Source organism: Jejuia pallidilutea, assembly GCF_002973595.1.
Lineage (GTDB): Bacteria > Bacteroidota > Bacteroidia > Flavobacteriales > Flavobacteriaceae > Jejuia > Jejuia pallidilutea.
Window position 1 is genome coordinate 173,015 of record NZ_PVEO01000005.1, and the last position, 57,671, is coordinate 230,685.

The 57,671-nt window shown below is 36.1% G+C and carries 46 protein-coding genes and 1 riboswitch (2 of these 47 running past the window's edge); of the genes, 8 read left to right on the forward strand and 38 right to left on the reverse strand.

Annotated elements, in window-relative coordinates; translation table 11 throughout:
* The 12 genes from cobA to CLV33_RS09950 all read right to left on the reverse strand — a co-directional run.
* A protein-coding gene (cobA, locus tag CLV33_RS09895; RefSeq protein ID WP_105473770.1) for a uroporphyrinogen-III C-methyltransferase crosses the window boundary here: on the reverse strand, nt 1-385 show its beginning. 425 nt of this gene lie to the left of the window's left edge; only the first 385 of its 810 coding nucleotides appear in the window; the start codon lies at nt 383-385; the stop codon falls past the left edge of the window.
* Nucleotides 386-415: 30 nt separating this feature from the next.
* A complete protein-coding gene (locus tag CLV33_RS09900) occupies nt 416-2,521 on the reverse strand; it encodes a HEPN domain-containing protein (RefSeq protein ID WP_105473771.1) in 2,106 nt (701 codons plus the stop codon).
* 194 nt (nt 2,522-2,715) lie between these two features.
* The gene (locus tag CLV33_RS09905) at nt 2,716-3,963 is read right to left on the reverse strand and encodes a sulfate adenylyltransferase subunit 1 (RefSeq protein WP_042241714.1); all 1,248 of its coding nucleotides are present in this window, start codon (nt 3,961-3,963) and stop codon (nt 2,716-2,718) included.
* A gap of 127 nt (nt 3,964-4,090) precedes the next feature.
* A complete protein-coding gene (gene cysD, locus CLV33_RS09910) occupies nt 4,091-4,996 on the reverse strand; it encodes a sulfate adenylyltransferase subunit CysD (protein ID WP_105473772.1) in 906 nt (301 codons plus the stop codon).
* A gap of 128 nt (nt 4,997-5,124) precedes the next feature.
* Nucleotides 5,125-5,745, reverse strand: a complete 621-nt coding sequence (locus CLV33_RS09915) for a phosphoadenosine phosphosulfate reductase domain-containing protein (RefSeq protein WP_105473773.1) — start codon at nt 5,743-5,745, stop codon at nt 5,125-5,127.
* Nucleotides 5,746-5,757: 12 nt separating this feature from the next.
* Nucleotides 5,758-6,015 (reverse strand): DUF2061 domain-containing protein, encoded by a 258-nt coding sequence (locus CLV33_RS09920; RefSeq protein ID WP_042241706.1) that lies wholly within the window; start codon nt 6,013-6,015, stop codon nt 5,758-5,760.
* A 161-nt stretch (nt 6,016-6,176) separates the two neighbouring features.
* Nucleotides 6,177-6,596, reverse strand: a complete 420-nt coding sequence (locus CLV33_RS09925) for an RrF2 family transcriptional regulator (RefSeq protein ID WP_045371087.1) — start codon at nt 6,594-6,596, stop codon at nt 6,177-6,179.
* A gap of 33 nt (nt 6,597-6,629) precedes the next feature.
* On the reverse strand, nt 6,630-7,856 hold the full coding sequence (locus CLV33_RS09930) for a polysaccharide lyase family 7 protein (RefSeq protein WP_105473774.1): 1,227 nt from the start codon (nt 7,854-7,856) through the stop codon (nt 6,630-6,632).
* A 76-nt stretch (nt 7,857-7,932) separates the two neighbouring features.
* On the reverse strand, nt 7,933-8,733 hold the full coding sequence (locus tag CLV33_RS09935) for a PhzF family phenazine biosynthesis protein (RefSeq protein ID WP_105473775.1): 801 nt from the start codon (nt 8,731-8,733) through the stop codon (nt 7,933-7,935).
* Nucleotides 8,734-8,889: 156 nt separating this feature from the next.
* Nucleotides 8,890-10,062, reverse strand: a complete 1,173-nt coding sequence (locus CLV33_RS09940; protein WP_105473776.1) for a trans-sulfuration enzyme family protein — start codon at nt 10,060-10,062, stop codon at nt 8,890-8,892.
* Nucleotides 10,063-10,383: 321 nt separating this feature from the next.
* On the reverse strand, nt 10,384-13,782 hold the full coding sequence (gene thrA / locus CLV33_RS09945) for a bifunctional aspartate kinase/homoserine dehydrogenase I (protein ID WP_105473777.1): 3,399 nt from the start codon (nt 13,780-13,782) through the stop codon (nt 10,384-10,386).
* 527 nt (nt 13,783-14,309) lie between these two features.
* Nucleotides 14,310-15,584 (reverse strand): O-acetylhomoserine aminocarboxypropyltransferase/cysteine synthase family protein, encoded by a 1,275-nt coding sequence (locus CLV33_RS09950; RefSeq protein WP_105473778.1) that lies wholly within the window; start codon nt 15,582-15,584, stop codon nt 14,310-14,312.
* Nucleotides 15,585-15,750: 166 nt separating this feature from the next.
* Nucleotides 15,751-15,874, reverse strand: a riboswitch (SAM riboswitch).
* A gap of 258 nt (nt 15,875-16,132) precedes the next feature.
* Here CLV33_RS09950 and CLV33_RS09955 point away from each other — a divergent pair.
* A complete protein-coding gene (locus CLV33_RS09955) occupies nt 16,133-17,212 on the forward strand; it encodes a serine hydrolase domain-containing protein (protein WP_105473779.1) in 1,080 nt (359 codons plus the stop codon).
* Between the two features lie 290 nt (nt 17,213-17,502).
* Here the strand turns inward: CLV33_RS09955 and CLV33_RS09960 are convergent, their stop codons facing one another.
* The gene (locus CLV33_RS09960) at nt 17,503-19,047 is read right to left on the reverse strand and encodes a hypothetical protein (protein ID WP_042241926.1); all 1,545 of its coding nucleotides are present in this window, start codon (nt 19,045-19,047) and stop codon (nt 17,503-17,505) included.
* A 148-nt stretch (nt 19,048-19,195) separates the two neighbouring features.
* On the opposite strand from CLV33_RS09960, the gene CLV33_RS09965 reads away from it, so the two are divergent.
* The 3 genes from CLV33_RS09965 to ppgK all read left to right on the forward strand — a co-directional run bounded on the left by CLV33_RS09965 (nt 19,196) and on the right by ppgK (nt 22,418).
* Nucleotides 19,196-20,371: a 2-isopropylmalate synthase gene (locus CLV33_RS09965; protein WP_105473780.1), complete on the forward strand. Its 1,176-nt coding sequence runs from the start codon at nt 19,196-19,198 to the stop codon at nt 20,369-20,371.
* Between the two features lie 11 nt (nt 20,372-20,382).
* Entirely contained in the window at nt 20,383-21,501 is a 1,119-nt protein-coding gene (leuB, locus tag CLV33_RS09970) for a 3-isopropylmalate dehydrogenase (RefSeq protein ID WP_042241690.1), read from the forward strand.
* Nucleotides 21,502-21,677: 176 nt separating this feature from the next.
* On the forward strand, nt 21,678-22,418 hold the full coding sequence (ppgK, locus tag CLV33_RS09975; protein WP_105473781.1) for a polyphosphate--glucose phosphotransferase: 741 nt from the start codon (nt 21,678-21,680) through the stop codon (nt 22,416-22,418).
* A 31-nt stretch (nt 22,419-22,449) separates the two neighbouring features.
* Here the strand turns inward: ppgK and argH are convergent, their stop codons facing one another.
* The 16 genes from argH to CLV33_RS10055 form a co-directional block, all read right to left on the reverse strand.
* On the reverse strand, nt 22,450-23,724 hold the full coding sequence (gene argH, locus CLV33_RS09980; RefSeq protein ID WP_105473782.1) for an argininosuccinate lyase: 1,275 nt from the start codon (nt 23,722-23,724) through the stop codon (nt 22,450-22,452).
* 37 nt (nt 23,725-23,761) lie between these two features.
* Nucleotides 23,762-24,826, reverse strand: a complete 1,065-nt coding sequence (locus CLV33_RS09985) for a M20 family metallo-hydrolase (RefSeq protein WP_105473783.1) — start codon at nt 24,824-24,826, stop codon at nt 23,762-23,764.
* Nucleotides 24,823-25,599, reverse strand: a complete 777-nt coding sequence (argB, locus tag CLV33_RS09990; protein ID WP_105473784.1) for an acetylglutamate kinase — start codon at nt 25,597-25,599, stop codon at nt 24,823-24,825. Before argB ends, CLV33_RS09985 begins: the two co-directional genes overlap by 4 nt.
* Before the next feature lies 1 nt (nt 25,600).
* On the reverse strand, nt 25,601-26,539 hold the full coding sequence (locus CLV33_RS09995) for an N-acetylornithine carbamoyltransferase (protein ID WP_105473785.1): 939 nt from the start codon (nt 26,537-26,539) through the stop codon (nt 25,601-25,603).
* A 7-nt stretch (nt 26,540-26,546) separates the two neighbouring features.
* Nucleotides 26,547-27,308, reverse strand: coding sequence for a glutamate 5-kinase (gene proB, locus CLV33_RS10000; protein WP_042241674.1), 762 nt, complete (start codon nt 27,306-27,308; stop codon nt 26,547-26,549).
* Between the two features lie 92 nt (nt 27,309-27,400).
* Nucleotides 27,401-28,594 carry a glutamate-5-semialdehyde dehydrogenase gene (locus tag CLV33_RS10005; RefSeq protein WP_105473786.1) on the reverse strand — a complete coding sequence of 398 codons (1,194 nt, stop codon included), beginning with the start codon at nt 28,592-28,594 and terminating at the stop codon, nt 27,401-27,403.
* Nucleotides 28,595-28,628: 34 nt separating this feature from the next.
* Nucleotides 28,629-29,756 (reverse strand): aspartate aminotransferase family protein, encoded by a 1,128-nt coding sequence (locus CLV33_RS10010; RefSeq protein ID WP_105473902.1) that lies wholly within the window; start codon nt 29,754-29,756, stop codon nt 28,629-28,631.
* 1 nt (nt 29,757) lies between these two features.
* Complete coding sequence (gene proC / locus CLV33_RS10015) at nt 29,758-30,552, reverse strand: pyrroline-5-carboxylate reductase (protein WP_042248441.1); 795 nt, start codon at nt 30,550-30,552, stop codon at nt 29,758-29,760.
* Between the two features lie 165 nt (nt 30,553-30,717).
* Nucleotides 30,718-31,701, reverse strand: a complete 984-nt coding sequence (argC, locus tag CLV33_RS10020; protein WP_105473787.1) for an N-acetyl-gamma-glutamyl-phosphate reductase — start codon at nt 31,699-31,701, stop codon at nt 30,718-30,720.
* 61 nt (nt 31,702-31,762) lie between these two features.
* Nucleotides 31,763-32,938: an argininosuccinate synthase gene (locus tag CLV33_RS10025; protein WP_105473788.1), complete on the reverse strand. Its 1,176-nt coding sequence runs from the start codon at nt 32,936-32,938 to the stop codon at nt 31,763-31,765.
* A 52-nt stretch (nt 32,939-32,990) separates the two neighbouring features.
* Nucleotides 32,991-33,608, reverse strand: a complete 618-nt coding sequence (locus CLV33_RS10030) for a GNAT family N-acetyltransferase (RefSeq protein ID WP_042241665.1) — start codon at nt 33,606-33,608, stop codon at nt 32,991-32,993.
* Between the two features lie 477 nt (nt 33,609-34,085).
* Complete coding sequence (locus CLV33_RS10035; protein WP_105473789.1) at nt 34,086-34,889, reverse strand: 3-keto-disaccharide hydrolase; 804 nt, start codon at nt 34,887-34,889, stop codon at nt 34,086-34,088.
* An 11-nt stretch (nt 34,890-34,900) separates the two neighbouring features.
* A complete protein-coding gene (locus tag CLV33_RS10040) occupies nt 34,901-35,953 on the reverse strand; it encodes a sugar phosphate isomerase/epimerase family protein (RefSeq protein ID WP_105473790.1) in 1,053 nt (350 codons plus the stop codon).
* A 166-nt stretch (nt 35,954-36,119) separates the two neighbouring features.
* Nucleotides 36,120-37,268: a Gfo/Idh/MocA family protein gene (locus CLV33_RS10045; protein WP_244906416.1), complete on the reverse strand. Its 1,149-nt coding sequence runs from the start codon at nt 37,266-37,268 to the stop codon at nt 36,120-36,122.
* A 6-nt stretch (nt 37,269-37,274) separates the two neighbouring features.
* On the reverse strand, nt 37,275-38,447 hold the full coding sequence (locus tag CLV33_RS10050; RefSeq protein ID WP_105473792.1) for an MFS transporter: 1,173 nt from the start codon (nt 38,445-38,447) through the stop codon (nt 37,275-37,277).
* 25 nt (nt 38,448-38,472) lie between these two features.
* Nucleotides 38,473-39,441: a sugar phosphate isomerase/epimerase family protein gene (locus tag CLV33_RS10055; protein WP_105473793.1), complete on the reverse strand. Its 969-nt coding sequence runs from the start codon at nt 39,439-39,441 to the stop codon at nt 38,473-38,475.
* Nucleotides 39,442-39,653: 212 nt separating this feature from the next.
* Here CLV33_RS10055 and CLV33_RS10060 point away from each other — a divergent pair, with 212 nt between their 5' ends.
* Genes CLV33_RS10060 through CLV33_RS10070 form a run of 3 tightly spaced genes read left to right on the forward strand, consistent with a single transcriptional unit; the run spans nt 39,654 to nt 42,758 of the window.
* A complete protein-coding gene (locus CLV33_RS10060; RefSeq protein WP_105473794.1) occupies nt 39,654-41,363 on the forward strand; it encodes a GMC oxidoreductase in 1,710 nt (569 codons plus the stop codon).
* Complete coding sequence (locus tag CLV33_RS10065; RefSeq protein WP_105473795.1) at nt 41,360-41,947, forward strand: gluconate 2-dehydrogenase subunit 3 family protein; 588 nt, start codon at nt 41,360-41,362, stop codon at nt 41,945-41,947. Before CLV33_RS10060 ends, CLV33_RS10065 begins: the two co-directional genes overlap by 4 nt.
* 10 nt (nt 41,948-41,957) lie before the next feature.
* The gene (locus tag CLV33_RS10070; protein WP_105473796.1) at nt 41,958-42,758 is read left to right on the forward strand and encodes a 3-keto-disaccharide hydrolase; all 801 of its coding nucleotides are present in this window, start codon (nt 41,958-41,960) and stop codon (nt 42,756-42,758) included.
* Nucleotides 42,759-42,771: 13 nt separating this feature from the next.
* Here CLV33_RS10070 and CLV33_RS10075 read toward each other — a convergent pair whose 3' ends face one another.
* The 7 genes from CLV33_RS10075 to ilvD form a co-directional block, all read right to left on the reverse strand.
* Nucleotides 42,772-44,010: an NAD(P)/FAD-dependent oxidoreductase gene (locus tag CLV33_RS10075; RefSeq protein WP_105473797.1), complete on the reverse strand. Its 1,239-nt coding sequence runs from the start codon at nt 44,008-44,010 to the stop codon at nt 42,772-42,774.
* Between the two features lie 99 nt (nt 44,011-44,109).
* Nucleotides 44,110-44,625, reverse strand: coding sequence for an azurin (gene azu / locus CLV33_RS10080; protein WP_105473798.1), 516 nt, complete (start codon nt 44,623-44,625; stop codon nt 44,110-44,112).
* A 91-nt stretch (nt 44,626-44,716) separates the two neighbouring features.
* Entirely contained in the window at nt 44,717-46,309 is a 1,593-nt protein-coding gene (locus CLV33_RS10085; protein ID WP_105473799.1) for an NADP-dependent glyceraldehyde-3-phosphate dehydrogenase, read from the reverse strand.
* 252 nt (nt 46,310-46,561) lie between these two features.
* Complete coding sequence (gene ilvC, locus CLV33_RS10090; protein WP_105473800.1) at nt 46,562-48,037, reverse strand: ketol-acid reductoisomerase; 1,476 nt, start codon at nt 48,035-48,037, stop codon at nt 46,562-46,564.
* A 68-nt stretch (nt 48,038-48,105) separates the two neighbouring features.
* The gene (gene ilvN / locus CLV33_RS10095; protein ID WP_042241642.1) at nt 48,106-48,639 is read right to left on the reverse strand and encodes an acetolactate synthase small subunit; all 534 of its coding nucleotides are present in this window, start codon (nt 48,637-48,639) and stop codon (nt 48,106-48,108) included.
* Between the two features lie 18 nt (nt 48,640-48,657).
* Nucleotides 48,658-50,391 (reverse strand): biosynthetic-type acetolactate synthase large subunit, encoded by a 1,734-nt coding sequence (gene ilvB / locus CLV33_RS10100; protein WP_105473801.1) that lies wholly within the window; start codon nt 50,389-50,391, stop codon nt 48,658-48,660.
* Between the two features lie 71 nt (nt 50,392-50,462).
* Entirely contained in the window at nt 50,463-52,142 is a 1,680-nt protein-coding gene (gene ilvD, locus CLV33_RS10105) for a dihydroxy-acid dehydratase (protein ID WP_042241640.1), read from the reverse strand.
* Nucleotides 52,143-52,768: 626 nt separating this feature from the next.
* On the opposite strand from ilvD, the gene metK reads away from it, so the two are divergent.
* On the forward strand, nt 52,769-54,022 hold the full coding sequence (gene metK, locus CLV33_RS10110) for a methionine adenosyltransferase (RefSeq protein WP_105473802.1): 1,254 nt from the start codon (nt 52,769-52,771) through the stop codon (nt 54,020-54,022).
* Between the two features lie 154 nt (nt 54,023-54,176).
* On the opposite strand, the gene CLV33_RS10115 is transcribed toward metK, so the two are convergent.
* Nucleotides 54,177-56,882 (reverse strand): carboxypeptidase regulatory-like domain-containing protein, encoded by a 2,706-nt coding sequence (locus CLV33_RS10115; RefSeq protein ID WP_105473803.1) that lies wholly within the window; start codon nt 56,880-56,882, stop codon nt 54,177-54,179.
* 144 nt (nt 56,883-57,026) lie between these two features.
* Nucleotides 57,027-57,671, reverse strand: the 3' portion of a protein-coding gene (locus CLV33_RS10120) for a GLPGLI family protein (RefSeq protein WP_105473804.1). 213 nt of this gene lie beyond the right edge of the window; 645 of the gene's 858 nt are visible here — the last part of the coding sequence; its start codon lies off the right edge, out of view — the gene reads right to left on this strand; it ends in the stop codon at nt 57,027-57,029.

A 57,671-nucleotide genomic window follows, 5' to 3' on the forward strand; every position in this document is an offset into this window, starting at 1 on the left:
TTTGTAATCCAAATTGGCGTACATAGTCTATCTCTTCTGCACCTCTACCAAACACAAATGGGTCGCCACCTTTTAATCGTACTACATGCCCTTTTTCCTTGGCTTTAGCCACGATGAGCTCATTGATTTGTTCTTGCTGAAATGCATAACACCCCTTGCGTTTCCCTACAAAAATAAGCTCTGTATCGTCAGTCGCATAATTTAGTAAAGCTTCGTTAATGAGCGCATCGTACAGGATAACATTTGCAGATTTAATAGCCTTAATTGCCTTAAGGGTAATTAAATCTTCGTCGCCTGGACCAGCACCTACAACAGTAAGTATTCCCCTAACCCCTGAAGGGGAAATTGGATGCACTATATCTATATTTACGTTTTTCTTATTCATTTTTATATTTCATCTAAGATGAAATAAATTTTAAACTGCTTTCTTTTCTGGTTGCGTTTGTGCCTCTCTAAACGCTCTAACTTTTACCAAAAACTCATTAGCATTCTCAATATATTTTGATGCAAACGCTTCAGTTGGTACAAATTTATTAATTTGATATATCAATTCTGAAAACGACACCCCTAAATCTATTTTTCCACTTGCTACAAATAACTCGTCGAACTGACTTATAATTCCAGCATGCGTGTTTGTTTTCTTGTTTTCAGCCAATAATAATGCTTTTGCTGAATTAACCAAAGAACTGTATGCATGATAAATTGCATTTGAATACACCTTATTATTAAAGGATTCCTGAGCATTTTCAATCTTCTCTTCACTTTCTAAGAATAAGGTTGCAATTAAATCGATAACCACACCTGCACATTCACCTATACCAATTTCTTTTACATATTTTTCATCAGTTCCCCAGTCTACAAAATCAATTTCTGTTAAATTGGAAACATCTTGCAAATCTTGAAGCACATCGTAAAAATATTTTTCTCCCTTTTCCTTGTAATACTCTACAAATAGTTTTCCGTTAGCGTTGGCCTCATAATCATCTAAAATTCGGCGTAAAGCCTCGGGGCCTCTTCTGCTAGGTACTTTTACAACTTTATCTGCAAACACACCATTGCCATCGCCTAAGTTTCCACCACCAAGTAACACTTGTAATGCTGGTGCCACCAATTTATCTGGTGTACGTACCGACATACCTTGAAAGCCAATATTTGCCATATTATGCTGTCCGCAAGCATTCATACATCCACTTATTTTAATCACCAAATCGTCGTTATTTAAATACTGTGGGTATTCTGCCTTAATAACACGTTCTAACTCATCGGTAATACCTGTACTACTTGCTATTCCTAAATTACAGGTATCTGTTCCAGGACATGCGGTAATATCAACAGCCTTATTATAACCTGCTTCTACAAATCCTAATTTTTCCAGTTCTTGATAGAAAAAAGGCACTAAGTCTTCCTTAACAAAAGGAATTAGAATATTTTGACGCAAGGATAAACGAATTTCACCTGCAGCATAATTTTCTACCAAATCTGCCAATAGTCGTGCTTTATCGGTATAAAAATCGCCTAATAATACTTTAATACCTATGGCTACATAACCCTCCTGTTTTTGAGGAATGAGGTTTGTAGATTTCCAAGTTTCAAAAGCTTTTTGGTCTTTAATGGTTACCTCTGGAATTTCAGTGATTTCAACTGGTGTTGGCGCTACATACGCATCAGCATCAATGGCTACAGACTTAAATTCTATAGCCTTCTGTTCTTCTTCAACCAATGCTTTAAACGCTTCTAAACCTATATCTTTAATTAAGAATTTCATTCTTGCCTTAGCGCGACTTTTACGCTCACCATGACGGTCGAAAATTCTTAAAACACCTTCCATTACTGGAATAATCTTATCTGTTTCAATAAAATCATATAACACATCGGCATGTCGTGGTTGTGAGCCTAAGCCACCACCAATCATTACCTTAAAACCACGAACGCCATCCTTTATTTTCGCAATAAAACCTAAATCGTGCATGTACGACAACCCCGTATCTTCATCTGAAGCTGAAAAAGACACCTTGAATTTACGACCCATTTCTTGACAAATTGGGTTTCGTAAAAAGAATTTAAACAAGGCATCTGCGTATGGAGACACATCAAACGGTTCGTTAACATCGATTCCCGCTGTTTCACTTGCCGTTACATTACGCACTGTATTTCCACAGGCTTCGCGAAGCGTAACATCATCACGCTCTAACTCTGCCCAAAGCTCTGGCGTTCTGTTTAAATCTACATAGTGAATTTGAATATCTTGACGTGTTGTTATGTGCAATCTGCCTCTAGAATATTCATCTGAAACATCAGATATTCTATGTAACTGATTGCTCTTAACCTTTCCGTAAGGTAATTTTATACGAATCATTTGTACGCCTTCTTGACGCTGACCGTAAACCCCGCGGGCTAAACGCAAACTTCTAAATTTTTCTTCGTCAATTTTTCCATTATGAAAAAGCTCTATTTTATTAGCTAATTCAACGATGTCCTTTTCAACAATTGGATTTTCTATTTCTGTTCTAAAACTTTGCATGTTCCCCTCCCGACCTCCCCAAGGGGAGGAGCTCTTTACTGGGTGTTTTTTAGTTAAACTTTTCTTTTTTATAGCTTCAAGATTTTTACTTAGCCCTTTTGTAACTTGAATAAAAATCTTGTGTGTTGTTCTAGTTTTTTTTTACAAACCTACTAGTTTCCCTTCGGGTCCCGATAGCTATCGGGACAGGGTGCTTACTGAATAAATCCAGCCCCTACCGTGTTATTTGATTGTGTATCGATAATAATAAACGACCCGTTTGTTCTATGATTTTTGAATTGATCGTAAAAAATTGGCTTGTTTAATTTGAACGTTACCGAAGCAATATCATTAATCCCCAACCCTGTAACATCCTTTTCAAACCCCGAATAATCTGGATTGATTTTATGATTAATACGTTCCACTTTGGCCAACACCTTATTAATACCATGCTGCACCACGTACTTGCCACCTGGTGTTAATTGGTTTGTATCCATCCAACATACATTGGCTGTAAATTGCTTATCTATAGTTGGTAAATCGCCTTCTTTTACAATCATATCGCCACGACTTACGTTAATATCGTTTTCCAAAGTGATGGTAACCGAAGAGCGTCTTGAAGCCGTTTCGTACTTCTCATCATAGAAATAAATATCCTTTATCTTGGAGCGAGTTTTTGAAGGCAACACAATAATATCGTCTCCTACGCTTAAATCGCCACCATAAACCTTACCTGCATACCCTCTGTAATCGTGAAATTCTTCAGTTTTTGGGCGAATAACATATTGCACGGGAAAACGTGGTGTACCTACATTAAAAATATCTTTTTTATCCAATTGCTCTAAATGCTCTAACAAGGCCTCGCCCTTATACCAAGGCATTTTATCAGATTTATTCACAACATTATCACCCTTTAAAGCACTTACGGGAATAAAAGTTATTTTTTGGTCTTGGTAATCTCGTTTGCTCATTAATTCAGAGAAATCGGCCTTTATTTTATTGTAAACTTCTTCTGAATAATCAACTAAATCCATTTTATTAATGGCAACCACAACGTCTTTAATCCTTAATAAATTATTGATGAAAAAATGACGATTGGTTTGCTCTATCACACCTTTTCTGGCATCAATTAATATAATTGATGCTTGTGATGTGGAAGCACCTGTAACCATATTACGCGTGTATTCTACATGACCCGGAGTATCGGCAATGATGTAACTTTTTTTCTTAGTAGAAAAATAAATATGTGCCACATCAATGGTGATACCTTGCTCTCTTTCGGCCACCAAACCATCGGTTGCTAACGAGAAATCTAAGTAATCGTATCCGCGTTGTTTACTTGTTTTTTCTATAGCTTCTAACTTATCGGTAGTTAAGGATTTTGTATCATAAAGAATACGACCTATTAACGTACTTTTTCCATCGTCTACACTTCCTGCTGTTGCAATTTTTAATACTTCCATTTTTTATCGGCTGTTGGCTATTGGCTTTTAGCTATTTGCTAATTCCAAACACCTTATTTTAAATTCTTTTTAGTTTTGCTAAAGGCTAAACGCCGAAAGCTAAAGGCAAAATTTTCAAAAGAAAATTTTAAAAGTACCCCTGTTGTTTACGTTTTTCCATGGCTGCCTCAGAGCGTTTATCGTCTATACGTGCGCCACGTTCTGAAATGGTTGAATCCCTAATTTCCTCAACAACCTTATCAATTGTTTCTGCCTTTGATAATACTGCTGCTGTACAACTCATATCGCCAACGGTTCTAAAACGCACCATTTCTTCAATCACTTCTTCATGGTCGTCTCTATAAACTACCTCATCATCGGCAGCCCAAATTAACCCGTCCCTTAAGAATACTTTACGTTTGTGGGCAAAATAGATTGAAGGAATTTCAATATTTTCTTTTTCTATGTAAGACCAAACATCTAATTCTGTCCAGTTTGAAATAGGGAATACACGTACGTTTTGTCCATGTTCTATCTCACCGTTCAGCATATCAAATAGCTCTGGACGTTGGTTTTTTTCATCCCATTGCCCAAAATCGTCCCGTACAGAAAAAATACGTTCTTTGGCTCTGGCCTTTTCTTCATCTCGACGCGCGCCTCCTATACATGCATCAAATTTAAATTCTTCAATAGCATCTAAAAGTGTGGTAGTTTGCAACATGTTTCTACTGGCATAACGCCCCGATTCTTCTTTTACCTTACCTTCATCAATAGAATCTTGAACATTACGAACTATTAATTCCAAACCAAGTTCTTTTACCAAGCGATCTCTAAATTCTATAGTCTCTGGGAAATTGTGCCCAGTATCTATATGCATTAATGGAAACGGCACTTTGGCAGGGTAAAATGCTTTAACAGCTAATCTTACCAAAGTAATTGAATCTTTTCCTCCTGAAAACAACAACACTGGTTTTTCAAACTGTGCTGCTACTTCCCTCATTATGTATATCGCTTCGTTTTCTAGTGAATTGATATGTGATGTGTCTTTCTTCATAATAAAAAGCCCCTCCTAATCCCGCTTAGGGCGGGAAATTCTTACTCGGGCGAAGTAAGAGATTTATTGTTCTATTTTAATTTCTTATCTGTTCCTCTTTTTACTGCCACTACTAACTACTAACTGCATTAGGCGTGTAAACCACACTCTCTATTCTCTAATGCTTTTGTTGGATCGAAATATTTAAACTCGTTTGGCAAGTTATGCTCCTTTAAGTATGTGTCTAATTTTTCATCGGACCAATAATAAAACGGACTCACCTTTAACACGCCATCTTTACTTAAGCTAAAAATACCAATGCTGTTTCTAAATGCAGTTTGCCCTTGTCGTAAGTTGGTAAACCATACATTTGGTTTGTGCTCGTCCATAGCGCGTTTAAAAGGCTCTAATTTTACTTGTTCTGTAAATAAAGCGTGTTCTGGAGCATCAACAGTTGGAATACCCATAACCACATCGCGATGTGCAGATGTTTGCTTTGGCACATACAAAAACACATTTAAATTTAAATCTTTAATAACTTGTTCTGCATGCTTATAGGTTTGCGGTGTATTGTAACCTGTATCGCACCAAACCACAGGAATTTTAGCTTCTACCTTACTTACGGCATGTAAAATTGCGGCTTCGTATGGTCTAAAATTTGTGGTAACCACTGCATTATCGTTAAGTTGAAAAGCCTTCTGGATAATCTCAGATGGCGTTGCTTTTTCAAAGCTTTTGTTTAATTCTTCTATTTGACGTTCTGTAAACATTGTTCTATCTGTTTATTTTCCCCATTTAATAACATTCCAAATACGCTCGTGAAAAAAGTATAAAACCAATTTGGTTAAGAAATCTACAGAAGCAATAGATGCCGCTAGCGATATTCGCCCTGTTAGCACATAAGAAACTATTAATGTATCTAAAGTACCTACAACCCTCCAACTCAAAGCCTTAGCAACGCTTCGTATTGGTTTTTCTCCAACACTATCTTCTTTATAAGTAGACTTTTCTTTACTCTTTAATAACATTTGCGCAATCATTTGTCGTTATTTTATATTAATCCTATCAATTTAGTAGGGATTACAAAAGTAAAACTTTTTATTAGACTAAAAAGGGAATTGGAAACTTTTTAGTAAAATGGAATATTTTAAGTGTATAGGCTAGAAAATTCTTTTAAAATAGAGTTTATTTTACGAATCTTTTATAAATCGATGTTAGATAAATCTGCTAAAGAGGTATTTCTTAATACTTTAAGCGTGCTATCGCGTACCTCAACCATCAACTTATGCACGCTACATTTGTGCTCATCTGGACAGTCATCGCATTTTTCGTAATAATTTAAGCTTACACAAGGCACCATAGCTATTGGGCCTTCCAAAACCCGCATTACATCTGTCATTTTAATTTCCGAAGGTTCATAGCGAAGATAATAACCTCCATGTTTTCCTTTTTTAGAACCTAAGATACCTGCTTTTCGTAATGTAAGCAGTATGCTCTCCAAAAATTTTTGAGGGATATTTTCATTTTTAGCAATAGCACTTACTTGAACGGGAGCATCCTCTTCGCTTCTAGCAATATAAGTTAGCGCCTTAAGGCCATATTTAGTTTTTTTGGATAGCATGATGCTAATATAAATATTTTAAGGTATCTCTTGCTAGTTTACTGTATGCGATTTATCTAGAGCATAGAACGTAGCTTGGACATAATCATCACCTTCGCCCGAATTATTTTGATTGTAAACTCCTGCTTTAAAATACATGTATTGCCCACCAACATTATAGCCGCTATTAACCATGTTAACAGTTTTTACTACGTTGGCCTTTCCTTCTCTAAAAATAATAACCGTTAGCAAATCGCCTACTACCTTAATTCTATAACTAAATTTTTCATTAAGCGCTATCCCGTCAGCAGGATTTGGCGCACTGCTACTTCTAGAACCAATCATTTCATGCCACTGTTCGCTACCGTTACCATCGGTAGGTTCGTGTGCAAAATAGATAGATCCTAAGGTGTTTTCTGGTAGTTTTCTGTAATAAAGCCTGATGGGCTCATCATCATTTGCGTGAATTTGACCTATAATTACCCTTCCTACCTGACTGCTGCTACCTGTTGTAGTAACGTAATTTACAGCCACCGTGGCATTCATTTCTCCATCGTAACCATAGGCAGCATTTTTATCTGCAGCTGGTGCTGTTCCAAATACCCAATTATTTTTATTAACACCTTGTGTTTTTATGCTTGTATTTGTTCCTCTTAACATTTCACGAAATTCTACACGGGTATAACTTGTATTTGTGGATGTTTTAAAGCCATCAACAGGACACTTAAATACCATTCCACCGTCATCGGCTGTATAAAAGTATTTGCTATTTTGGTACTTGTTATTGAGTTGCGCCACCGTAATATTTGTTGATGTGCCATTGCCTCTGTCTTCAGGGATACTTAAATTCCATGTAGATAAATCAAAATTTTCTGAAGGTGCTTTATCGGGATCTAAGCCTGCTGCACCTGGTGCTTTTCCCGCCTGAGTAATGGTTAAATCTCTTGACACATCACCACTTAAAACACTAATTGTGCCAATGCGTGCAGCTTCAGTTGGGTTTGAATACACAGTAATATTTATTGTACCATTATTGGTTCCGTTAGTAGGAGTAAGAGTAATCCATTCATTATTATTCTCTGTATACCAATATGAATTTGCTGTTACGCTTAGTGGTTTTGTCTCTTCAGTTGCAGAAAATTCAGAAACTGAAGATAAACTCAATTCTACAGTCTTCTGTTCTTCATTCGAATCTTCTGAACTACAACCCAATATCGAAATTAAAACAAAAAAATAACATACTTTTTGTATTTGTTGTAACGCACTACTTTTCTTTAACATTGTATTTTTTTTATAATAGTACTACATAATAGTACTACAAAATTACACAACAAAAACTTAACTATTAAATACGCAGCTATATTTTTAATTGGGCTTGAAAAATGGTAATGGCATTTCCTTTAATTTTCACATTGTAATCGGCCAATGCAACTTTTAGAACACCTCCTCTTTTAGAAATTTGGTGAGACACCATTTTTGTTTTTCCTAACCTACTAGCCCACAAAGGCGTTAATGCACAATGTGCAGAACCTGTAACAGGATCTTCATTAATTCCTGCCTCCGGCACAAAACAACGCACAACAAAATCTACATTACTAGTTTTCCCTTCAGAAGTTATCATTAAATGTCCTAAACCATTAGCTATTAATGCCTCAAAATTTGGTTTACAATGTTCAATATCTTCTTGGGTATTAGCAATAGCAACAACCCAATTATCATCACTTTTGTAGATAGCCACAGGCTCAAAACCTACATCTGCTCTAAAATTAGCAGGTGTTTCAATTTTCGATAAGCTGTATTGTGGAAATGTCATCACTACAGCATCACCATCTTTAGTAATGGTTAAATTATCTTTTAATGCCCTAAAATGAATTTTTTCTTCAGGAGTCTTAATTCCTAATTGATAAATAATATGCGCCGAAGCCAAAGTTGCATGCCCACATAATGGTATTTCAACTGTTGGTGTAAAATATCGTATATCAAAACCGTTACTATTTGGTGCAACAAAAGCAGTTTCAGATAAGTTCATTTCCGCAGCCATATTTTGCATCCAATCTACAGAAGGTAATTTATCAAGAATCATCACTCCTGCTGGGTTTCCTTTGAACGCTTTATCTGTAAAAGCATCTACCTGATATATCGTTTTATTGTCTATCATTTTCAATTTATTTTGGCGTAAATCTATTCATAAATCTCCATATTACTAAGAATATCATGCCATAAGCTGAATGTATAGGTAAAGCTAAAAAACTTATTTGTTTTTGTAGTAATTTTTAAAAATTACTACAAAAGTTACAAATCTTCTTCCACAGTATTATCCTAAGGCCTGTTTAATATCACCAATAATATCGTCAATATGCTCTAATCCTAAAGAGCAACGCACCATACCATCGGTAATACCAGCAGCAGCTTTCACTTCTGGCTCAACTTTAGCGTGCGTAGTACTTGCAGGATGCGTTACAATAGTTCTGGTATCGCCTAAATTAGCAGAAAGCGAACACATTTTAATGGCATCCAAAAATGTTCTTCCCCCATCTAAACCGCCTTCCACTTCAAAAGCTACAATGTTGCCACCTAGCCGCATTTGCTTTTTAGCAATAGCGTATTTAGGATGCGACTTTAAAAACGGATATTTTACCCATTTTACTTTAGGGTGCGTCTCTAAATATTCAGCTAATTTTAAGGCGTTTTCGCAATGTTTTTCAACACGAATCGCCAAAGTTTCCAATGACTTTGATAATACCCAAGCATTAAACGGACTCATAGAAGGTCCCGTTAATCTAGAGAATAAATAAATTTCGCGAATCAGCTCTTTTTTACCAACGGTAATACCACCAAGCACACGCCCCTGGCCATCCATTAATTTTGTAGCCGAATGAATCACCAAATCCGCACCAAATTTTATGGGGTTTTGTAAATAAGGTGTGGCAAAACAATTGTCGATGACTAACAGTAAATTATGCTTTTTGCAAACTGCACTTAAAAATTCTAAATCCAGAACATCAACTCCTGGATTGGTTGGTGTTTCCGCATAAATAAACTTTGTGTTGGGTTTAATTAAGCTTTCAATATCTTGAATGGCATCAATATTAAAATACGAACACTCAATATTCCACTTCGGGAAGTATTTAGTAAACAACCCATGCGTTGCCCCAAACACCGAACTGCAAGACACCACATGGTCGCCCGCATCCAGCAATGTCGCGAATGTTGAAAACACCGCAGCCATTCCACTCGCAAACGCAAAACCCGCCTCTGCGCCTTCCATGGCGCACACTTTATCTACAAATTCGTTAACGTTCGGGTTGCTATAGCGGCTGTATAAATCGCGCTGCTTTTCCTCTGCGAAAGAGGCTCTCATTTCCTCGGCGTCATCAAAAACAAACCCCGATGTTAAGTACAAGGGAACGGAGTGCTCTGAAAATTGTGTCGTTTCAGATTGGGTTCTTATCGCTTCGGTTTCAAAATGTTTTTTACTCACTTTTATGTTTTTAAATGTTTTTTATTTGGGCATTCCCTAAAGGGTCGGGCTTTCCGCTATATCTTTTTTGTTGTTTTAGAACCTGCGTCGTTGCGAGTTTACCGAAGTAATCTCCTCGTCCCAAGAGATTACTTCGTCGTGCCTCCTCGTAATGACGCCCTATTTGCCATTACAAAAAAGGATGCCGCTGCAATCCCTAATGCACTTGTTTGCTAGGGTTTGGTTTTTAATCCATGTAGTGTGCTTGTTTTCTAAGACCTGTCAGGTTTTAGAAACCTGACAGGTCTGATTTATATTTAGATTCCCGCTTTCGCGGGAATAAGAACACTAATTAATATACTTACTCAACCTCAAAATATCCCCAAAAACACCACGTGCTGTAACCTCGGCTCCTGCGCCAGCACCTTGAATCACAATAGGTTGTTCGCCATAACTTTCTGTAAATATTTCAAAAATAGCATCGCTGCCTTTTACATGCCCTAAGGTACTATCTTCTGGAATAGATACCAATTTCACTTCTAAATGCCCTTTGTCTTGCGATAAATCTCCAGATAAATCCCCAACATAACGCAACACATGTCCTTCCTTTTGGGCGTCTTTCAACTTTTGATATTGGTCGTCTAAAACGTCTAACTGACTCAAAAACGCTTCTACCGAAATATCTCTATACGCTTCAGGGATCAAATTCAACACTTCAACATCTTCAAATTCATTTTGTAAATCTAGTTCTCTTGCTAAAATCAACAACTTTCTCGCCACATCATTTCCTGAAAAATCCTCACGAGGATCTGGCTCAGTAAACCCTTTATCCACCGTTTCTTGAATAATGGCACTAAATGGTTTATCCTGTACTGAAAAATTATTGAACAAATAACTTAACGTCCCCGAAAACACCCCACGAATTCGTGTAATATTCTCTCCAGACTCATGCAATAACTTAATCGTATCAATTAACGGTAAACCTGCACCAACCGTAGTTTCGTATAAATATTGTTTGTTATTATTTTCAAGCTGAACGCGTAATGCTTTATAAAACTCATGAGATACCGTATTGGCCACTTTATTGGACGATACCAAATCGAAACCAGCTTCAATTAACGGTATATAATTCTGATAAAACTCAGAACTCGCCGTATTATCTACCGCAATTAAATTTTCTAAATGGTGGTTTTTAGCATATGTGATGATATCGTCTATAGAACTTTTGTAAGTACTATGTTTAATCGCATCTTGCCAATTTGGTTGCACACCATTTTTATCTAAAATAAGCTTTCTAGAATTCGCAATCGCAAATACATTCAAATTTATGCCTTTGCGTTTTTCAATATCGTCTTTCGATTTTAAAATCTGATTAATCAATGCGCCACCAACACCACCATGACCAAAAATGGCAATATTTATTTTTTTGGAAATCCCAAAAACTTCACCATGAATTACATTCACCGCCTTATGCAATTGTGCTTTCTTCACCACCAAACTCACATTCTTTCCAGTAACCGTGTTGTTAAATAATAGCGGTGTAATTTGATTTTTAATTAAGGCATTAAATGGTTTATGGAACGAACTTAATTCAATCCCTACAATGGAAATGACCGCTACATCATCCACCACATCAATTTTATTTACATCCTGGGAATAGAAATCACTTTCAAACTCACGCTCTAAGGCAATCACCGCTTGGGTAGCTTGGTCTGCATCAATAATTAAACCAATACCTCTTTCCGAAGACCCTTGGGACACAATGCTCACACTAATACCGTATTTACTTAATGCCCCAAAAATTCTGGCATCTACACCAATTTTTCCTAATAAGCCGCGACCTTCTAAATTCAGCAACGCCACATTGTCTAAAATAGATAGCGAGGTAACCTCCTTGGTGCTTGGTCTTGCGGTAATTAGCGTGCCTTCATCATCTGCATTAAAGGTATTTAAAATACGTAAGTTGATATTTTTCTCAACTAGCGGAATAATGGTTTTGGCATGCAATACCGAAGTGCCAAAGTTTGCCAACTCGTTAGCCTCACTAAACGACAATTCCCTAATTTGTTTTGCATCTGGCACCAATCCAGGGTCTGCGGTATAAATTCCGCTAACGTGCGTATAGTTTTGCAACTCTTCGGCATCTAAAAAATTAGCTAATAAAGCGGCGGTGTAATTGCTACCGTTACGCCCCAAAGTTGTAGTTTCATTTTTTAAATTAGAAGCAATAAAGCCCGCGACTACGTTTACAACATCTTTATTTTTATTAAAATAGGCTTTGGTATTTTCTTTCGAAAGTTTAGAGAGTGGTTGTGCATTACCAAAAGCCTCATCGGTCTTTATCAATGCGCGTGCATCGGCAGCTTTTGCTGTAATGCCTTGTTCGTTTAATAAATTTGCAATGAGCTTTACCGACAATAATTCACCTTGGGCTAAAATAGCGTCCTTGGTTTTTTTGCTATAATCGCGCAACAAACTTACACCTTCAAATAATTTATCTAAAACTGAAAACTCTTCGGTAAAATCGATAGTTTTTAAAGGTTCAGTTTGATAAGCTTTAAAAGCTTCTAAATCCTCTTGATACGGTTCTCCTTTTAGCGCTTTATTCAAAATAGCTTCTAAATCATCAGTTGCCGAACCTCTTGCCGAAACCACAACCGTAATACGCTCTCCAGCTTCAACTTTATTTTTTATTATTGAAAGTACCGTTTTTAAGCCTTTTCCGTTGGCTAAGGATTTCCCTCCAAATTTTAATACTTTCATACGCTTTCGTTTAGAATGTGGCACAAAAATACCTTCTATGATTTTTTCAAGTTGATCGAACTCCATTAAAAATGCATCATGCCCATGAACAGAATGAATTTCGCTGTACGTTACGTTGGGGTGTGTTAAAGCCAATTGCTTATGTGTTTCCCTATTTTCTTCCGCAGTAAAAAACAAATCAGAGTCCACACCTATAATATGAATTTTGGCCTCTATGTTTTCCAGTACATTAAAATTACTGGAGCGCCCTTTGGTAACATCAATCGTTTTTAACAATTGGTTCATTAATTTGTAAGCCGATAACTGAAAACGTTCCTGCAACTTTTTACCGTGGTGCAGCAACCAACTTTCTACATTAAAAATCTCTAAATCATCGTTTTTAGAACGTTGAAAACGTTCCTTAAAAGATTCTGGCGTGCGGTAACACAACATGGCATGCATACGCGCATCGTGCACTGGGTTTTTAGAATTTAGCAGAAATTGTTCCTGTATTTGGCAGTTGGCAATCAACCAATCGGTAGATTTCCAGTCGGTTGCCACCACTACTAAATGCTCGGTAAAATTGGGCTGTAACACTGCCATTTCCCAAGCAATACCACCACCCAAAGAACCGCCTATTGTAGCGAATAACTTATCTATTTGTAATGCTTTCAGCCCTAATAAAAAGAGTTTTGCAACATCGCGTGCTACAAAATCCTTGTAATTATCAATCACAAAACCATCAAATCCGTTTCCAGGAATATTAAATGCCAAAATAGTGTATAGCTTAGTATCTATAACCTTATCATCACCAATCACATCTTTCCACCAACCATTTTCTCCTGCCACCTCACTATTTCCAGTTAATGCGTGATTAACTAAAACTATTGGTGCTTTACCCAATGGTTTCCCAAAAACCTGGTAGCTTAACTTTATTTCAGGGTTAAGCGCACCACTCTCGGTAGTGTAATCCTCAATAATAATATGTTGTATTTTGTGTTTCATATAAAAGCCCCTCATAATCCCGCTAAAAGACGGGAGATTCTTACTCTTATGTTATAAAGTCGACTGGGAATTTAAACCTATCAACTTTTATTTTATTTATTTTTTTGGGCGTTCCCCGGTCGGGTCGGGCTTTCCGCTATATCTTTTTTGTCTTAACCTCAGCGTCGTTGCGAGTTTACCGAAGCAATCTCCTAATTCCTAGAGATTACTTCGTCGTACCGCCTCGTAATGACGGGCTTGTTTGTCAGCTCAAAAAAGGATGCCGCTGCAATCCCTAACGCGGGCTATCAGCCAATATCTTTTTATTCCTAAAAGTCGTTTAACTTTTGTTTTTTAACTATCCCTAACCCCTACAAGGGAATGCTTACTGTTATGTTTAAAATCGCACCCTTACCTTCCTAATTACTTCAATACTTCGACTACGCTTAATACAAGTGAAGCGGAACGCTCACTCGAACGCAATACTCCGCATGAGTATGGTTCCTCCCCTTTGGGGAGTCCCGATAGCTATCGGGAAGGTGGGGCTTTTATATCTTAGCAAACGCCTGCTTTAAATCTGCTTTTAAATCCTCAATATCTTCAATACCAACAGACAAACGAATTAAATCTGCCGACACTCCTGCCGAAGCTTGTTCTGCTTCATCTAATTGTTGATGCGTTGTACTTGAAGGATGAATAATTAAAGATTTTGTATCGCCAATGTTGGCCAGCAAAGAAAAAATCTTTGTTTCGTCTGCAATGGTTTTAGCTGCATCAAATCCGCCTTTGTGTCCAAAAGTAACAATACCACTTTGTCCGTTAGGCAAATACTTTTTAGCCAATGCATTGTATTTACTACTCTCTAATCCTGGATAGTTTACCCAAGCTACTTCGTCTTGCGCTTCTAACCATTTTGCTAATTCTAAAGCATTTTCGCTATGTTGCTTAATTCTCACTGGTAAGGTTTCTAACCCTTGAATAATATTAAATGCGTTTGTTGGACTTAACGCGCCACCAAAATCTCTCAACCCTTCTAAAATTAATTTAAAGGTATAAGATGCAGCACCTAAGGTTTCGTAATACTTCAATCCATGATATCCTGCCGAAGGCTCTGTAAACTCTGGAAACTTACCGTTTGCCCAATTAAAAGTACCTGCATCTATAATAGCGCCCCCTAGAGATGTACCTTGGCCGCCTATGTATTTGGTTAACGAGTGAATAACAATATTTGCACCATGCTTAATTGGGTTTAATAATGCAGGTGTTGCCACGGTATTATCTACAATAAAAGGTACTTCTGCTGCTTTAGAATGTGCTGCTATGGCCTCTAAATCTAAAACATCTAATTTAGGATTGCCTAAAGATTCCACAAAAAACGCTCGAGTATTATCTTGAACGGCATCTGCAAAATTATCGGGGTTAGAAGCATCTACAAATGTAGTAGTTATGCCCAATCTTGGAAGTGTAACGCTCAATAAATTATAAGTACCGCCATATAAACTACTGGAAGCCACAATATGATCGCCGGCTTTTAATAGCGTTAACAATCCTGTTGCTATTGCTGCAGTACCTGAAGCAAAAACCACAGCGCCAATACCGCCTTCTACAGCTGCTAAACGTTCTTGTAGAATTTGATTGGTTGGGTTGTTTAATCGGGTATAAATAAACCCTAATTCCTGTAAAGAAAACAGGTTTGCTGCATGGTCTGAATTATTAAACACATACGATGTGGTTTGGTAAATAGGTACTGCCCTAGTGCCGCCATTGGCCGCTACATCGTGTCCTGCGTGTAATGCGTTTGTTGCTAATTTGTGATTGCTCATTTTTCTAGTTTTTTTTAGTTAATTATACCTATGATCCCGCAAAAAAAGCGGGATGAGTTCATCTTGCTATTTTGAATACATTGATTGCTGAGCAATTTTCAAAATAGAGTTTCACTAAGAAAAATGTTAAAAAGAAATATTAAAATTACATGCAGTAATTTCTTTGGGGTTATCTATCCAAACTCCGATAAATGAATCCGAGTTTAAGTAGAATTTAGCACCTTCCCCGAATGGTCGGGAGGTTGCTAAGGCTTCAAAGGGTCTATTCCCTCCACCTTTCTTGATAACATTTCAATAAGTGTTTGAACTTTGAGACTGCAAATATTGGCTCTGAAACGTTAATATCCAAATTTTCGGGAAACTATTTTTGCTTTTATAGTATTTACCTACAAAGTAGTTCTTGAAAACTACAAATGCAATGCTTGACTTTGTAAAAATTTTCAACTACCTTCGTTTAACGAAGGATATTAGCCATTAACGGACGGCGTATATCTGGTAATCCATTATGTGCCATTTAATGCGAAAATTATGAACTAAATATATTATCAATGAATAAACTCATAATTCTTATATGCATTTTCTCGACACAATTTGCTTTTGGACAAACTGACCAATTTGATGAAATCTTAAACTACTATAATTCAGCAAATGAATTTAATGGGACAGTGGTAGTTGCTACTGATGGCCACATAGACTATTTGAAAGCAATAGGACTATCGGACAGACAACAAAACAAAAAAATCAAAACTAAGACAAAGTTTAAAATTGCTTCGATTACAAAAGCTTTTACGGCAGTTTTAATTTTACAACTTTACGAACAAGGAAAAATTGATTTAAATACACCTTTTGGGAAATATTTTCCAACTTATAAGGGAAACACTAAAAATTATGTTACCATCCAACATTTATTGACTTATAGTTCAGGTATTCCAGATAAAATCGGCAAATTAGAAATGGAACCCTTTAAATCACCTATGAACATTGATGATTTTATTAATAAATATTGTAGTAGTGACATAGTAGGCAATACAGGTGAACAAAGTCATTACAGTAACACCGAATACATCATACTGACTAAAATTATCGAAGTTGTTACTCAAAAAAAATATGAAACTGTTTTGAAAGAAAATATTTTAAAACCTTTGAAAATGAATAATTCAGGTTTGCTTAACTCAAAACGTTCCATAAAAGGATTAGCTAAATCTTATTCAATTAATGATAGTACAAAAATAGCGTCAGTTGATGAACTATACTTTGTTGAGAACTACTTTGGTGCAGGTGCTATGTATTCAACTGCGGAAGACTTACTAAAATTTAATCTTGGAATATTTAAAAACAAACTTTTAAACGAAAGCAACACAAAATTAATGATTAAGCCAAATCCAAAACTCAACAATGTTGCTTTTGGTGTTTGGTATGCAGATGGGTACGGGACTTTTAGTAAACCATTTATCTATCGAACAGGCGGGATTTTAGGTGCGTGCACTAATTGGATTTATACTCTTGTCGACAAGAAAAGCATAATTGTATTTAACAATACAAATGGAACTAACCTCTATGAAATGTCAGAACAATTTTATTTAGTAAGTACAGGACAGAAATCAAATATCACTAAAGACAGAAAATAAAAAACGGCACATAACATTGGCTATAAGTAATTGCTTGTTCTCGCCTACTTACGAGAATCCTCTTGGTTTTCAGTTTGTTGTGTACTTGCAAAGTTTAGTGCTAACCCACGCAACTACTCATAGCCGAGACCGTTAAACGAACCTCCCCAGACAACCACTTTACAACAGTAAAAGCATAAACTGAAGCAAACAAGCCCCGCGCAAGGGATTGAACGGCATGTTTGAAATCCCCGACGTAGGAGGGATTGAGTAGTAAAAGCCCGACCCCTTGTGGGTTGCGCCCTAAAAAATTAAACTTGTGTTTGTAAAAATTTATCGCGAATAATTTGCCCTATAGGTCGGTTCTCTATCTTAGATTCCAGCCATGAAATTATATCTAAATATAAGAATGCGCGACTTTGATAAGGGTCGTTTTCGAACTCTTTTAATTTTTTATGAAGTTTAATAAACTCATTTTTCACCTCGTGTGGATAAATATCGCCCAAAACCCTTAAAAACTTAATAAATTCTTTTTGTACCTCGTACAAATCTTCCATTTTTATTAAAAACTTATAGGTGCTACGAATTAATACATCTAAGTTGTAATCTAGACCCGCTTCGTAATGCGCTACAAGATTTAATATTCTAGAAAAACACAACAAATCTTCGCGCATTTGTAAGGATTTGTTACTAATTATTTTGTCTAAAAAGTAGATGCATTTTCGGCTTTCGCCCGCGCCAAAATACATGCTTGCCATCTTGTAATAAAACACCATGATGTGGTGCTCGTCTATACGATTGCTGTAGCTTTTTAGTTTTTCTAAAACGTCATCAATAAGCGGTAAGCCTTCTACAAAACTACCTTCTATAAAATGTAAATTAAATTTGTTATTGTAGATGTACAAAAATGCTAAAGACTCGTTATTATCATCTAAAGGGAACCATTTTTCTTGGGTTATCGTTTCGAACTTTGAAAGCGTATCCTTAAATTTATCGTAGTGCCGTAAGTAAAATAAAGCTTCTAAAAGATAGTGGTTACCGCGCAGAAAAAACACTGGGTTTAAAACTATCATATCTTTATTCTTGTAAAATAAATCTACCCATTTAGAGGCATATTTATAACAGGACAAAAAGTCTACGGTTAAAAAGCTGTACCAAAGTTTTGCCTTGTATAGCCATAGTTTTTCCCTAAACCCTAATTTGTTAATGTCGTATTTTGGGAGCCTATCACGATAATACTTATCAATAACCTGAAATTCTTCGTCGTTCTTTACATAGCCCGTTTTTAAAAACAAACCATATAATTGCAACGATAAGTTAGAAAGCTTACTCGCCAAAACATTTTGCAGGCTTAGTTCTTTGGCTTGTATGGTTAGCTCGTCTGCTCTATTACTAATACTTCTGGTTATATATTGTGATTCTATAACTTTTTCTAGCTCTACAATCTCGTAGGCCACATTTTTTTCTTCGTGAGAGATAGCTAAATTTTTGGCCTTATCAAGAATCTTTAAGCTTTGTTTATACAAGCCTTTGTGGTATAAAATTGTGGCAAAATCTAGCTGTTCCCTAATTTGAATTCTTATGTTTTGGTGCGAAGGGTTTAAGCGTAGGCTTATTAATATTTGCTTGTAAAGGTGCGCTTTTAAATTAGATAATTGCTGTTTTTTTACAATACCTTTTTTTAAAATAGCAGACTCATCGTAGGTTTTTAGTTTATCTAAAATATTAAACAGCATTAAGAATTTTGAATCCTCGTTTACGCCTAATCTTCCTACATATAATTTGAATTGACGCTTTTCGGACTTTGAAAGCGATTTTACCAAAACAAATAAGTTATCTTTTTGCTCTTTTACCATAGTCATAAAATCAGTTTTATAAAACTGATTTTCAGTTATTTAATCTATCAATACTCCAGTTAAACGTCGTAAAAAAATGAGATGAGTAGTAGCTTTTACGAAACCAAAATATAAATTCGTATAACAATAAGAAAATATATTTTAATAAATGTCTGATAATCACGTTCAAATTTTTGACACTACCCTTCGCGATGGAGAACAAGTTCCTGGTTGTAAATTAAATACAAGCCAAAAACTAGTTATTGCTGAACAGCTTGATAAACTAGGGGTAGATATTATTGAGGCTGGGTTTCCCGTCTCTAGCCCTGGCGATTTTAAATCGGTTGAGGAAATATCTAAAATAGTAAAAAATGCAACCGTTTGCGGACTAACACGATCTGTAGAAAACGATATAAAAGTTGCAGCAGAAGCATTAAAATATGCTAAAACTCCTAGAATCCATACTGGTATTGGAACTTCAGAATCTCATATAAAATTCAAATTCAAATCGAATCAAGAAGCCATTATAGAGCGAGCTGTTAAAGCTGTAAGCTACGCTAAATCTTTTGTAGAGGATGTAGAATTTTACGCCGAAGATGCTGGAAGAACCGATAATGAATATTTAGCTCGTATTTGCGAAGCAGTAATTAAAGCAGGTGCCACTGTTTTAAATATTCCTGACACTACTGGGTATTGTTTACCAAGCGAATACGGTGCAAAAATTAAGTATCTTAAAGAAAATGTAAAAGGTATCGATAAAGCTATTTTATCATGCCATTGCCACAACGATTTAGGTTTGGCAACCGCCAACTCTATAGAGGGTGTAATTAACGGTGCACGCCAAATAGAATGTACTATTAACGGTATTGGAGAGCGTGCTGGAAATACTGCTCTTGAAGAAGTGGTAATGATTTTAAAACAACATCCGTACTTAAACTTAGACACAAAAATTCAAACTGAAATGCTGTATGGTGTAAGTCAGTTAGTGTCTGACAGTATGGGTATTTACACCCAACCTAACAAAGCTATTGTTGGCGCTAATGCCTTTGCACATAGCTCTGGAATTCATCAAGATGGTGTGATTAAAAATCGTGAAACTTACGAAATTATAGACCCCAAAGATGTGGGCGTTACAGAATCTGCTATTGTATTAACCGCAAGAAGCGGAAGAGCCGCTTTAGCTTACAGAGCTAAAAATGTAGGCTACGAATTAACTAAGTTACAGCTAGACGAGGTTTACACCAAGTTTTTAGAATTTGCCGATCAGAAAAAAGAAATTGATGATAACGATATACACCAAATAGTAGAATCTACAAAAGTGTATAACGAAATAACCTCATCGTAAATATTACAAATATGAAATTAAACATTGCTGTATTACCAGGTGATGGCATAGGACCTGAAGTTACTGCCGAAGCGGTTAAGGTACTTAAAGCCATTGGTTTGGCTTTCGAGCATACGTTTAATTTTCAATACGGCTTGGTAGGTGCTGCAGCAATTGATAAAACCAATAATCCATTACCAGAGGAAACCATCGAACTTTGTGAAAATGCCGATGCTGTTTTGTTTGGTGCTATTGGCGACACCGCTTACGATATAGATCCTGATGCTAAAACTCGTCCAGAACAAGGACTTTTACGTTTACGCAAAGCTTTAGGCCTACACACTAACGTAAGACCTGTTATAGCCTACGATGACTTATTAAACAAATCGTCTTTAAAAGTTAAGCAAATTAAAGATACCAATATTTTAATTTACAGGGAGCTTACTGGTGGTATTTACTTTGGTGAAAAAAAATTGAGTGAAGATGGTAACACAGCATCTGATATTTGTGAATACCATCGTTTTGAAATAGAGCGTATAGCCCATGCAGCATTTAAGGCGGCACAATCTAGAAAACACAAATTAACCTTGGTAGACAAAGCCAATGTATTAGAAAGCTCTAGATTATGGCGGCGCACGGTATTACAACTCGCTAAAGAGTACCCTGATGTAACCCTAGATTTTATGTTTGTAGACAATGCAGCGGTAGAGCTTATAAAAAAACCCAAACAATTTGACGTAATACTTACAGAAAATATGTTTGGAGACATTCTCTCTGAAGAAGCTAGCGTAATTGTAGGGTCTATTGGACTGTTAGCCTCTGCCTCTCGTGGAGATAAACATGCTATGTTCGAGCCAATTCACGGTGCTTACTCTAAAGCTAAAAATAAAGGTATAGCTAACCCCATAGCCTCAATTTTATCGGCAGCCATGTTGTTAGATTATTTTAATTTGGCAGACGAAGCTGCTTTGGTTCGTGAGGCTGTAGACAAATCGTTAAAACTTCACATAACAACTCCAGATTTAAATACCAAGTACGACAATATTTCTACAAGTAAAGTGGGAGATTTTATAGAAGATTTTATAAATAACCCAGAAGAAACCAATCTAAACTTTACTAACATTCACCTAGGACAATCCACCATTATTTAATTATTTTGAATTAGTCACCTTACAATTAAATACCTAAACTAAACTAAATGGAGACGTCCAGAATTAAGAGCACATTTCTAGTGCTCTTTTTTTTATTTTCAGTATTAATCTAGTACAATTTATTCTGTTAATTAACTTTTAGTAAATTTGAAAAACACGCTATTGATATAAAATTTATGGAAATATTGGGAATAGACATTGGAGGAACAGGTATGAAAGGCGCTTTGATAGACACCAAAACAGGTAAACTTACCACTGAACGTTTTAGAGTTCCCACTCCCAAATCCAGAAAGCCAGAGGATATGGCTACAGTTTTTAAAACTATTGTGGCGCATTTTAATTATAAGGGTCCTGTAGGCTGTGGATTTCCCACTATAACCCAACATGGCGTTTGTAAGTCTGTTGGCAACCTGCATCCTAGTTGGCTAAACGTGAACATAAAAGAACTTTTTAGTAAAGCCTGTGGGCTACCTGTTACCGTTATTAACGACGCAGATGCCGCTGGGTTTGCCGTAATGAACTACGGCATAGGGAAAGGCGAAAAAGGGCTAGTTGTTATTATAACTATTGGTACTGGATTAGGAAGCGGTGCCTTTTACAACGGAAAACTAATTCCCAATTTTGAGTTAGGGCAAATTCCTTACAAAAAACATATGAAAATTGAGCAATGGGCAGCAGCTTCGGTAAAAAAACGCAAGAATTTAAGCTATAAGAAGTGGGCTAAACGTTTTAATACCTTTTTAAAGTTGGTAGAGATAATAATTTGCCCCGATCTTATAATACTAGGCGGTGGTACATCTAAAAAATATGGTAAGTTTAAAAAATGGATTAAAATTAATACACCTGTAAAAGCAGCACATTTAGGCAACCATGCAGGTATTATTGGTGCAGCAACTGCCGTTACACATGAAACTTAAATACGTATTGATTGGGATATTAGTTTAAAATTTAACTAGGAAACTTATCTCTAATCTTATCCAAACTCAAATTATGAATGCTCCCAAGATGCGTATGCTTTTTTGAAGTATCGGGAACATAAGTACCATCTTGTACTTGCCCACCAATTTTTTGATAGGCTTCTCTAAAAGTTTGCCCCTCAACCACCAAAGTATTTATATTGTCTACTGTAAAAAGGTATTTATATTTATCATCATGAATATCTACATCTTTTACAATTATTTGCTGAATGGAGAAATTAAAAACATCAAGAATATCTTTTAAATCCTCGAAAGCAGCAATCATATTTTCTTTTAATAACTGAAAATCTCTATGATACCCACTTGGTAAATTATTAGTTATTAAAATCATTTCGGTTTGTAGCGCTTGTATTTTGTTGCATTTACCACGAATAAGCTCAAAAACATCAGGGTTTTTCTTATGTGGCATAATACTGCTACCTGTAGTTAATTCATCTGGAAATGAAACAAAATTAAAATTCTGGCTCATATACAAACACACATCCATAGCAAAACGAGATAAGGTATTACACAAACTACCAAACGCTGCTGCAATAGTGCGCTCGTTTTTACCACGCCCCATTTGTGCTGCCACCACGTTATATTTTAGAGTAGTAAAGCCCATTGCTTTAGTAGTTAATTCCCTGTCAATTGGGAAAGAGCTACCGTAACCAGCTGCAGAACCCAAAGGATTCTGATCTACTGTTTTTAAAGCTGCATTAAGTAAATACACATCGTCAATCATTAATTCTGCATAGGCCGAAAACCACAAACCAAATGAAGATGGCATTGCTACCTGCAAATGTGTGTAACCCGGTAAAACTTTGTCCTTGTAGGTTTCTGCTAAATCTAAAAGTGTATCAAATAAGGTTTTTGTTTTAGTTTGAATTAGTTTTAAATTCTCTTTGTAATACAAATGGCAAGCCACCAAAACTTGATCGTTTCTAGATCGTGCTGTATGTATTTTTTTTCCAACATCGCCCAAAGACTTTGTAAGTTCAAACTCTATTTTAGAGTGCACATCCTCAAATTGTGCTTCTATTTCAAAAGTGCCAGTTTCTATTTCATTTGCTAAAATATCCAGACCTCCCAACAGTTTTTCTAATTCTTCAGAAGTTAAAATACCAATGCTTTCCAACATTTTAGCATGCGCTTTAGATGCTATTACATCGTACTTTGCAATATGTATGTCTATTTCCCTATCGTTACCAACGGTAAATTGTTCTATTTTTTTGTCTATTGATATGCCTTTGTCCCAGAGTTTCATTTCCTAAAATTGTTTATTTGTTGATGTGTCGGATTGTTCAAACGAGTACACGATTTAACAATTCAACATAAATCTGTATACCTTCTTCTATTTCGTTTATAAGAATAAATTCATCGGCCGAATGTGAACGCGTACTGTTACCCGGTCCTAATTTTAAGCTAGGACAAGATAATACTGCTTGGTCTGAAAGCGTTGGGGAACCATATGTTGTTCGTCCCATGGCAATTCCTGCTTTCACCAAATCGTGCTCCATAGGAATTGATGATGAATTTAATCGTAAACTTCGTGGAATTATTTTAGACACAGGTGCTTTTTCCTGTAAAATATTTGCTATTTCTGCATTACTGTACGCATCGTTTACACGCACATCAATCACTAAATCTACATGCCCTGGCACCACATTATGCTGATTTCCTGCATTAATTTGAGTTACTGTTAATTTTACATCGCCTAAAGCTTCAGAACTTTTTTCGAACTTAAAATCCTTAAACCATTGCAACGCTTCTATACTATTGTAAATGGCGTTATTATCGTTAGGGTGTGCCGCATGGCTTGGTGTACCTTCTATTACAGCATCAAAAACAACTAAGCCTTTTTCGGCTACTGCTAAATTCATCAAGGTTGGTTCGCCTACAATGGCCACATCTACTTTTGGAATTATGGGCAGCATACTATTTAGTCCATTTGGCCCGCTATTTTCTTCTTCCGCGGAAGCGACAATCACTAAATTATACTTTAAATTTTTTTGATTGTAAAAATTAGTAAACGTAGCTATTAAAGACACTAAACAACCGCCTGCATCATTACTGCCTAAACCGTATAATTTTCCATCTTCTACAATAGCCTTAAAGGGATTTTTACTGTATGCCGAATTTGGTTTTACCGTATCGTGGTGCGAATTTAACAATAGTGTAGGTTTACCCTCATCAAAATATTTATTGGTTGCCCAAACGTTATTTTTGGTGCGTTTGTAACTTATGTTGTAATGCTTGAACCAATCTTCTATATGCGCTGCCGTTTTATCTTCTTCTGAGGAAAAAGATTGGGTTTCAATGAGTTTTTTAAGCAACTCAATTGCGTGTTCTGTTAACTTATCTATCATAAAAATAAGGTTGTAAATTTTTGATTTTTATTAATCATAACAGTAGAATTCCCTATAAACACTCTAGAAACCCCGTTCTCTATAGCATGATAACAGTTCGCTAATTTAGGTAACATGCCATCATGAAAAACACCATTATGCTTTAACGTCTCGTAAGTGCCGTAATCCATATGTTCAATAATGGAATCGTCATCATCTACAGACATTAATACACCGTTTTTCTCAAAACAATAGTATAGTTCTACCTTATAAAATTTTGATAATCCTACTGCTAGTTCAGAGGCTATAGTATCGGCATTTGTATTTAAAAGTTGTCCGTTTTTATCATGCGTTATTGCACAAAAAACAGGCGTTACATTATTTTCTAATAAAATACTGATAACTTTTGCATTTACCTTTTTAACATCGCCTACAAAACCATAATCAACCTTTTTAACAGGGCGCTTAACTGATACTATGGTATTGCCATCTGCCCCAGAAAAACCAATAGCATTACAGTTATTTGCTTGTAATTTTGCCACAATACTTTTATTGATTTTACCAGCGTACACCATGGTAATAATATCTAAAGTTTCTGCATCTGTAACTCGTCTACCATCCACCATATTTACTGGAACATCCATACTTTTAGCCATTTTAGAGGCTAGTTTACCGCCACCATGCACCAATAATTTATGACCTTTTACAGTTGAAAATTGAGATAGAAACTTTTCTAAAGCTGCTTCATCATCAATAATATTACCTCCTACTTTTATAATTTTTAAAGTTTCCATTCTAAAGGTTTTCTAATAGTTTTTTAAGTACTAATTGTGCTGCAAAAGTTCTATTATTGGCTTGTTGAATTACTAAGGAACTATCTGAATCTAAAACCGCATCTTCAACTACCAAATTACGTCTTACTGGCAAGCAATGCATAAACTTAGCATTACCAAGTTTTTCCTTAGTAATCATCCAATTGGGGTCTGTATTTTTTACTTTTCCATAGTCTTCAAAAGAACTCCAGTTTTTGGTATATACAAAATCTGCATCCTTAAACGCCTCTTCTTGATTATGATACACTACTGTATCCCCTGTAATTTGTGGGTTTAAATTGTAGCCTTCAGGATTGGCAATAACGAATTCCACATCCATTTTATGCATTGCCTGCACAAAACTATTGGCCACGGCATGTGGCAAAGCCTTTACGTGTGGCGCCCAACTTAAAACAACTCGTGGTCGCGCTACTTTAGCGTGTTCGGAAATTGTAATGGCATCGGTTAACCCTTGAAGTGGGTGCCCTGTGGCACTTTCCATGTTAACTATAGGTACAGATGCAAATTCTATAAACGATTTTAAAACTTGTTCGCTTTCGTCTTTTGCTTTATCGGTTAGTGTTGGAAATGCCCTTACGGCTATAATATCGCAATATTGAGATACTACGGCTGCAGCTTCCTTAATGTGTTCTGCTGTGTTACCATCCATAACTGTACCATCGCCAAACTCTATACCCCAAGCATCTCCAGACACATTCATTACAATAGGATCCATTCCTAAATTTAGTGCTGCTTTTTGGGTGCTTAACCGCGTACGTAAACTGGAATTGAAAAATAATAACCCTAAGGTTTTGTTTCTACCTAATTCTTTATGTTTTAATGGATTTGATTTTAATGATTTTGCTTCTTCAATCCATGTATCAATATTATCTATATCGTGTATTGATGTGTAATGTTTCATTTATTTTTTACTTTATTTTGGTAAACGGCACCTTATTCTCCATAGCATTTACTATAAAATTATCTTCTAACCCGTTTACAATCCATGTTTCTATATTTGCTTTTTTAGCGACAGAGGCAGCTTCAATTTTTGATGCCATTCCTCCGCTACCATGTGAAGATTTTGAGTTTACCACTTCGTTTTCTAAATGTGCAAAATCTACAACTTCCTTAATTGTCTTTGGGTTTCCGTTATGTATCGATACTTTGGTATAAATACCATTTGTATTAGTTGCTATAATAAACAAATCTACATTTAGAAGTGATGCTGTTAATGCGCCTAACTTATCGTTATCGCCAAATTTAATTTCATCTGTAGCTACTGTATCATTTTCATTAATTATAGGAATATAGTTGTTATTTACCAGCACATTAATTGTGTTTGTAATATTGCTTCTACTTTCCTTTTTTTCAAAATCAGAATAGGATAACAAACACTGCGAACTCAACAACCCATATTCCCTAAAAATCTCTTGATAAATCCGAATTAAATGCGGCTGCCCTATAGATGCCAAGGCTTGTTTTACAAAAACTTCTTCTTGTTTGCTTTCTAGCTTTACAAACTGTTTTGCAACGGCAATAGCTCCAGAACTCACAATTATAAACTCGCAAGTGTCTTGAAGATTAGCGATTTGATTTGCAATATCTTCAATTTTGCCCCTGGAAATATTATCAGTTTCCTTAGTTAAGGTGTTTGATCCTATTTTTAATAATATTCGTTTTTTCTTCATTATTTAAAACTTCGCCAGAACTAAATCATCCTTTTTTTTTGATAATAATAAATACTGACTTATTTCTTAAACGCCCGTTACAGGCCTGCACTTTATCTTATTTGTCCGTTTCCATGCACGTACCATTTATTGGTAACCAAATGTTGTAAACCTATTGGCCCACGTTGGTGCAATTTATCTGTACTTATGGCTAATTCTCCACCTAAACCCAATTGTCCGCCATCTGTAAAACGCGTTGAGGCGTTATGGTATACTGCTGCTGTATCTACATTTTCCATAAATAACTTTGCCTCAGCTTCATTGGTTGTTATGATGGAAGAGGAATGACCGCCAGAATATTTGTTAATTTTAGTAATAGCTGCTTGGGTAGAACTAATCTCGCCAATAAGAATTTTATAATCTAAAAACTCTTCGTACCAAATGTTGTCTGATTGTAGTGCTTCCACTCCATTTTCTTTTGAAATGGTGTTGTCTCCTAAAACTTCAATTTTAGAAGCTTTTAATTTTGAAATTAGCGTGTTTACAAATTCATTTTTATTTGGCACATCCTTATCAATCAGCACTTTATCTACCGCATTACACGCCGAAATTTTTGATTTTCCATTGATAATCACATCCAAAGCAATATTTATATCTGCTGCTTTATGCACATACACAAAATTATTGCCACGTCCGCTTACAATTACGGGGCAAGTAGCATGTTGCTTCACAAAAGCAATTAAACGTTCGCCACCACGAGGCACAATTAAATCTACGTTTTGGGTTGGTTTCTCTAAAAACGCTTGAGTTTCGGTTCTGTTGAATTCTAAATATTCTACCCAATCGGTTGAAGTTGCATTTTCTTTTAAAGCCTGATGCCATAAAGCAACAATCTTCAGGTTTGAATTTAATGATTCCTTACCGCCTTTTAATAAAATTTTGTTTCCTGACTTAAATGCAATTCCAGCAGCCTCAACCGTAACATCTGGACGCGATTCGTAAATAATCAATACCGTACCAAAAGATGCTGTTTTGTTATACACTTGCATCCCGTTATGGTGTTTAAAACTAAACCGCACAACACCAACCGGATCGTCTTGAGAAGCCAAATGCGTTACCGATTTAATCATTTCATCAACTTTAGCATCGTCTACCTTTAAACGATCGAACATTGAAATATCATCACCTTTGTAGGCCTCTAAATCTTTTTTATTAATAGCGATTATGGCGCTTCTCTCTTGTTCTAAAAGTTCTGCCATTCTAAGTAAAACGGCGTTTCTTTTTTCTATGGACAATAAGGTGTTCATGGTTGCTTGTTATTGGTTGCTTATTGTTTATTAACTATACTAAAGCTTTTTTTAAAGCCTCAAAAAATTGATCAATATGTTGTTTTTCAATATTTAATGGCGGTAAAATTCGCAACAGGTTTTTATTGGCTGCACCACCTGTAAAAATATGGTGATTATAAATTAGCTTTTTCCTCAATTCGCCTACTTCAAAGTCGAATTCCAAACCTAGCATTAAACCTCTACCTTTAATAGTTTTTATCTGCGGAATAGTTTTTGCTATTGCCATAAAATAGTCTGACATCGCATTTACATTATCCATTAGCTGCTCTTCTTCAATTGTGTGTAACACAGCTAAACCCGCTGCACATGCTAAATGATTTCCACCAAACGTAGTGCCCAACATCCCGTATTTCGCTTCAATATCTGGATGAATTAAAACACCACCAACAGGAAAACCGTTCCCCATGCCTTTGGCGATAGAAATAATATCTGGCGTTACATTATAATGCTGAAATGCAAAGAATTTACCCGAGCGCCCATAACCAGATTGCACCTCATCGGCAATAAACATGGTATTATTGGTTTTGCATAATGCAAATACTTGTTCAAAAAAATCAGCTGTTCCTTGATCCAATCCGCCAACGCCTTGAATAAACTCTACGATAACCGCACAAACATCGCCTTTTTCCAATTCTGCTTTTACACCTAAAATATCGTTTAGTTCTAAAATAGTAACTTTTTGTTGTGCATTAATGGGTGCAATAATATTCTTATTGTCCGTAACTGCTACAGCTGCCGAAGTACGGCCATGAAACCCATTTTTAAAAGCTAAAACACGAGATTTTCCAGTTTTAAAAGATGCTAATTTCAGGGCATTTTCATTAGCTTCAGCTCCAGAATTACATAAAAACAATTGGTAACCTCTACACCCCGATAAATCCTCAATTTTATCAGCAAGCTGTTCTTGTAACGGATTTTGTATGGCGTTAGAATAAAAGCCTAACGTTTCAACCTGATTGGTTACCGCTTTTACATAATTAGGATGCGCATGCCCTATGGAAATTACAGCATGCCCGCCGTACAAATCTAAATACTCAGCTCCTTTTTCATCATAAACATGAATACCTTTGCCCGAAACTGGGGTTACATCATATAATGGATAAACGTCAAATAACGGCATTTTAAGTTGTTTTAAGTTGATTAATCTTTTCAAAAGAAGCCACAATGCCCTGTATTAAAGCAGAACTTAATCCTTGGTGCTCCATGGCATTTAGTCCCTCTATAGTGCAACCACTAGGTGTTGTTACGCGGTCTATTTCCTGTTCTGGGTGTCTTCCAGATTCTATCAATAAACTCGCAGCACCATAGCAGGTTTGTGTTGCCAATTCATGAGCCTGTTCAGCTTCAAAACCTAACTGAATAGCACCTTGCGTTGTAGCACGAACCAAACGCATCCAAAACGCTATGCCGCTAGCACAAATAACAGTTGCGGCTTGTATTAACTCCTCAGGAATTATTAATGTGGTGCCTAATTGGTTAAATATAGTTTCGGCCATCTCAACTTTATCTTGTGCCTTAGAGTTAGCGGCAATACAGGTCATGGATTTTCCTATAGAAATCGCAGTATTGGGCATTACTCTAATAATGTTGGTGTCGCTTCCTAAAATCCTTTCAATTCTAGAAATTTCTACACCTGCTGCAACCGACATCACTACATGGTTATCAGTTAATTTAGGTTTTACAAGTTCCAAAACTTTATCTATGTGTCTTGGCTGTAGCGCAAAAATCACAATATCAGATTTTTCAACCGCCAAAACATTATCGCTCGTTACCGTTACATAGTCCTCTTCATTAAAAACTTTAACTGCTGCTGTGTTCTTATCACTTAAATACAAGGAAGTAAACGATTTGTTACTTATAAGTCCTTTTGCGATAGAACTCCCTAAATTTCCAGTTCCAATAATGGCTATTTTCATAATAGTAAAAAGAAGCCTCCCCTAATCCTCCAAAGGAAGGGAGTACTTACTCGTATTTTAAATTATTATTTTCATTTTTCAACTTCTATCTTTCTTGGTGCAACCCAAATGTAAAATTAGATCAGAGTAAAATTCCTCCCCTTCGGGGAGTTTAGGTGGGGCTTCTTAAAAGTAAGTAGCCTTCAACCCTAATCCTGTGGTTTCTTCCAAACCGAACATTAAATTCATATTTTGTACTGCTTGTCCTGATGCGCCTTTTAATAAATTATCTATACAACTTGTAATCAACAATTTACCGTTATGTTTATGCAAATGCACCAAACATTTATTGGTGTTTACTACTTGTTTCATATGTAAAAAATCGTCTGAAATAAATGTAAATTTAGCATCCTTGTAAAACGATTTGTAAATGGTTTTTGCATCGTCAACACTACCTTCAAAATCGGTATAAATTGTTGCGAAAATGCCTCTAGAAAAATTACCTCTATTGGGCATGAACAAAATTTCTGAAGAAAAATTATTTTGTAATTGTTTTACTGACTGATGAATCTCTCCTAAATGCTGATGCGTAAACGGTTTGTAATACGAAAAGTTATTATCGCGCCATGTGTAATGCGTGGTTGCAGATAACGATGTTCCCGCTCCAGTAGCGCCTGTAACTGCATTAATATGCACATCGTTATTTAGTAAATCAGCAGCAGCCAATGGCAACACACCTAATTGAATGGCTGTAGCAAAACACCCAGGGTTTGCTATATAATTCGCGTTTTTTATGTTGGATTTGTTAAGTTCTGGTAAGCCATATACAAAGGTTTTACCATTAAAAGCTTTATCGGCCTCTAATCTAAAATCGTTTCCTAAATCGATAATTTTTGTAACATCCGAAAACGTATTTGCAGATAAAAATTTCACAGAATTCCCGTGTCCCAAACACAAAAATAATACATCAACATTAGGATTTACAGTATCAGTAAATTTTAAATCCAAACTTCCCACTAAATCTTGGTGCACTTTACTAATATTGTTTCCTGCATTACTGGTGCTAAACACAAAATCTATTTCGGTATTTGGGTGATGGATTAACAATCTAATTAATTCCCCTGCTGTGTAACCAGCACCACCAATAATTCCTACTTTAATATTCTTCATTTTGAAATTTTTTTCCAAACCAGTTGGATTTTAAAAAATCTAACAAGTCCTGATACGATTATTACGAATTTACTTGTCTGTAAATTTTATTCTGATTTCCTAAAATTTTAATGAAGCCTTTAGCGTCATCGGCAGTCCACGCTTTGTTTTCTTCGCCATAACTACCAAACTTAGCACTCATTAAATCATGCTTCGAACTTATACCATCTAACTGAAAATGATATGGTTTTAAAGTTACAAACACATCTCCCGTAACCTTATCTTGACTGTTTTGCAAAAAGGCTTCAATATCTCTCATTACAGGATCTAAATATTGCCCCTCGTGCAGGTGCATGCCATAAAAACTAGATAAATATTCTTTATGCTGTAATTGCCATTTAGTAAGTGTATGCTTTTCTAATAAATGGTGTGCTTTAATGGTAATTAAGGCTGCGGCTGCCTCGAAACCAACACGCCCTTTAATACCAACTATGGTATCTCCAACATGTATATCCCTACCAATAGCATACACAGAAGCTAGGTTGTTTAGCACTTCAATATTTATTTCTGGTGTATTTTCAATACCATTAACCGCTACCAGTTCACCTTTTTCAAAAGTTAATTTTACTTTTTCGTCTTCTGCGTGTTTTAATTGCGAAGGGTATGCTTCGTTAGGCAGAGGTTTTTCAGACGTTAAAGTTTCTGAGCCACCAACACTAGTACCCCAAAGCCCTTTGTTTATAGAATATTTTGCTTTTTCCCAAGACATATCGATACCATTTGCCTTTAAATAGTCTATCTCTTCTTGCCTTGTTAATTTTTGGTCTCTTATTGGCGTAATTATTTTAATTTCTGGAGCAAGTGTTTGAAAAATCATATCGAATCGTACTTGGTCGTTTCCTGCACCAGTACTTCCATGCGCTATATATCCCGCTCCTATACTTTTGGCATACTCCACAATTTCAATGGCCTGTATAATACGTTCGGCACTTACAGATAGCGGGTACGTATTATTCTTTAATACATTACCAAATATTAAATACTTTACTACTTTTTGATAAAATGTGGCTACAGCATCAATATTCTTATAGGTGGTAACACCCATTTTATAGGCGTTATTTTCTATGTGTTGTATTTCCTCATCTGTAAATCCTCCTGTATTTACACTTACGGCATGCACATCATATTCTTTTGATAAACTTACCGCACAATACGATGTGTCTAGTCCGCCACTGTAGGCTATTACTAATTTTTTCATTTTATTGTTTTTTTTTCTGCTCCTGCCTGTTGGCAGACAGGAAAGCGTGAATCTATTTTTTATCCTTTTTTAAGAACATGGTTTCCTTAATATGCTTTAATCTATTAAAAACCTTTTCTTTTACTTTTTTAATTTCTTTTTTTCCTTGCTTATCGGGGTCATAAAGCATGCCTGTGCACAAACACAACTTTCTGTTTGTTCTTGTTAAAACATCATAGTTTTTACAGGTTTGGCAGCCATCCCAAAACGTTTGGTCGTCTGTTAACTCTGAAAAAGGTACTGGTTTATAACCCAAATCGCTGTTCATTTTCATAACTGCTAATCCTGTTGTAATACTAAACACTTTAGCGTCAGGAAACTTAGTTCTAGAATGTTCGAAAATTTTATGTTTAATTTTTTTAGCCAACCCAACACCTCTGTAATCGGGATGTACTATTAAGCCAGAGTTGGCTACAAATTTACCATGACCCCATTTTTCTATGTAACAAAATCCAGCAAATTTATCGCCATCTAATGCAATAACAGCGTTACCGTTTTCCATTTTTGTAGCAATATATTCTGGTGTACGTCTAGCAATACCTGTACCTCTTACTGTTGCAGACTCTGCAATAGTTTCGCAAATTATCTCTGCGTATTTTATATGTGATATATCGGCTATTACAACCTTCATTTTCCTAACTTAAATTTAATATACTTGATTTAATTTTTCTTTAATGCTGAACTGGACTCACCTAGTTCGAATAAATAGATACATACCCTTACGGGCGACGAGGAAAATTGCGGCGCATATTAAATGTGTTGTTAATTATTGAATTAACTTTATTTTGAACTGCTATGATAAGAAAATTGGACACTTTATTGAAAAAATTAAAATTACGTTTTGGTTTTACTAATTTAAATATTAGAAACGGCGGCGACTGCGCGTGGGCAAACCGGGAGTAGTACAACGTATTTTATTTTTTAAATTTTTCATGAAGTAAAACTAAGACTTTAATTTTATAAAAGCCTATAAATGATGTGGTTTTTGATAAAAATTATATAAATCTCTTTTTTTTTAAGATTTTGTTTTAGAAAATTTAAAAATCGAGGGTTTTGCTATAAAAAATGCACACTAAACACAACACAGCTTAAATAGATGGATATGATATTAATTTAACTCCCTAACCCAAATATTTCTATAACTTACTGGGCTGCCATGGTCTTGTAGAATTATTGACCCGTCTCCATGAGGTTTATTTTTAGGCCAACCAATATATTCGGTAGTGCCTTTTATTTCAAAATGGTCTTGTATCAAAACACCATTATGCAATACGGTTATGGTTGCAGCCTTTGTTTTTTCGCCCTCTTGATTGAACTCAGGCGCGTGGTAAATAATATCATAACTATTCCATTGCCCTGTTGGTACAGAGGCTTTCGCCAAAGGCACCGACTGTTTGTACACAGATCCTACTTGCCCATTTACATAAGTATCATTATTGTTGTTATCTAAAATTTGTACCTCGTAACGCTCTTGAAGAAACACACCACTATTGCCCCTGTTTTGGCCATCGCCCTTAATGTGCTTTGGAGATTTCCATTCCAGATGCAACTGCACAGATCCAAATTTCCTTTTAGATTTTATGGTTGCATTCAAGGTATCGTTTGTTCTATGTACAATCATACTTTTATCATTTTTGTCTAAAATCCAAGTCACCGCGCCATCATAATTAACAGGTGCCCATGCATCCAAATTACTCCCATCAAACAACACAATAGCATCACTTGGTGCGCCGTTCTGTCCAGTTGGATGTACTGTTGGTGGTACTGGTGAGTAAAATTCGGTGTCTTCGGGTTTTACGGGCTCTACTAACTCTTCTATAATTTCCTCTTTTAAAACTGCTTTAGGCTCTTTTTGTTCTTGCTTACAATGTAAAAGCAAAAGCCCCATAAACACTACTAAAACTCTTTTCATACTTATTTAGTTTAAATGCCCAAAATACGCTTCAAATAATCTTCATCAATAGCACCACCCGCAAAATCATCAAAACTACGTGTGGCAGCTTCAATAATATGTTTTTTAATAAATGGCGCACCTTCTTTTGCGCCTTGTTCTGAAGATTTTATACAGCACTCCCATTCCATAACTGCCCATAAATCCAATCCGTATGTAGTTAATTTTGAAAAAATTCCACTGAAATCTACCTGACCGTCACCTAATGAACGGAAACGTCCTGCGCGGTCTTTCCAATCAGTATAACCTCCATAAACCCCTTGTTTACCAGTTGGGTTAAACTCCGCATCCTTTACATGAAACGCGCGAATACGCTCATGATAAATATCTATAAAAGCCAAATAATCTAACTGTTGTAGCACAAAATGGCTGGGGTCGTACAATAAATTGGCACGAGCATGGTTTCCCGTAGCTTCCAGAAAACGCTCATACGAAATGCCATCGTGCAAATCCTCTCCAGGGTGCAATTCATAACACACATCTACACCCTGTTCATCAAAATGATTTAAAATTGGTAGCCAACGTTTTGCCAATGCCGCAAATCCCATATCCACCAAACCGTTGGGGCGCTGTGGCCACGGATATACAGTGTGCCACATTAATGCTCCCGAAAATGTAGCATGCGCATTTAACCCTAAACGTGCGCTCGCAGTACCCGATTTCTTCACAAAATCTATTGCCCATTCGGTTCTGGCTTTTGGGTTGCCTCTTACGGCTTCTGGCGCAAACCCATCAAACATGGTATCATAGGCAGGATTTACCGCTACCAACTGCCCTTGTAAATGGGTTGACAATTCGGTTATTTCTAATCCGTATGAATTTACTTTTCCTTTCAATTCATCGCAATATACTTGACTTTCAGCCGCTTTATCTATATCAATTAAATTGCATTCCCACGTTGGGATTTGTATGCCTTTATAACCCAAATCTGAAGCCCATTTACACATACCCTCCAACGAATTAAACGGTGCTTCGGTTCCTGCAAATTGCGCTAAAAAAACCGCTGGTCCTTTTAATGTTTTCATTCCCTCCAAACCTCCCCAAGAGGGAGGAATTTTATTAGTTAATATTTATTTTTTTTGCGTTACCACAAGGGTCGGGCTTTCACTACTCAATCCCTCCTGCGTCGGGGATTTCAAACAAGCCGTTCAATCCCTAACGCGGGTATATCCGCCAACTTTAGTTTTTAACCTAGTTTATTTTCGTCCAAGCCGCATTATTCCTGTCACTTTCCACAGCGGCATAAATAAATTTCATACCACGCACACCATCTTCAATAGTAGGATAATCTGGTTTATTAATAGACTGTCCATGATTAACCGCATTCACATGTGTTGCAAAATTCTTGTAAATGGTAGCAAACGCTTCCAGATACCCTTCTGGATGTCCAGCAGGAATTCTACTTACTTCCAAAGCTTCCTCATGCAGTCCGTTGCCGTTTGGTGTGTAGATTTTCTTAGGCTCTTCTAACCATCTTGTAATTAATTCATTGGGGTTTTCTTGATACCATTCCAAACTGCCTTTAGTGCCATACACCTTAATGCCTAGGTTATTTTCTTCTCCTAAAGCAATTTGTGAAATAGAAATTGTACCCTTTGCCCCATTTTCCATACGTATTAGCATGTTACCATCATCATCTAAAACACGTCCTTCACCAAACCGTCCTAAATCGGCTGCAATTTCTTCAATTTTTAATCCTGTAATGTATTCAATTAAATTTTCGGCATGTGTACCAATATCGCCCAAAGCACCACCTATTCCCGATTTTTTTGGATCTACTCTCCAAGCAGCTTGTTTTTGATCGGTTTTTTCCAAAGATGTAGATAACCACCCTTGTAAATACTGTGCTTGTATTTTCCTTATAGTCCCCAACTCACCTTTAGCCACCATAGCTCTGGCTTGTTTTACCATAGAATTACCTGTGTAATTATGGGTTAATGCAAATAATTTTCCGCTTTTGGCAATCACTTTTTGTAATTCCTCAGCTTCTTCTAAAGTAAGTGTTACGGGTTTATCGCACACCACGTGAAACCCGTTCTCCAAAGCCATTTTAGCAGGTGGAAAGTGCATATGGTTTGGTGTTACTATGGCGACAAAATCCATTCTAGTAGCTTCTGGTAATGCTTTTTCTTTTTCAATCATTTCTTCAAACGTACCGTAGCATCTACTTTTCTCTAAGTTTAAAGCCAATCCTGATGCAATCGATTTTTCTGCAGTACTACTAAACGCGCCACAAACCAACTCAATCATACCGTCTATTGCAGCCGCTTTTCTGTGTACATCGCCAATGAACGAACCAGTGCCGCCACCAACCATTCCCATTCTTAATTTTCTACTCATAACTATTTAAACTTCAAAAGTTTTCTGTCTTTTTTTCATATACATATGCAATCCTAAAAATGCTACGATAAGTATCGCAGGTAAAATAGACATGGTTCGTAGCGCTTCCGCAGCACTTGCATTATCCATTAAATTACCCATTACAGGTAAGACGATTGATACTGAAAACATGCCTGCTCCTCCCATAATAGAAAGTCCTAAAGCACCTGTTTCTGGTAAATACTCTGCCACAAAACCAAGCATTGTTGGCCAGAAAAATGTAACGCCTACCGCAAATACTGCAGCCGCAAAAAACGTCATTCCGCCACTAGTTACGGTTAATAACCACAATCCAATAAAAGTGAATATTGCTGAATATAACAACATTCCCGAAGGACTCAATTTATGTACAACCTGACCTGCAAACAAACGCCCCAACGCCATAATACCATTAATAAACGCCAATACCAATAAAGGTTTAGCAACCGACTCTTTTAATAACGACTCTATACGCTGTGTTGTACCAAGTTCTGATGCTGCGGTTAAAAACATACACGCCACCATGAATAAAAATAATGGTTTTAATACACTTGAAAACATTTTTTGGTTACTAATTCCTAACTGAACTCGTTCGGTAACAGGAATTTTTTGACCAAAAAACAACACTCCATAAATAACCAACGGAATGAATAACGCACCTACCATAACTTGCCAACTTAGGCCCAAAACATCCATGATTAGCCAACCTAAAATCGCTCCGATTACAATGCCCCCCGGAAACCATACATGAAACCTATTTAACATTTTAGTTTTTTGCTCAGGATACATAGATGCTACCATGGGGTTTAATGCTGCTTCAACAAATCCATTACCAATTCCTATGAACAAAGTGGCTATAAATAAAGACGTCATAGAATCTGCTAAAAGTGTTAAAACAATACCAACAGCATGTGTTAAAAATGCCATCCACGTTATTTTTTTTATACCTAATAAATCTACTAAAGGCCCACCAATAATCATGGCTATTGTAAATCCAAAAAAGGCCGGCGCAAAGGCATAACCTATTTGCTCTAGGGTAAGCCCTATACCTTCTGGACCAAAAACAGTTTCTAGTCTTGCGCGAATAGCAAATGTCATTGCTGTTGTAATTAACGCTAAACAGCTGGCTATAAACAATCTATTCTTATTAATGTTTTTCATATGCGTTTAGTTTGGTCTGGTTTTTTTAAGACAGTTGTTTGCCTACTTTTATTAATAAATCTCGCGTTAGTGCAATACCCCTATCTTCAGAAACCTTAGTGCCTTCAAACTCAATACCTACGAAACCTTTGTAATTTGCATCCTTTACCATTTTCATCATCCTGTGGTAATCTATTGTAGTTTCGTTGCCTTTATCATCAAACGCATAAGATTTTGCGCTTACTGCTTTAGCAAACGGCAATAATTCTTCCATACCCTTATACCTATTGTAAGCTTCTAGACAGTTGCGCGCTTCATCTTTCGTAATACAAAAATTACCAAAATCTGGCAAAGTGCCACAATTGTCTTGCTTTACCTTTGAGAATACTTTAAACATCCATTCACCATTTGAAGAAAAGCCCCCATGATTTTCAACTAAAATATTTATGTTAGCGCCTTTAGCATACTCCGACAACTGTTCTAAAGAGTCTACCGCTGCTTTGGCAGCATCTGTTTTATCAACACCTCCCGCTAAATTAACACGAATAGCATGACAGCCTAAAAAGTGAGCCGCATCTACCCATTTATGATGATTTTTAATGGCCTGCAATCTTGTTTTTGTATCTGCATGGGCCAATGCCCCTTCGCCATCAACCATAATTAACACATTTTGCTGACCTTCAGCATTTGCACGAGTATTCATCTCTTTTAAATAAGCCTTATCTGTTGCCTTATCTTTAAAAAAAGCATTCACATATTCCAAACCTTCACATCCAAAACTCCTCGATTTTGCTGCAAAATCAAGAGCATCCATCTTCTTATCAAATAAAGCCCGATGTAATGACCATTGCGCTAAAGAAATTTTAAAAAATAAATCGTTCTTTTTTAAAGATGCCTGGTTTTCTTCTTTTAAGATTATACGTTTTTCTTTTGAATTCTTACACGCATACAAACCAAGAGTGGATAATACGATACCCGATTGGGAGGCTTTTACAATAAAATCTCTTCGTTTCATATAACTGGTATATTAATTATCATAAAGTTGCTTTAAAACATTTAACTAAAATCCTTTTTGCTATTCTTTAATTGAAAATCATTTTAACAATAAAGCAACACAAAATAGTTAATTTTAAATTTATATTAATATTTTTATGAGCAATATTGCTTTTTTATTAAAAAATCACTCAAATATTACTAAATTATCATTTTAATTGTGTAGCAACGAATATGGACAATAAATTAAAATCGGAAACCTCTAAGTATGATGCCATAGTTATTGGCACAGGGATTTCCGGAGGATGGGCAGCTAAAGAACTTTGCGAAAACGGACTTAAAACATTGGTCCTAGAACGAGGTAGACCAGTTAAGCATATAGATGATTACCCCACTATGAACTTAGACCCATGGGATATGGAATTTAGAGGCGATCCTACCACAGAACAAAAAGCTAGACAATATAAACAAGCTAGAACAGGTTATGTTGTTAAACAAGATTCCAGACATTGGTTTGTAGATGATTTTGAACACCCTTATAATGAAAAAAAACGCTTTGACTGGATACGCGGCTATCATGTTGGTGGGCGTTCTATTATGTGGGGCAGACAAAGCTACAGGCTTAGCGATTTAGATTTTGAAGCCAATAAAAAAGATGGCTATGGTGTAGATTGGCCTATTCGCTATAAAGATATTGCGCCTTGGTATAGCTATGTGGAAAAACACGTTGGTATTAGTGGTGAAGCATTAGGTTTACCTCAATTACCCGACAGTATTTTCGAGCCACCTATGGAATTAAATTGTGTTGAGGAACACCTTAAAGAACAACTTGCCAAAAACCAAGGACGCGTTTTAACTATTGGAAGAGTAGCACATATAACTGGAGATACGCCCCACGAAGGTCGTGGCAAATGCCAATATAGAAACAGATGCAGGCGCGGATGCCCATATGGCGGTTATTTTAGCAGCAACTCTAGTACAATACCCGCTGCTGAACGCACTGGAAATATGACGTTAAGACCGCATTCTATAGCTTACGAAATTGTTTACGATGCTAACCAAAAAAAAGCTACTGGTGTAAAAATAATTGATGCTGAAACTAAAGAAAAGTTAGAGTTTGAGGCAGATATTATTTTTTGTTGCGCTTCTGCAATGGCTTCTGCTGCTATTTTAATGCAGTCAAAATCAGAAAGATTTCCCAATGGCTTAGGCAATGACTCTGGAGAGTTAGGGCACAACATTATGGATCACCATTTAGGTTCTGGCGCTTCAGGCACTATAGATGGCTACGAGGATAAATACTATAAAGGAAGACGACCCAATGGCATTTACATTCCTCGTTTTAGAAACTTGGGCGATAAAAAAAGCGAACAAAAGGACTTCTTAAGAGGTTACGGTTATCAAGGAGGCGCAGGCAGACACGGCATTTCAGAGCATGTTGCTGAACTTGGTTATGGTGCAGAATTTAAAGAAAAACTATTAGAGCCAGGACCTTGGCGCATGCACCTTGGCGGTTTTGGAGAGTGCCTACCTTACCATGATAATAAAATGACTTTAAACTACGAAAAGCTAGACGAATGGGGGTTGCCTACCATAACATTTGATGCTGAATGGAAAGAGAATGAATTTAATATGCGAAAAGACATTATAAACCAAGCTGTGGTTATGCTTGAAAAAGCAGGGTTTAAAGATATTAAAACCTTTGATAGACCCGCCGCACCTGGCATTGGCATACACGAAATGGGAACTGCAAGAATGGGGCGAGACCCTAAAACTTCGGTTTTAAATAAATACAATCAAATTCATAGTGTACCAAACGTTTATGTTACAGATGGCGCCTGCATGACATCAGCAGGATGCCAAAATCCATCTTTAACCTATATGGCATTAACTGCAAGAGCAGCAAACCATGCAGTAAAACAATTTAAAGCAGCACAATCATGAAACGTAGAGAAGCATTAAAAAATATTGGCTTAACCCTAGGATACACTGCCATTGCCCCTAGTGCGTTAAGCATTCTACAAAGTTGTACAAGCGAAGTTAAAACGTGGACTCCCGTGTTCTTTTCTAAAAACGAAAGTATCGTAATTAAAGAACTTGTAAACTTAATATTGCCAAAAACTGAAACAAGCCCAGGAGCTTTAGACGTTAATGTTCCTGAATTTCTAGACCTTTATGCCTTTAAAGCCTACGATGATAAACGCCAAAAAACATATAAAGCAGAGATTGATAGTATTCTTAACGAACTACCTATTACCGAATTAGGTGCTGAAGCCTTAAAAACTGAAGATTACACAACATTATTAAATACTTATTTAAAACCTAGCAAAACTGAAGCAGCACAATATAGAAAAGACAAAAACCTTACTTATAGAGCGTTACAAAATTTAAGAAACCAAGCTGTATGGGCATTTACAACAAGCGAAACTATTGGCAAAAATGTTTTAGCCTACGATCCTGTTCCCGCTATTCAAAAAGGATGTATCTCAGTTAACGAAGCTACAGGTGGAAAAGCTTGGTCTTTATAAAAATTATTCTATGAAAAATTTAAACCAAATTTTAGCCATCACAGTATTACTTTTCACTTTTTATTGCTGCAAAGAGAACAAAGAAAATAGCATAGAGCCTACTAAAAAAGAGACATGGATAAAACTGTTTAATGGAAAAAATTTAGAAGGTTGGACTCCAAAAATCAATGGACATAAGCTTGGTGATAATTACAAAAATACGTTTATAGTTGAAGATGATGTATTGAAAGTGAGCTATAAAAACTATGATTCTTTTAACAACGCTTTCGGACATCTTTTCTACAAAAAGCCCTACAGCAATTACAAGTTTAGAATGGATTATCGGTTTACAGGCGAACAGGTTTTAGGTGGAAAGCCCTGGGCTTTTAAAAACAGTGGTGTTATGATTCATTGTGAAGACCCTAAAAACATGGGGTTACAACAAAATTTCCCTGTATCAATTGAAGTACAACTTTTGGGCGGCAATGATACCGACGCGCGTTCAACAGGAAATTTATGTACTCCAGGGACGCATGTGTTTTACAAGGATTCTTTGGTAACAGAGCACATCATACAGTCATCATCAAAAACGTTTCATGGAGAGCAGTGGGTTAACTTAGAAATTGAAGTTAGAAACGATTCTATAATAAAACACTTTATTAACGGGGAGAACGTTTTAAGCTATACAAAACCCCATATTGGCGGCGCTGTAAATTACAATCAAGATATATGGAAATTAAAGGAAAACCAACCTTTAAAAGGTGGCTATATTTCATTACAAAGCGAAAGTCATCCTATAGAATTTAAAAATATTGAACTCTTAGAGTTGTAAAAACTTTACATTATTATTCTACGTAACCAGTTATTTTTTCGTGTATGGCTTTTGCTGCTAATTCACCCGAAACCATGGCAGCATTTAACGAACCATTAAGCAACGTATCGCCTGCTAAATAAATTGAATTTGTTAATTGTGTTTCTGATGGGTACACACTATAAGCAACAGTATCTAAATTTGGCAATGCCTTTTTTATATTATATGTTTTTAGGTGCTTTATTATTGTAATGTTAAAATAGCTTTTCAATTCTTCCGCAATACGTTTTATAAGTTCAAACTCATTAAAACTATGCTGTTTTACAACACTTACCGATAGTAGTTTATTAGGCGTATTTTTAGTATGAGGAAATGAAATAGAGTTTACTAACACATCATCTGTAGCTGCAAGCAACCCTATCATATGTTTTTTAAATACCATAGAAGCATCTACTTCAAAATATAACGTTTGTGTACTTTTCCATCCATTTACAGCATTAGCCATATTTGGTATGATGCCCGAGGCTTCTGTGGCAACGATGCAATAATCGAATGTTACTTTTGATGCGTCTTTAAAAACAAGAGTATGCTCCTTAATGGTTTCAACTTCCTGTTGATACTTTACATCTGTTTGCTTTAGTTTAGAAAGTAGTTGATTAGGAATTTCCTGAATACCCTTTTTAGGAATTACTGCTTCACCTTCCCCAAACATTTTGAAAATAAACTCAAACATTCGTGAAGATGTTCTTAATTCCGTTTCAAGAAAAATTCCTGTAAAAAATGGTTTAAAAAAACTATTTATAATAGCCTCTGAAAAGCCAAAGCGTTGTAAATATTGTAGTGTAGTTACTTCTTCATCTTTAAAAATAGCATCTATAGTTTTTTTCTTTAGTATTTGCCTAAGCTTAAATACTTTTAATTTATCTGAAAATAAACCTACTTTAGAAAAAATTGTTGGCCATAAAAGCGATATGTCTCTTAACGGATCGCCAATACATAACTGTTCTCCATTTTTGAAAATATACGATCCTGATACAAAAGATTTAATATTTAGAGTTTTATAATCTAAATACTGTTTTGCCATAGGGTATGCACTGAGTAGCACTTGAAACCCCCTATCTAAAACATAGCCCTCTACCTCATCAGACTGTACTCGTCCACCTACACGTTTATCCGCTTCGTAAATTACAGGGCTATACCCGTATTTTTCTAGTTGTTGTGCCGCAATTAAGCCACTAACTCCTGCTCCTACAATTACAATTTTTTTGTCCATTTTTTTTCGATTTCTACAACTAAAACTAGGTATTATAAACTAAAAAGTGCTTTATTGTTAAGATAAAGCACTTTTTAGGTCTTATTTTTTTATTTATTGCTACTCTACAATAAATTTGCCTTTCATCAACGCATAATGCCCTGGGAAACTACAAATAAAATCGTAGGTTCCAGGAGCAGGAGCATCAAACTCTATTGATGTGGTTTGCCCGCCACCAATAACTTTGGTATGTGCTATAATATCATCTTCAGCATCTGCTGGAATGTAGCCGTTATCTCTAGCAGTAGCGGCTTTGTTACCAAAAGCAGACACATCTACACCTTGTTTTAATATCACCACATTATGCCCCATAACATTTACGTCCATTTTACCCGTATGTCGTAATGTTAACTTTACTTTTTGGCCAGCCTTAACCTTAAGTTCTTTTTTGTCAAACTTCATTTGGTCGTTACCAGCGATTACTAAATTGGCAACATTACTATCTACTTTAGTTTCTTCTTTTTTGGTGCCAAGTTTAATTTTTTCTTTTGTTTCTTCTTTCTTCTTATCACCTCCACAACTGAATAAAAGTGTTGCTGATAATACTGCCGTTAAAAGGTATTTCATCGTTTTCATTACAAATATTTTTTTGTTCTTTACAAAGATAAATATTACGCTTTGAATTGTTTTTATGTTTTTACACCTTATGAAAAAATTAACTAAATATTTACAATATATAGTCTGTACTAATAAAATTAGATGTTTTTTTGTCTAACAACTCTTCTAAAATAGCATTATTATAGTCGTTGTCTTTTGATGCCACAAAGGTTCTAATGGAAAACGAACGCAATGCATCTGTAACACTTAATGTACCAACAGCTGAATCTTTTCGCCCTGTAAATGGATACACATCTGGACCACGTTGGCAAGAGCTATTTAAGTTTACACGACACACTAAATTCACCAATGTATCAATTAGCGGCGACAATGTTGTAACGTTTTTACCAAACAAACTTACTTGCTGTCCATAATCAGAGGCTGCCATGTCGTCTAACGGCTCGTCTATATCTGAAAATGGTACAACTGGAATTACTGGTCCAAACTGTTCTTCTTTAAACACACGCATATCTTTACTAACAGGAAACAATACAGCTGGAAATATAAAGTTATCGGTGGTTTCGCCTCCCTTTTTATTCAAAATTTTCGCCCCTTTTTCTGTAGCATCATCAATTAAGCCCTGAATATATTCTGGTTTATCAGACTCTGGAAGCGGAGTTAGTTTTGCGCCATCATCCCATGGATTTCCAAATTTAAGATGGTCTACTTTGTAAGCAAATCGTCTGTTAAATTCTTCAACAATAGATTCATGCACATACAGCACTTTTAGTGCCGTACAACGTTGACCATTAAAGGATAAGGTTCCTGCAATACACTCTTCAACCGCCAAATCTAAATCGGCATCGGGTAATACAATAGCAGGGTTTTTAGCCTCTAAACCTAGTACCATACGCAGGCGATTCCCTTTAGGGTGTTGCCCTTGCAATGCATTTGCAGATGTGCTGTTACCAATTAATGCCAATACATCTACTTTTCCAGATTTCATTATTGGGGTTGCCAATACGCGTCCTCGACCATAAACAATATTCACCACACCTTTTGGAAAACTATTTTGAAATGCCTCCAATAATGGTGAAATTAACAAAACTCCTATTTTTGCGGGTTTAAAAATGGTAGTATTTCCCATAATTAACGCAGGAATAAGCAAGCAAAATGTTTCGTTCAAAGGATAGTTATAAGGCCCTAAGCATAGTACAACACCAAGTGGTCCTCTGCGTATGTGCGCATGTACTCCAGAGTGTTTTTCAAATCTTGCAGAATCTCTATCGATATCCTTGTAAGCCTCAATAGTATCGTAAATGTACTCTATGGTTCTATCAAACTCTTTTTCAGAATCTGGAAGATTTTTACCAATTTCCCACATTAACAACTTTACAACTTCATCGCGCTTGGTTTTCATTTGCCCTACAAACTTCTCCATACAGGCAATTCTATCGGCTACTTTCATTGTTGGCCAGAGCCCTTGACCATTATTATAGGCACTCACAGCAGAATCTAAAGCTTCTAACGCTTCCGTTTCACCTAATTGTGGTATTGTACCTAACAATGTAGGTTTATAGGTTTTAGTTGAAGAAATAGTAGAATAAATTTCTGCTGTATCTCCATTCCATTGTTTTAATTCACCGCCTACCAAATATGTGTTTTGGTGCGTTAAGGTTTCTATTTGAAATTCTTTTGGAATATCTAGTTTTGTTTTACTCATTGTTTTGTTTTTTAACCGTGCTAAGATACCCAATATTTAGGATAACTTGTTTTTATGAAAGTAGCTAAAACGGTTTCATTCTTAAAATTTAACAGTGATTTTTCATTAAAAAAACACTAAATCGTTTGCGTAAAATTATTTTAATAAACCTACAAATATAAACTGCCGATATGTTTAAAAACATACCGGCAGTTACTTGAATATCACTAATATTTAGAAACTATAATATTTCCTTTTTTATTATTACCAAGGTTAAACTATAGGTTTCATAGCTGTCATAGACGCTCTTAAAAAAGCGCCTATTTTCTCAACAGGATGATTTCTTAATGCAGCATTTACTTCAATTAACTTTGCATTATCTACGCCTTCACCATTATTGGTTGCAAAAGGCTTTCCTATTACATCTGTATCAACAGTTTTCATAAAATCTGCTAATAAAGGCTTACATGCGTGGTCGAATAAATAACACCCGTATTCTGCAGTATCAGAAATTACACGGTTCATTTCGTATAACTTCTTTCTTGCTATAGTATTTGCAATAAGTGGTGTTTCGTGTAACGATTCGTAGTAAGCAGACTCATCTATAATTCCAGATTCCGTCATTGCTTCAAAAGCTAACTCTACACCAGCACGAACAAGAGCCACCATTAACACACCATTATCGTAATACTCCTGCTCGCTAATTTCCATATCACCAGCAGGTGTTTTTTCAAATGCAGTTTCGGCAGTTTCTGCTCTCCACCCTAATAGTTTAGCATCATCATTTGCCCAATCTGCCATCATGCCGCTAGAAAAGTTTCCTTCCATAATATCGTCCATATGTTTCTGGAACAACGGACGCATAATATCTTTTAATTCTTCAGATAATTCAAAAGCCTTAATTTTTGCAGGATTAGACAACCTATCCATCATATTGGTAATACCTCCGTATTTTAAACCTTCAGTAATAGTTTCCCAACCGTATTGAATTAATTTTGAAGCATATGCTGGATCTATACCTTGCTCTACCATTTTATCGAAACATAAAATAGATCCTGTTTGTAACAAACCACAAAGAATGGTTTGCTCACCCATTAAGTCTGATTTTACCTCTGCCACAAAAGACGATTCTAAGACACCTGCCTTATCGCCACCTGTAGCAACGGCATAAGCTTTAGCTTGCGCCAACCCTTTACCTTCTGGATCGTTCTCTGGATGTACCGCAATAAGTGTTGGCACACCAAACCCACGTTTGTACTCTTCTCGTACTTCAGATCCAGGAGATTTTGGTGCACACATAATTACTGTAATGTCTTTACGCACTTGCATACCTTCTTCTACAATATTAAATCCGTGAGAATAAGATAATGTAGCCCCTTTTTTCATTAAAGGCATCACCGCATTAACAACGTTGGTATGCTGTTTGTCTGGAGTAAGGTTTAACACTAAATCGGCTGTTGGAATTAACTCTTCGTAAGTGCCTACATTAAAACCGTTTTCGGTTGCGTTTACGTACGATGCACGTTTCTCCTTAATAGCAGCTTCACGTAATGTATAAGAAATATCTAAACCAGAATCTCTCATATTTAAACCTTGGTTTAAGCCTTGAGCACCGCAACCTACAATCACTATTTTTTTGCCTTTTAATGCGTTAACGCCATCAGCAAATTCTGAGGCATCCATAAATCTACATTTAGACAATTGGTTTAATTTCCCAGCTAATGTAAGTGTGTTAAAATAATTTTCCATTGTTTGTTTATTGATTTAATACTTTGTTGCACCTTTAAACGTATGGTGCTTTATTTAATTTAAGTTTATTATTGATTTTTAAATTCTTCTAGTAATTCTGATACTTTCATCTCGTCTTTAGTAACAGCAATGCGGCCAGAACGCACAAATTGCATAATACCATACACTTCAAGTTTTTCCCTTAATTCTTCAATTTCAAAACGTCTTCCAGATTTTTCTAGTACAAAAAACTCCCTGTTTACGGTAACAATCCTAGAATCGCTATCTTTTATAATATTTTGAATTTGAGGTTCTTCAAAAAGCAAATCTGATTTTATTTTAAACATACAAGATTCGGTAAAAATAGTTTCATCGTTAGTATGATAATAGGCGCGAATAGCCTCTACTTGCTTTTCTATTTGGCCAACAACTTTTATGGCCTGTTCTTCTGTAATTTTTACAACGATTACAAAACGGTTAACGTCCTTTATTTCAGATTGCGATGTAGTTAAACTTTCTATGTTAATATGCCTACGCTGAAAAATAGCAGAAATACGATTAAGTAAACCGATATTATTCTCGGTATAAACCGATATGGTGAATGTCTTTACTTCTTGACTCATTGTTAATTTTATTAAATACTAACTTAATCTTATATCTGAAACAGACGCTCCTGAAGGAATCATGGGGAAAACATTATCTTCTTTCTCGACACATACTTCAAGAAAGTAAGATGATTTAGATGCCATCATTTCCTTAACAGCATCGGCCAATTCTTCTCTTTTAGTTACACGCTTACCATTAATACTGTAGCCCTTTGCAATGGTTACAAAATCTGGGTTCGTCATTTCGGTAGACGCATATCGTTTGTCAAAAAATAGTTGTTGCCATTGTCGTACCATTCCTAAAAATTCATTATTCAACACCACAATTTTTACAGCTGCTTTTTGTTGGAAAATAGTACCTAGTTCCTGAATATTCATTTGGTATCCGCCATCTCCAATAATAGCAACCACTTCGCGATGCGGTTCTGCCATTTTAGCGCCAATGGCCGCTGGTAGGGCAAACCCCATAGTGCCCAAACCACCAGAAGTAATATTACTTTTAGATTGGTTAAACTTGGCGTAGCGACAGGCAATCATTTGGTGCTGCCCTACATCGGAAACTATTGCGGCATCCCCGTTACTGTAAATGTTTATTTCCTTTAAAACCTCACCCATGGTTAAGCCTTCCTTTTCTGGTAATAAATCGTTTTTAATAACGGCGTTATACTCAATCTCATACAAATCTTTAAACTCTTGGTGCCATGCTTTATGGGAATTCTCTTTTAATTCTGAAAGTAACATTGCTAAACTATCTTTAGAATCTCCCAACACAGCAATATGTACCTTTACGTTTTTATTAATCTCGGCAGGATCTATATCGAAATGAATAATTTTGGCTTGTTTTGCATAGGTATCTAAGCTCCCTGTAACACGATCGTCAAAACGCATCCCTATGGCAATTAACACATCGCACTCGTTCGTTAATTTATTTGGCGCATAATTACCGTGCATACCTACCATACCTACGTTTAAAGGATGTGATGTTGGAATTGCGGAAGCCCCTAAAATTGTCCACGCAGCAGGCACTCCAGACTTTTCTACAACGGCCTTTAATTCTTCTTCGGCCTTTCCTAAAATTACACCTTGCCCCCAAACAATTAGGGGTTTTTTTGCATTATTTATTAATGCTGCAGCAGCTTTAACTTGGTTAATATCTGTTTTGGGAATAGGCTTATAGCTTCTTACGCCAGTACATTTTTCGTATTTAAAATCGAATTCCTCAAACTGGGCGTCTTTAGTTATATCGATAAGCACAGGCCCTGGTCGTCCACTTTTGGCAATATAAAATGCCTTGGCTATAGCTTCTGGAATTTCTGATGCTTTGGTTACCTGCACATTCCATTTTGTAACCGGTGTAGAAATCCCAACAATATCGGTTTCCTGAAACGCGTCTGTTCCTAACAAATGGGAAGGCACTTGCCCTGTAATACAAACTATAGGTGTTGAATCTATTTGCGCATCGGCAATTCCAGTAATTAAATTTGTTGCTCCAGGACCAGATGTAGCCATAGCCACACCAACTCTTCCTGAGATTCTTGCATAACCTTGTGCTGCATGGGCAGCGCCTTGTTCATGGCGGGTTAGTACATGGTGAATTTTATCGCGGTATTTAAACAACTCATCGTACACAGGCATAATAGCACCTCCTGGATACCCATAAAGTATATCTACACCTTCTGCAATTAGGCATCTTATAATAGCTTCGCTACCAGAAATACGTTCTGTTTTCACCGCTTTGTTTACTTCTTTTTTTATTGTTTCTGTATTCATAATTCTCACCTTCTATTAATGAGATTCCCTTGTGCATTAAAAAATTAACACATATTGGGAATGACAAATTTTTACAAGTCGGTAACACAACCTTTAGAGGCTGATGCTACAGACTTTGCATACTTATATAATATTCCTTTTTTGTGCTTTAATTCTGGAGCAACCCATTCCGATTTTCTTTTAGCCAATTCCTCTTCAGAAATCAACACGTTTATAGAGTTGTCTTCGGCACTAATTCTTATTTTATCTCCAGTTTTTACCAAACCAATGGCACCTCCTGTTTGTGCTTCTGGTGTAATATGCCCAACTACAAAGCCGTGGGTTCCACCAGAGAAACGTCCGTCGGTGATTAAAGCTACAGATTTACCTAAGCCTGCACCCATAATTAACGATGTTGGCTTTAACATTTCTGGCATACCAGGACCTCCTTTTGGACCTACGTATCGAATGACGACTACATCACCCCGTTCTACTTCTCCATTAGATATTCCTGTGTTTGCCGCTTGTTCGCCATCATACACAACAGCTTTTCCTTCAAATAGTAAACCTTCATTACCCGATATTTTTGCCACAGCACCTTCTTCGGCTAAATTTCCATAAAGAATTTGTAGGTTTCCAGAAGATTTTAAAGCGTTTTCTTTTTGGTAAACAATATCTTGCTCTTCAAACTCAATGGCTTCAACATTGGCTAAATTTTCAGCTAAGGTTTTTCCTGTAACCGTTATACAGTCGCCATGTAAATACCCATTTTCTAATAAATACTTCATAATTGCAGGAATGCCACCAATACCATGAACATCTTCCATTAGGTATTTCCCACTTGGTTTTAAATCGCCAATTAAGGGCGTTTTATCGCTTACACGTTGAAAATCCTCAAGGGTAAAATCAATATCAGCAGCATGCGCTATAGCTAAAAAGTGCAAAACAGCGTTTGTAGAACCGCCTAAGGCGTTCACTAAGGTAACAGCATTTTCAATAGATTTTTTAGAAATAATATCTAAAGGCTTTAAATCTATTTCCAATAAATGCTTAATTGCTCTTGCGTAGCGCTCCGCTTCCGATAATTTATTTGGGTTTTCTGCAGGAATAGAGGAGTTATAAGGTAATGCAAACCCCATACACTCTATGGCCGAAGCCATAGTATTTGCAGTATACATACCGCCACAAGCTCCTGCGCCAGGAATGGCCTTTTTTATAATTTCTTTATATTCCTCTTCATCAATTTCACCTGCTACCTTTTGGCCTAAGGCTTCGAAAGCCGATACTATATTTAGTTTTTTTCCTTTGTAGGATCCAGAAGCAGTAGAACCACCATACATCATTATGGACGGACGGTTTAAACGCAACATAGAAATTATTGACCCTGGCATATTTTTATCGCAGCCCACAATAGCAATTAATGCGTCGTAACTTTGTGCATTCATAACAGTTTCGATAGAATCGGCAATAATATCACGCGACACTAACGAATAATTCATACCCGATGTGCCCATAGAAATACCGTCACTAACACCAATAGTATTAAACCCTAACCCTACTAAACCAGCAATATTGCATTCTATTTTAACCTCATCTTTCAATCCGTTTAAATGCATGTTACATGGGTTGCCATCGTAACCCGTACTGGCTATTCCCACTTGTGCTTTTTGCATATCTTCATCAGTTAAACCTGCTGCATACAACATGGCTTGCGATGCTGGTTGAGATTCATCTTGCGTTAGTCTTTTACTATATTTATTGATTTCTTTCATTTTTAATAAAAATAATTTTGGCTTTTGGTTAATTTTCTTAAAAACTCTTGGGCTACTTTAAGAAATTTAATACTAATCTTCAATTTCAAGTAACGAAAATAATTCTTTATGGCATTTTTGTACTTCTACCTTAAAAAAAGGGGTTAAACTCACTACACTAATTATTAAACTAAATACTTATATTTCAGATGTTTAATACAAATATTTTATGACGTTCAAATGAAAAAAAACTCGTAAAAAAATCTCTTGGTTTTAAATGGAAAGTATAAATACAATTTTAAGTGCTAAAACAGAGTTGCTGTTAACGTAAAACAATCATACTATTACCAACAGAAACACCTCTTAAAAACTTACTTATTTGTTTGAATACACCAAATATTTACAATTAAAATAAGCTGGCCAATTTTTTGAATGAAATATTTAAAATTACAATACGGTTTTCTTTTATTTTTTTACTTTTGCGCTTTATAAATCGTAGAGGAAAGATTTGACTGATTGCAACCTCTCTCAGCATCGAAAAAAATCGATATTGAGATCCTAAACTAAGTTTAGGATTTAAAAATGCTAAAGGCAGTGTAAACTCCTGAGACGTTTCTCGTCAAATCTTACCTTTTAAACATAACAATATGCCATATTTATTTACTTCGGAAAGTGTTTCTGAAGGCCACCCAGATAAAGTAGCAGACCAAATAAGTGATGCTTTAATTGATAATTTTTTAGCTTTTGATGTTGACTCTAAAGTAGCTTGCGAAACGCTTGTTACTACAGGGCAAGTGGTACTTGCCGGCGAGGTTAAGTCTAACACGTATTTAGACGTTCAAAAAATTGCGAGAGATACCATAAACAAAATAGGCTATACCAAAGGAGAATATATGTTTGATGGTAATTCCTGTGGGGTGTTTTCTGCCATACACGAACAATCTGAAGACATTAACCAAGGTGTAGATCGTGGCAGTAAGGAAGACCAAGGTGCTGGAGACCAAGGGATGATGTTTGGTTACGCCACCAACGAAACCGAGAACTACATGCCTTTGGCTTTAGATTTGTCGCACCGTATTCTAATAGAACTTGCTGCTTTAAGGCGCGAAAATAAAGATATCACCTATTTAAGGCCAGACTCTAAAAGTCAAGTAACCATAGAATATAGTAACGATAATGTACCAAAACGCATTGATGCTATTGTAGTGTCTACACAACACGATGAGTTTGCCGATGATGATACCATGTTGGCAAAAATTAGAAAAGATATTGTAGAGATTTTAATACCGCGTGTGGTTGCTAAATTACCAGAACAGATTAAAAAATTATTTAACAACGCCATTACTTACCATATTAACCCAACTGGAAAATTTGTAATTGGTGGCCCACATGGCGATACTGGTTTAACGGGACGAAAAATTATAGTAGACACTTACGGTGGTAAAGGCGCGCATGGTGGTGGAGCTTTTTCTGGAAAAGACCCTAGTAAGGTAGATAGAAGTGCTGCTTATGCTACACGCCATATTGCCAAAAACCTAGTTGCTGCCGGTGTTGCCGATGAAGTTTTGGTACAGGTAAGTTACGCCATTGGTGTTGTAGAACCTATGGGTATTTTTATAGACACTTATGGCACATCTAAAATTAATTTAAGCGATGGGGAAATTGCCAAAAAAGTGGAAGAAATTTTCGATATGCGTCCTTATGCTATAGAAGAACGCTTAAAACTACGTGCGCCCATGTATAGCGAAACAGCTGCTTACGGGCATATGGGGCGTACCAACAGAACAGTTACTAAAACATTTACGCAGCCTAATGGCGAAAGTATAACACTAGATGTAGAGTTATTTACTTGGGAAAAGCTAGATTATGTAGATAAAGTAAAGACTGTTTTTGGGTTGTAAAACAACTGATGCTATTCTAAAAAAGACTACTGTGCAAGTGGTCTTTTTTTTGCTATAAACTTATCTCTATAATAATTTTTTCCTAATTTCATTTGACAATCAATAAAGTCTATTGAAACGAAACGGAACTTCATTTTAACATCAACCACACCCCCTAAATCTCATACCGCAGCCTAAACGTTACAAATCGAGGTTGTATAAAGTATTCTGAAGCAAAAACCGAAACGTTGTTATTGCCATTTTGCACTTGCGATTTGGTATTTAACAAGTTGGTGGTTTTAATTTCGTATTCCCATTTAGCATCTCTGTCTTTTCTGTAAGATAACGAGGCATTCCAAATTTCAAACTCCTGTGGCGAACCATTGGGGTTGCTTTGTCGGTTATACGAATAATCGGTTAAGAATGTAAACTTCTTCCAGATGTAGGCATCAAACCGCACTGATGGTGCATTTGTGGTAAACTTGGTACTTCTGCCCCCTTGTTGGTTATCGTTTACAGCATACCGGTAGGCTACCCTAACATTTGGCGCTTCTCTAAAATTAGTTCGTAATTCTGGTGTATAGGTTTGCTGAAAACTTTCGTTAACAGAGCGGTCGCCTTGTATAAATTGGTTAAACTTACTATAGTTAAAACGTGTGTTTAACGTAGCCCTAATTTTACCAAAGGTACGCTGTACTCGCCCAAAGGCCGTAACACTTTCGTCTGTAAAGCCAGAATTAAAAAAGGTATTGGTACGCACCACACTTTCAAAATTAGACAGCGAACGTATTTGGTCTATAGCGTTACTATAAGTAACTGATGCAAAAACGTTTGTGTAATTAAACAGATTAAAACTTCTGTAGAACAAACTAATATTGTTAGTAAGTGCATTTTGTAATTCTGGATTCCCTATTTGTATACTGTTAAAGTTATTAAGCACAATACCGCTTGCCAATCGTGTAACATCTGTAAATTGGTTTTGCATGCTGTATCGTAATGTTAAACTCTCGCTCTTTTTAAACTGAATACGGGTTTCAAAACTTGGCAGTACCAAAGAAAAATTATCTTGAACATTAGTTCCAAATTGCGTATTACCATACCTGTAGGCGTGTGCCGATAGCCCGGGCGTAAAAGTAAATATACCCGATTTTAAAGTGTATTTTACACCCAAATAATAATCGCTAAAATTGTATTGCGTGTCGTTAGTATCCAATCCATTATTGAAATTTGGTATGGGATCTAAGCTAGAATCGTCATCTAAAGTTTGGAATAAATTTGAATTAAAATCTTGACGGCTCACAATTGCACCTAAAGTAAAATTGATGTTACTCTTATCGTTTAAAATATTCCAGTAATCTAACCTTGAATCTAATTGATTTGATTTAACACGACGGTTCTGGTTAATGTTGTACCCTATCTGATCGGGATCTAACCCCAAGTTGTCTGCCACATTCTCGTAGCTTGCTTTATCTTCTAAAATGGCATTATAAATAGGGTCTTCGTCTTGTAATAAATGTTGTACTTCTAAAGCGAAAATATTAGTTTCGTTTAATGTATAATAGTAGTTTAAATTTTGATTGATGCTGTATGGTGTATTCTCTTCCAACTGGTTGGTAGCACCAAGAACCGAAGATAACAAACTACGGTCTTGAGACTCTTTTGTAATGCGCCCCAGCACATCGTAATCCATTTGATTATTAATATTTGGCTTATATCTAGCACTCAACTTTAACAAACCAATATCTGAGCGTTGTGTTGTCATTTGGTCTGTATCTTCATCAGGAATTCCCAAATTGGGATTGGTATATTTTACCGAGCTTTTTTGACGAAGGTCTATACGGCTACTATTAAAAATTCCAAAACCACTAATATCTAAAGCTTTATTTGGCGAGTAGCTAAAATTACTAGCCGCTAGCTTATTTTCTATATCTTGCGCCCTATCGTTTTGGGTAGCCAAAAAGCCTAAATTGTTATTACCCAAACTTAAACTTGTACCGCTATCGCGATTTGGGCTTCTAAAACCTCCTCCAAAACCTTGCAAATCCCTTCTATTTAAGGCAGGTTCGCCTGTATTGTTTAAATCGCCTATAATATTTATGCTATACTTTGGGCTGTAATAAAACAATTTGGGTTGGACAATGTACAATTCATTTTCAGTAGAAGAACCACCACCAACGGTAACGTTACCAAACCAAAAGTTCTTTTTGCCCTCTTTTAATTTAATGTTAATGGCGTAATTATCTTGATTGTTTGTTACACCACTTAGTTGTCCCACTTCGGCATAATTTTTCAATACCTGAACCTTATCTACTGCATTGGAAGGTATGTTTTTTGTGGCCAGTTTTGTATCACCATCAAAAAAATCTTTACCATCTACCATAATTTTAGAGACCCGCTGTCCTTCCACTTCAATTTGTCCGTCATCATTGACCTCTACACCGGGAAGTTTTTCTAGAACATCTTCAAGCTTACGCTCTGTACCGTTTTTAAAAGAATCGGCATTGTATATTAAAGTATCGCCTTTTATGGTTACGGGCATTTCATAGGTAAGCTCTACAGTGTCTAGAGTATTATCGGTTATCATGGTAATATCCTTATCAATATTATCGCTTGTGGTTTCAATAATCTCTTCAAAAGTTTTCATGCCAATATAGCTTACCTGTAATTTATACTTGGCATTTTTGCTTAAAGAGAGCACATATTTACCTTTTTCATTGGTAATACCGTAAGACTCCATAGTATTAGTTTCTTGGTTTATGGCCATTACATTGGCCAATTCTAAGGGTGCACCAATGCTATCTTTAACAACACCTTGCAGTTTAACTTGTGCGTATGCTAATGTGGCTAATAAGGTAAATACTAGGGTTAGTTTTAGTTTCATGTGTGTATTTTTTTCGATGCTAGAATGTTATATTTCCAATTTATATGAAATACACTCTACAAACCGATTGATTTTTAATCATTCATTTTAAACATGCTGAAAGAATGATATTAAGATTGGTTTTATCTGTTATTAACTGATTTTTTATCGTCTGTCGCCGCCTCTTCCCCTTCTGAAGTTTTCCCTCATTTCCTGGAATTTGTTTGTAGCAATATCTACATATTCTGCTTTTGTAACCTCCTTGCCTTTTGAAGGTTGTTTTATAGTGTCTTTATCTTCTGGGTTTAATATTATTTTGGTACACAAAATGGTAGTTTTATCTGTATTAATTTCTAAAATTAGCCCTGGTAGCCCATAATAATCGTTAGGACCGTGGTTAACTGGAATTCGCATGGTATACCAAGCGGTTACTACAACTTCTTTTTCTTCTGTAGGCGCTTCCACTGCCTCGTCAGTACTAGCTTCGTCTTCATTTCTATTTGAAGGCCTTCTAAAATTGCTCATCTCAAAATCTTTCCAAGTTTTTGTGGCTGTAGCCTTAAAACAATCGTACCCTCCTATTTTCTTGGTTTCACCTGTCATTTTCCATTCTAATTCCGGTAAATCTTCTTTCACTAAAAATAATTTGCCAAAAAGTTCGTGCTCTTTAAGCAATTGATTAGACTTAATATTTTTATATGTTACGCCATCTACCGCTCCAGACATTATAACACTAAATCTACCACCACCACCTTGGGTTGGCGCTTCGAGCTTTTCATCTTGTTTGTAAAGCGATTCAGTTCTATTAAA

Excerpts from the sequence above, each read along its gene's own strand:
- CLV33_RS09900 (WP_105473771.1), bottom strand. The coding sequence starts at position 2,521 with ATGCAAAGTTTTAGAACAGAAATAGAAAATCCAATTGTTGAAAAGGAC.
- CLV33_RS09905 (WP_042241714.1), bottom strand. The coding sequence starts at position 3,963 with ATGGAAGTATTAAAAATTGCAACAGCAGGAAGTGTAGACGATGGAAAA.
- cysD (WP_105473772.1), bottom strand. The coding sequence starts at position 4,996 with ATGAAGAAAGACACATCACATATCAATTCACTAGAAAACGAAGCGATA.
- CLV33_RS09915 (WP_105473773.1), bottom strand. The coding sequence starts at position 5,745 with ATGTTTACAGAACGTCAAATAGAAGAATTAAACAAAAGCTTTGAAAAA.
- CLV33_RS09920 (WP_042241706.1), bottom strand. The coding sequence starts at position 6,015 with ATGATTGCGCAAATGTTATTAAAGAGTAAAGAAAAGTCTACTTATAAA.
- CLV33_RS09925 (WP_045371087.1), bottom strand. The coding sequence starts at position 6,596 with ATGCTATCCAAAAAAACTAAATATGGCCTTAAGGCGCTAACTTATATT.
- CLV33_RS09930 (WP_105473774.1), bottom strand. The coding sequence starts at position 7,856 with ATGTTAAAGAAAAGTAGTGCGTTACAACAAATACAAAAAGTATGTTAT.
- CLV33_RS09935 (WP_105473775.1), bottom strand. The coding sequence starts at position 8,733 with ATGATAGACAATAAAACGATATATCAGGTAGATGCTTTTACAGATAAA.
- thrA (WP_105473777.1), bottom strand. The coding sequence starts at position 13,782 with ATGAAACACAAAATACAACATATTATTATTGAGGATTACACTACCGAG.
- CLV33_RS09950 (WP_105473778.1), bottom strand. The coding sequence starts at position 15,584 with ATGAGCAATCACAAATTAGCAACAAACGCATTACACGCAGGACACGAT.
- CLV33_RS09955 (WP_105473779.1), top strand. The coding sequence starts at position 16,133 with ATGAATAAACTCATAATTCTTATATGCATTTTCTCGACACAATTTGCT.
- CLV33_RS09960 (WP_042241926.1), bottom strand. The coding sequence starts at position 19,047 with ATGGTAAAAGAGCAAAAAGATAACTTATTTGTTTTGGTAAAATCGCTT.
- CLV33_RS09965 (WP_105473780.1), top strand. The coding sequence starts at position 19,196 with ATGTCTGATAATCACGTTCAAATTTTTGACACTACCCTTCGCGATGGA.
- leuB (WP_042241690.1), top strand. The coding sequence starts at position 20,383 with ATGAAATTAAACATTGCTGTATTACCAGGTGATGGCATAGGACCTGAA.
- ppgK (WP_105473781.1), top strand. The coding sequence starts at position 21,678 with ATGGAAATATTGGGAATAGACATTGGAGGAACAGGTATGAAAGGCGCT.
- argH (WP_105473782.1), bottom strand. The coding sequence starts at position 23,724 with ATGAAACTCTGGGACAAAGGCATATCAATAGACAAAAAAATAGAACAA.
- CLV33_RS09985 (WP_105473783.1), bottom strand. The coding sequence starts at position 24,826 with ATGATAGATAAGTTAACAGAACACGCAATTGAGTTGCTTAAAAAACTC.
- argB (WP_105473784.1), bottom strand. The coding sequence starts at position 25,599 with ATGGAAACTTTAAAAATTATAAAAGTAGGAGGTAATATTATTGATGAT.
- CLV33_RS09995 (WP_105473785.1), bottom strand. The coding sequence starts at position 26,539 with ATGAAACATTACACATCAATACACGATATAGATAATATTGATACATGG.
- proB (WP_042241674.1), bottom strand. The coding sequence starts at position 27,308 with ATGAAGAAAAAACGAATATTATTAAAAATAGGATCAAACACCTTAACT.
- CLV33_RS10005 (WP_105473786.1), bottom strand. The coding sequence starts at position 28,594 with ATGAACACCTTATTGTCCATAGAAAAAAGAAACGCCGTTTTACTTAGA.
- CLV33_RS10010 (WP_105473902.1), bottom strand. The coding sequence starts at position 29,756 with ATGCCGTTATTTGACGTTTATCCATTATATGATGTAACCCCAGTTTCG.
- proC (WP_042248441.1), bottom strand. The coding sequence starts at position 30,552 with ATGAAAATAGCCATTATTGGAACTGGAAATTTAGGGAGTTCTATCGCA.
- argC (WP_105473787.1), bottom strand. The coding sequence starts at position 31,701 with ATGAAGAATATTAAAGTAGGAATTATTGGTGGTGCTGGTTACACAGCA.
- CLV33_RS10025 (WP_105473788.1), bottom strand. The coding sequence starts at position 32,938 with ATGAAAAAATTAGTAATAGCCTACAGTGGCGGACTAGACACATCGTAT.
- CLV33_RS10030 (WP_042241665.1), bottom strand. The coding sequence starts at position 33,608 with ATGAAGGTTGTAATAGCCGATATATCACATATAAAATACGCAGAGATA.
- CLV33_RS10035 (WP_105473789.1), bottom strand. The coding sequence starts at position 34,889 with ATGAAAAGAGTTTTAGTAGTGTTTATGGGGCTTTTGCTTTTACATTGT.
- CLV33_RS10040 (WP_105473790.1), bottom strand. The coding sequence starts at position 35,953 with ATGAAAACATTAAAAGGACCAGCGGTTTTTTTAGCGCAATTTGCAGGA.
- CLV33_RS10045 (WP_244906416.1), bottom strand. The coding sequence starts at position 37,268 with ATGAGTAGAAAATTAAGAATGGGAATGGTTGGTGGCGGCACTGGTTCG.
- CLV33_RS10050 (WP_105473792.1), bottom strand. The coding sequence starts at position 38,447 with ATGAAAAACATTAATAAGAATAGATTGTTTATAGCCAGCTGTTTAGCG.
- CLV33_RS10055 (WP_105473793.1), bottom strand. The coding sequence starts at position 39,441 with ATGAAACGAAGAGATTTTATTGTAAAAGCCTCCCAATCGGGTATCGTA.
- CLV33_RS10060 (WP_105473794.1), top strand. The coding sequence starts at position 39,654 with ATGGACAATAAATTAAAATCGGAAACCTCTAAGTATGATGCCATAGTT.
- CLV33_RS10065 (WP_105473795.1), top strand. The coding sequence starts at position 41,360 with ATGAAACGTAGAGAAGCATTAAAAAATATTGGCTTAACCCTAGGATAC.
- CLV33_RS10070 (WP_105473796.1), top strand. The coding sequence starts at position 41,958 with ATGAAAAATTTAAACCAAATTTTAGCCATCACAGTATTACTTTTCACT.
- CLV33_RS10075 (WP_105473797.1), bottom strand. The coding sequence starts at position 44,010 with ATGGACAAAAAAATTGTAATTGTAGGAGCAGGAGTTAGTGGCTTAATT.
- azu (WP_105473798.1), bottom strand. The coding sequence starts at position 44,625 with ATGAAAACGATGAAATACCTTTTAACGGCAGTATTATCAGCAACACTT.
- CLV33_RS10085 (WP_105473799.1), bottom strand. The coding sequence starts at position 46,309 with ATGAGTAAAACAAAACTAGATATTCCAAAAGAATTTCAAATAGAAACC.
- ilvC (WP_105473800.1), bottom strand. The coding sequence starts at position 48,037 with ATGGAAAATTATTTTAACACACTTACATTAGCTGGGAAATTAAACCAA.
- ilvN (WP_042241642.1), bottom strand. The coding sequence starts at position 48,639 with ATGAGTCAAGAAGTAAAGACATTCACCATATCGGTTTATACCGAGAAT.
- ilvB (WP_105473801.1), bottom strand. The coding sequence starts at position 50,391 with ATGAATACAGAAACAATAAAAAAAGAAGTAAACAAAGCGGTGAAAACA.
- ilvD (WP_042241640.1), bottom strand. The coding sequence starts at position 52,142 with ATGAAAGAAATCAATAAATATAGTAAAAGACTAACGCAAGATGAATCT.
- metK (WP_105473802.1), top strand. The coding sequence starts at position 52,769 with ATGCCATATTTATTTACTTCGGAAAGTGTTTCTGAAGGCCACCCAGAT.
- CLV33_RS10115 (WP_105473803.1), bottom strand. The coding sequence starts at position 56,882 with ATGAAACTAAAACTAACCCTAGTATTTACCTTATTAGCCACATTAGCA.